At 73.8% G+C, this 42,645-nt stretch carries 38 protein-coding genes, 1 rRNA gene and 1 pseudogene (1 of these 40 running past the window's edge); 8 read left to right on the forward strand and 32 right to left on the reverse strand.

Features of this window, described 5'->3' with window-relative positions:
• The 5 genes from der to aroH form a co-directional block, all read right to left on the reverse strand.
• On the reverse strand, nt 1–158 hold the start of the coding sequence (gene der, locus ABTY40_RS25230; protein ID WP_352061618.1) for a ribosome biogenesis GTPase Der. 1,291 nt of this gene lie to the left of the window's left edge; the window shows 158 of its 1,449 coding nt (coding positions 1–158); it begins with the start codon at nt 156–158; its stop codon lies beyond the left edge, outside the window.
• A 70-nt stretch (nt 159–228) separates the two neighbouring features.
• Nucleotides 229–915 carry a lysophospholipid acyltransferase family protein gene (locus tag ABTY40_RS25235; protein WP_352061619.1) on the reverse strand — a complete coding sequence of 229 codons (687 nt, stop codon included), beginning with the start codon at nt 913–915 and terminating at the stop codon, nt 229–231.
• Entirely contained in the window at nt 870–1,544 is a 675-nt protein-coding gene (gene cmk / locus ABTY40_RS25240) for a (d)CMP kinase (RefSeq protein WP_352061620.1), read from the reverse strand. The genes ABTY40_RS25235 and cmk overlap by 46 nt, the downstream gene beginning before the upstream one ends.
• Before the next feature lie 196 nt (nt 1,545–1,740).
• Nucleotides 1,741–2,829, reverse strand: coding sequence for a prephenate dehydrogenase (locus tag ABTY40_RS25245; RefSeq protein WP_352061621.1), 1,089 nt, complete (start codon nt 2,827–2,829; stop codon nt 1,741–1,743).
• The gene (aroH, locus tag ABTY40_RS25250) at nt 2,826–3,188 is read right to left on the reverse strand and encodes a chorismate mutase (RefSeq protein ID WP_352061622.1); all 363 of its coding nucleotides are present in this window, start codon (nt 3,186–3,188) and stop codon (nt 2,826–2,828) included. Before aroH ends, ABTY40_RS25245 begins: the two co-directional genes overlap by 4 nt.
• 163 nt (nt 3,189–3,351) lie before the next feature.
• Between aroH and ABTY40_RS25255 the strand changes: the two genes are divergently transcribed.
• Genes ABTY40_RS25255 through ABTY40_RS25265 form a run of 3 tightly spaced genes read left to right on the forward strand, consistent with a single transcriptional unit; the run spans nt 3,352 to nt 4,891 of the window.
• The gene (locus tag ABTY40_RS25255; RefSeq protein ID WP_352061623.1) at nt 3,352–3,687 is read left to right on the forward strand and encodes a DUF952 domain-containing protein; all 336 of its coding nucleotides are present in this window, start codon (nt 3,352–3,354) and stop codon (nt 3,685–3,687) included.
• A gap of 45 nt (nt 3,688–3,732) precedes the next feature.
• On the forward strand, nt 3,733–4,185 hold the full coding sequence (locus tag ABTY40_RS25260; RefSeq protein ID WP_352061624.1) for a Rieske (2Fe-2S) protein: 453 nt from the start codon (nt 3,733–3,735) through the stop codon (nt 4,183–4,185).
• A gap of 16 nt (nt 4,186–4,201) precedes the next feature.
• The gene (locus tag ABTY40_RS25265) at nt 4,202–4,891 is read left to right on the forward strand and encodes a nucleotidyltransferase domain-containing protein (RefSeq protein WP_352061650.1); all 690 of its coding nucleotides are present in this window, start codon (nt 4,202–4,204) and stop codon (nt 4,889–4,891) included.
• 19 nt (nt 4,892–4,910) lie between these two features.
• On the opposite strand, the gene ABTY40_RS25270 is transcribed toward ABTY40_RS25265, so the two are convergent.
• The 12 genes from ABTY40_RS25270 to pyrG form a co-directional block, all read right to left on the reverse strand.
• Nucleotides 4,911–5,930: an ADP-ribosylglycohydrolase family protein gene (locus ABTY40_RS25270; RefSeq protein ID WP_352061625.1), complete on the reverse strand. Its 1,020-nt coding sequence runs from the start codon at nt 5,928–5,930 to the stop codon at nt 4,911–4,913.
• Nucleotides 5,927–6,676 carry an NUDIX hydrolase gene (locus ABTY40_RS25275; protein ID WP_352061626.1) on the reverse strand — a complete coding sequence of 250 codons (750 nt, stop codon included), beginning with the start codon at nt 6,674–6,676 and terminating at the stop codon, nt 5,927–5,929. The genes ABTY40_RS25270 and ABTY40_RS25275 overlap by 4 nt, the downstream gene beginning before the upstream one ends.
• The gene (locus ABTY40_RS25280; RefSeq protein ID WP_352061627.1) at nt 6,673–7,728 is read right to left on the reverse strand and encodes an AAA family ATPase; all 1,056 of its coding nucleotides are present in this window, start codon (nt 7,726–7,728) and stop codon (nt 6,673–6,675) included. The genes ABTY40_RS25275 and ABTY40_RS25280 overlap by 4 nt, the downstream gene beginning before the upstream one ends.
• Nucleotides 7,729–8,031: 303 nt before the next feature.
• Nucleotides 8,032–9,141 (reverse strand): pseudouridine synthase, encoded by a 1,110-nt coding sequence (locus tag ABTY40_RS25285; protein ID WP_352061628.1) that lies wholly within the window; start codon nt 9,139–9,141, stop codon nt 8,032–8,034.
• Nucleotides 9,141–9,743 (reverse strand): SMC-Scp complex subunit ScpB, encoded by a 603-nt coding sequence (gene scpB / locus ABTY40_RS25290; protein ID WP_352061629.1) that lies wholly within the window; start codon nt 9,741–9,743, stop codon nt 9,141–9,143. The genes ABTY40_RS25285 and scpB overlap by 1 nt, the downstream gene beginning before the upstream one ends.
• Nucleotides 9,740–10,768, reverse strand: coding sequence for a segregation and condensation protein A (locus ABTY40_RS25295; protein ID WP_352061630.1), 1,029 nt, complete (start codon nt 10,766–10,768; stop codon nt 9,740–9,742). The genes scpB and ABTY40_RS25295 overlap by 4 nt, the downstream gene beginning before the upstream one ends.
• Nucleotides 10,769–10,815: 47 nt before the next feature.
• Nucleotides 10,816–11,292: a hypothetical protein gene (locus ABTY40_RS25300; protein WP_352061651.1), complete on the reverse strand. Its 477-nt coding sequence runs from the start codon at nt 11,290–11,292 to the stop codon at nt 10,816–10,818.
• Nucleotides 11,289–12,314, reverse strand: coding sequence for a ParA family protein (locus ABTY40_RS25305; RefSeq protein WP_030212665.1), 1,026 nt, complete (start codon nt 12,312–12,314; stop codon nt 11,289–11,291). Before ABTY40_RS25305 ends, ABTY40_RS25300 begins: the two co-directional genes overlap by 4 nt.
• Nucleotides 12,315–12,761: 447 nt before the next feature.
• Nucleotides 12,762–13,877, reverse strand: coding sequence for an alanine dehydrogenase (ald, locus tag ABTY40_RS25310; RefSeq protein WP_352061631.1), 1,116 nt, complete (start codon nt 13,875–13,877; stop codon nt 12,762–12,764).
• 147 nt (nt 13,878–14,024) lie between these two features.
• Nucleotides 14,025–16,010 (reverse strand): AAA family ATPase, encoded by a 1,986-nt coding sequence (locus ABTY40_RS25315; RefSeq protein WP_352061632.1) that lies wholly within the window; start codon nt 16,008–16,010, stop codon nt 14,025–14,027.
• Between the two features lie 183 nt (nt 16,011–16,193).
• Nucleotides 16,194–16,826, reverse strand: coding sequence for an NUDIX domain-containing protein (locus ABTY40_RS25320; RefSeq protein WP_352061633.1), 633 nt, complete (start codon nt 16,824–16,826; stop codon nt 16,194–16,196).
• 79 nt (nt 16,827–16,905) lie between these two features.
• Nucleotides 16,906–18,564, reverse strand: a complete 1,659-nt coding sequence (gene pyrG / locus ABTY40_RS25325) for a CTP synthase (RefSeq protein ID WP_352061634.1) — start codon at nt 18,562–18,564, stop codon at nt 16,906–16,908.
• Nucleotides 18,565–19,076: 512 nt separating this feature from the next.
• On the opposite strand from pyrG, the gene ABTY40_RS25330 reads away from it, so the two are divergent.
• Nucleotides 19,077–20,879, forward strand: coding sequence for a glycoside hydrolase family 15 protein (locus ABTY40_RS25330; protein ID WP_352061635.1), 1,803 nt, complete (start codon nt 19,077–19,079; stop codon nt 20,877–20,879).
• Between the two features lie 62 nt (nt 20,880–20,941).
• Here the strand turns inward: ABTY40_RS25330 and ABTY40_RS25335 are convergent, their stop codons facing one another.
• Entirely contained in the window at nt 20,942–22,585 is a 1,644-nt protein-coding gene (locus ABTY40_RS25335) for a flavin monoamine oxidase family protein (protein ID WP_352061636.1), read from the reverse strand.
• Between the two features lie 121 nt (nt 22,586–22,706).
• A complete protein-coding gene (locus tag ABTY40_RS25340; protein WP_352061637.1) occupies nt 22,707–24,224 on the reverse strand; it encodes an APC family permease in 1,518 nt (505 codons plus the stop codon).
• A gap of 161 nt (nt 24,225–24,385) precedes the next feature.
• On the opposite strand from ABTY40_RS25340, the gene ABTY40_RS25345 reads away from it, so the two are divergent.
• Together ABTY40_RS25345 and helR are read left to right on the forward strand one after the other, a co-directional pair.
• Nucleotides 24,386–26,008 (forward strand): PucR family transcriptional regulator, encoded by a 1,623-nt coding sequence (locus ABTY40_RS25345; protein WP_352061638.1) that lies wholly within the window; start codon nt 24,386–24,388, stop codon nt 26,006–26,008.
• 187 nt (nt 26,009–26,195) lie between these two features.
• Complete coding sequence (gene helR, locus ABTY40_RS25350; protein ID WP_352061639.1) at nt 26,196–28,334, forward strand: RNA polymerase recycling motor ATPase HelR; 2,139 nt, start codon at nt 26,196–26,198, stop codon at nt 28,332–28,334.
• A 26-nt stretch (nt 28,335–28,360) separates the two neighbouring features.
• Here helR and ABTY40_RS25355 read toward each other — a convergent pair whose 3' ends face one another.
• The 6 genes from ABTY40_RS25355 to ABTY40_RS30940 all read right to left on the reverse strand — a co-directional run bounded on the left by ABTY40_RS25355 (nt 28,361) and on the right by ABTY40_RS30940 (nt 34,325).
• A complete protein-coding gene (locus ABTY40_RS25355; RefSeq protein WP_352061640.1) occupies nt 28,361–29,449 on the reverse strand; it encodes a glycosyltransferase family 4 protein in 1,089 nt (362 codons plus the stop codon).
• A gap of 174 nt (nt 29,450–29,623) precedes the next feature.
• Nucleotides 29,624–30,340, reverse strand: a complete 717-nt coding sequence (locus ABTY40_RS25360) for a hypothetical protein (protein WP_352061641.1) — start codon at nt 30,338–30,340, stop codon at nt 29,624–29,626.
• On the reverse strand, nt 30,337–32,079 hold the full coding sequence (gene recN / locus ABTY40_RS25365; RefSeq protein ID WP_352061642.1) for a DNA repair protein RecN: 1,743 nt from the start codon (nt 32,077–32,079) through the stop codon (nt 30,337–30,339). The genes ABTY40_RS25360 and recN overlap by 4 nt, the downstream gene beginning before the upstream one ends.
• Before the next feature lie 59 nt (nt 32,080–32,138).
• A complete protein-coding gene (locus ABTY40_RS25370; RefSeq protein ID WP_352061643.1) occupies nt 32,139–33,062 on the reverse strand; it encodes an NAD kinase in 924 nt (307 codons plus the stop codon).
• Nucleotides 33,059–33,874 carry a TlyA family RNA methyltransferase gene (locus ABTY40_RS25375; protein WP_352061644.1) on the reverse strand — a complete coding sequence of 272 codons (816 nt, stop codon included), beginning with the start codon at nt 33,872–33,874 and terminating at the stop codon, nt 33,059–33,061. The genes ABTY40_RS25370 and ABTY40_RS25375 overlap by 4 nt, the downstream gene beginning before the upstream one ends.
• A 7-nt stretch (nt 33,875–33,881) precedes the next feature.
• Nucleotides 33,882–34,325: a hypothetical protein gene (locus ABTY40_RS30940; RefSeq protein WP_502990672.1), complete on the reverse strand. Its 444-nt coding sequence runs from the start codon at nt 34,323–34,325 to the stop codon at nt 33,882–33,884.
• Nucleotides 34,326–34,367: 42 nt separating this feature from the next.
• Between ABTY40_RS30940 and ABTY40_RS25385 the strand changes: the two genes are divergently transcribed.
• Nucleotides 34,368–34,715 (forward strand): SCP2 sterol-binding domain-containing protein, encoded by a 348-nt coding sequence (locus ABTY40_RS25385; protein ID WP_345286736.1) that lies wholly within the window; start codon nt 34,368–34,370, stop codon nt 34,713–34,715.
• A 77-nt stretch (nt 34,716–34,792) separates the two neighbouring features.
• Here the strand turns inward: ABTY40_RS25385 and ABTY40_RS25390 are convergent, their stop codons facing one another.
• The 4 genes from ABTY40_RS25390 to ABTY40_RS25405 all read right to left on the reverse strand — a co-directional run bounded on the left by ABTY40_RS25390 (nt 34,793) and on the right by ABTY40_RS25405 (nt 38,980).
• Nucleotides 34,793–35,689: an ABC transporter ATP-binding protein gene (locus ABTY40_RS25390; protein ID WP_352061652.1), complete on the reverse strand. Its 897-nt coding sequence runs from the start codon at nt 35,687–35,689 to the stop codon at nt 34,793–34,795.
• A 29-nt stretch (nt 35,690–35,718) separates the two neighbouring features.
• Nucleotides 35,719–36,753: a FecCD family ABC transporter permease gene (locus ABTY40_RS25395; RefSeq protein WP_352061645.1), complete on the reverse strand. Its 1,035-nt coding sequence runs from the start codon at nt 36,751–36,753 to the stop codon at nt 35,719–35,721.
• Complete coding sequence (locus ABTY40_RS25400; RefSeq protein WP_352061646.1) at nt 36,750–37,805, reverse strand: iron chelate uptake ABC transporter family permease subunit; 1,056 nt, start codon at nt 37,803–37,805, stop codon at nt 36,750–36,752. The genes ABTY40_RS25395 and ABTY40_RS25400 overlap by 4 nt, the downstream gene beginning before the upstream one ends.
• 74 nt (nt 37,806–37,879) lie before the next feature.
• On the reverse strand, nt 37,880–38,980 hold the full coding sequence (locus tag ABTY40_RS25405; RefSeq protein ID WP_352061647.1) for an HAD hydrolase-like protein: 1,101 nt from the start codon (nt 38,978–38,980) through the stop codon (nt 37,880–37,882).
• Between the two features lie 86 nt (nt 38,981–39,066).
• Between ABTY40_RS25405 and ABTY40_RS25410 the strand changes: the two genes are divergently transcribed.
• A complete protein-coding gene (locus ABTY40_RS25410; protein WP_352061648.1) occupies nt 39,067–40,359 on the forward strand; it encodes a DUF1015 domain-containing protein in 1,293 nt (430 codons plus the stop codon).
• A 57-nt stretch (nt 40,360–40,416) separates the two neighbouring features.
• Here the strand turns inward: ABTY40_RS25410 and ABTY40_RS25415 are convergent, their stop codons facing one another.
• The 3 genes and pseudogenes from ABTY40_RS25415 to rrf form a co-directional block, all read right to left on the reverse strand.
• Entirely contained in the window at nt 40,417–41,163 is a 747-nt protein-coding gene (locus ABTY40_RS25415) for a tetratricopeptide repeat protein (RefSeq protein WP_352061653.1), read from the reverse strand.
• A gap of 15 nt (nt 41,164–41,178) precedes the next feature.
• Nucleotides 41,179–41,787, reverse strand: a pseudogene (locus tag ABTY40_RS30945) (hypothetical protein); the annotation flags it as partial.
• A 766-nt stretch (nt 41,788–42,553) separates the two neighbouring features.
• A 5S ribosomal RNA gene (rrf, locus tag ABTY40_RS25425) occupies nt 42,554–42,645 on the reverse strand; the annotation flags it as partial.

Below are 42,645 nucleotides of genomic sequence, written 5' to 3' on the forward strand. Positions count from 1 at the left end.
GGGCGGCCGACGACGGCGAGGACGGGGAGGGGGCCGTGACCGGCCTCCTCGATCGCGCCCTCGACGTCCTCGATGTCGAAGCCCTCTTCCGCGGCGAGCTCCATGAACTCCGCGTACTCGGCGTCGCCAAGTGCCCCGTGGTCGTGCTGGTCGTTCATGAAGTCCGTTCCTTGATCATTCGTGGTCGGTGGGTCCCCGGCTCGCGGAGCCCACTACTGAAAGTCTCGCTCAGCGCCCGGTGAGACGCCTGGCGTTTTCCAGGTGGGCGGTGAGCCGCTCCTGGATCCGTACGGTGGCCTCGTCGAGCGCCTTGCGGGTGCGGCGGCCCGTGCCGTCCCCCGCCTCGAAGGCGTCGCCGAAGACGACGTCGACGCGGCCACGCAGCGGGGGCAGTGCCTTGATCAACCGTCCGCGCCGCTCGGAACTTCCCAGGACGGCGACGGGGACGATCGGCGCGCCGCTGCGGACGGCGAAGTAGGCGAGGCCGGCGCGGAGCGAGGCGAAGTCGCCCTCGCCGCGGGTGCCCTCGGGGAAGATCCCGAGGACGCCGCCCTGGTCGAGCACGCCCAGTGCGTTCGCTATCGCGGCGCGGTCGGTGCTGTCGCGGTCGACCTTGACCTGCCCGATGCCTTCCAGGAAGCCGCCGAGCGGGCCGGCGAACGCCTCCTTCTTGATGAGGAAGTGCACGGGGCGCGGGGCGGTGCCCATGAGCATGGGGCCGTCGATGTTGTGCGCGTGGTTGACGGCGAGGATGACGGGGCCGGAGGCCGGCACCCGCCAGGCGCCGAGGACGCGCGGCTTCCAGAGGCCGTACATCAGGCCGATCCCGATGCGCCGGCCGACGGCGGCGCCCTTCTCGGAGGGCAGGGTCACCGGGCGGCCGTCCGCTTCTCCTCGACGAGGGTCACGACGCATTCGATCACCTGGTCGAGCGTGAGGTCGGTGGTGTCGACCTCGACGGCGTCGTCGGCCTTGGCCAGCGGGGAGGTGGTGCGGCTGGAGTCGGCCGCGTCCCGCTTGATGAGGGCCTGCTTGGTCGCGTGCACGTCGGCGCCCTTGAGCTCGCCGGAGCGGCGGGCGGCGCGGGCCTCGGGCGAGGCGGTGAGGAAGATCTTCAGGTCGGCGTCGGGCAGGACGGTGGTGCCGATGTCCCGGCCCTCGACGACGATGCCCTGCTCGGCGCCGCTGGCGATGGTCCGCTGCAGCTCGGTGATGATCCTGCGCACCTCGGGGACGGCGCTGACGGCGCTGACCTTGGAGGTGACCTCCTCCGTGCGGATGGGGCCGGAGGCGTCGGCGCCGTCGACGGTGATGGTGGGCCGGGCCGGGTCCGTACCGGAGACGATGACCGGCTTGGCGGCGGCGTCGGCGACGGCGACGGCGTCGCCGACGTCCACCCCGTTGCTGATCATCCACCAGGTGATCGCCCGGTACTGGGCGCCGGTGTCGAGGTAGCTCAGCCCCAGCTTGGCGGCGACCGCCTTCGAGGTGCTGGACTTGCCCGTGCCGGACGGCCCGTCGATGGCGACGATCACGGATTCCACGGTGGGAACACCTTCCTGGGTGAGCGGTAGGGCCCGGCGGAGATGCGGGGGACCTCCACAAGGTTACCGAGTCCCCGGCACCCGTTCGGCCCCGCCCGTTCGGGCCAGCGCCCGGAGAGCCGTGCACCCGCCCGGGTGGACCGCTCCCGCCGGGCGGACGCGGACCGCCCTCACGCGAGGAGGGCCGCACGGACCCTCAGCCCGTGCGCAGGGCCCAGCCGCGCTCCTCCAGGGCGGCGCCCAGGACCGGGGCCGCGGAGGGCTCCACCATGAGCTGCACCAGGCCCGCCTGCTGGCCGGTGGCGTGCTCGATGCGGACGTCCTCGATGTTGACGCCGGCGCGGCCGGCGTCGGCGAAGATGCGGGCCAGCTCCCCGGGCCGGTCGCTGATGAGGACCGCGACGGTCTCGTAGACGGTGGGCGCGGCACCGTGCTTGCCGGGGACGCGGGCCCGGCCGGCGTTGCCCCGGCGCAGGACGTCCTCGACGCCGCTGGTCCCCTCCCGCCGCTTGTCCTCGTCGGCGGACTGGAGGGAGCGCAGGGCGCGGACGGTCTCGTCCAGGTCGGCGGCGACGCCCGCGAGGACGTCGGCGACGGGGCCCGGGTTGGCGGAGAGGATGTCCACCCACATGCGGGGGTCGGAGGCGGCGATGCGCGTGACGTCCCTGATGCCCTGCCCGCAGAGGCGTACGGCCGACTCGTCGGCCTCCTCCAGGCGCGCGGCGACCATCGAGGAGACCAGCTGCGGGGTGTGGGAGACGAGCGCGACCGCCCGGTCGTGGGCGTCGGCGTCCATGACGACCGGCACGGCGCGGCAGAGCGCGACGAGCTCCAGGGCGAGGTTGAGGACCTCGGTGTCGGTGTCCCGGGTGGGGGTGAGCACCCACGGCCGTCCCTCGAAGAGGTCGGCGGTGGCCGCGAGGGGGCCGGAGCGTTCCTTGCCGGACATGGGGTGGGTGCCGATGTACGCGGTGAGGTCGAGGCCCAGGGCCTCCAGCTCCCGCTTGGGGCCTCCCTTGACGCTGGCGACGTCCAGGTAGCCGCGGGCGAGCCCGGCGCCCATGGCCTCGGCGAGGGTGGCGGCGACGTGCGCCGGCGGTACGGCGACGATCGCGAGGTCCACGGGGCCCCCGGGGGCCTCGTCGGTGCCGGCGCCGAGGGCGGCGGCGGTGCGGGCGCGCGCCGGGTCGTGGTCGCGCAGGTGGACCGTGACGCCCCGGCCCGCGAGGGCGAGCGCGGCGGAGGTGCCGATGAGTCCGGTTCCGATGACGAGCGCTGTTCTCACTGGGCGATGTCCTTGCGCAGGGCGGCCGCGGCGCCGAGGTAGACGTGCGCGACCCGGTTCTTGGGCAGATCGGTCTCGACGTGGGCGAGGAGGCGGACGACCCGGGGCATGGCCCCCGCCACGTCGAGTTCCTGGGCGCAGATCAGCGGGACGTCGGCGATGCCGATCCGGCGGGCCGCGGCGGCGGGGAAGTCGCTGTGGAGGTCGGGGGTGGCGGTGAACCAGATGCTGATGAGGTCGTCGGCGGTGAGCCCGTTGCGGGTGAGGACGGCGGTGAGCAGCTCCTCGACGCACTCGTGCATGTGCCCGGCCTCGTCCCGTTCGAGCTGGACGGCGCCCCGGACCGCTCGTACCGCCACGTCGTGCTCCTTCGCCTGCGTCTGTGCTCGTTCAGCCTAGTCAGGGTAGTGAGCCGGGCGCGCGGCGCGCGTGCGGTGCCCGCCCTCCGAGACGGTGGCGCCGGTGGCCGGAGGTTCCGCCACCCGGCGTACGGCGCCGGGCCGGGCGGGGTAGAAAGGCCGGATGCTGCTGCACGTCGTACCGCTGGACGCCTGGTCCGCCGCTCCCGAGGTCCCCTACGCCCCGCCGTCGCTCGCGGAGGAGGGCTTCGTCCACTGCTCGCCCGACGAGCAGGCGGCCCTGGCCGTCGCCGACGTCCACTACCGGGACGTGCCGGGCCCGCTGCTCGTGCTCGTCGTCGACGAGGCTCGGCTCGGCGCGGAGGTCCGGTGGGAGGGCTCGGAGGACCGGCTCTACCCGCATGTGTACGGCCCCGTCGAGCGGGCGGCGGTGACGGCGGTCCTGGAGGTCCGCAGGGACGCGGACGGCCGGGCGAGGGAGTTGGCGCCCTGGGCGTAGGCGTGTCGCGGCGGGCGGGGCGGGGGCGCGGCCAAGGTGGGCCGTATGACCGCGAACGCCACCCCGCGCCGTACCGTCCTCCTCGCCGCCGCCCTGGCCCCGGCGTCCGCCACGACCGCCTGCGGTGCCGGCGGCGGGGACGGGGGTGGTGACGGTGGTACGAGGACGAGCGCTCCGGCCACCGGGGGCGCGGCGACGACGGGACCGGCCGGGGCGGTCCTCGCGCGGACCGCGGAGATCCCGGTCGGCGGCGGCAAGGTCGTCGCCGGGCGGAAGGTAGTCGTGACGCAGCCCGCCGCCGGCGAGTTCAAGGCCTTCTCGGCCGTCTGCACGCACCAGGGCTGCCTGGTGGACAAGGTGGTGGACGGCACGGTGCGCTGTCCCTGCCACGGTTCGCGGTTCCGGATCGCGGACGGTTCGGTGGTGACGGGCCCGGCGACCCGGCCGCTGCCGGAGGAGCGGATCACCGTCTCCGGGGAGTCGATCATCCTCGCGTAGCCTGACCGCCATGGACATGACCCCGGAAGCGCTCGTCCGCGATCACACGATCTACGCCTGCGTGATGGGCTCGCGGGCGTTCGGCCTGGCGACGGAGGACAGCGACACCGACACGCGCGGTGTCTACCTCGCCCCCACCCCGCTGTTCTGGCACTTCGAGAAGCCCCCCGCCCATGTGGAGGGGCCGGCCGAGGAGCAGTTCAGCTGGGAGCTGGAACGCTTCTGCGAGCTGGCCCTGCGCAACAACCCGAACGTCCTGGAGTGCCTCCACTCCCCCCTCGTCACCCGGGTCGACGACCTCGGCCGCGAACTCCTCTCGCTGCGCGGCGCCTTCCTCTCCCGGCAGGCGCACCAGACCTTCGTCCGCTACGCGGCCGGCCAGCGCCGCAAGCTCGACGCGGACGTCCGCCAGTACGGCCGCCCGCGCTGGAAGCACGCCATGCACCTGGTGCGGCTGCTGACCAGCTGCCGGGACCTGCTGCGCACGGGTGAGCTGCGGATCGACGTCGGTGAGGAGCGCGAGCGTCTCCTCGCGGTCAAGCGGGGCGAGGTCGGGTGGGAGGAGATCGAGGCCTGGATGGACCGCCTCCAGGAGGAGGCGGACACCGCCCTCACCCGGAGCCCGCTGCCCGCCGCCCCGGACCACGCCCGCGTCCAGGACTTCCTCGTCCGCGCCCGCCGCGCCTCGGCCCTCCGGGAGCTGTAGGGCCCGGTGGCGGGCCGGGTCAGGCGTCCCAGAGCGCTCCGAAGGCGAGGAGTTCGTCCCGGTGCTCGACCCGCTCGGCCCACGCGGCAGGCCAGGCGTCCGCGCCCAAATGGGCTCCGGCGAAGGCGCCCGCGAGGGCGGCGACGGAGTCGGAGTCGCCGCGGGTGCAGGCGGCCCGGCGCAGGGCGGTGAGCGGGTCGCCGGGGAAGAGGAGGAAGCAGAGCAGCCCGGTGGCGAGGGCCTCCTCGGCGATCCAGCCGTCCCCGGTGTACGCGCAGGGGTCCAGCTCCGGGTCGGCGGTGCGCTGGACGGCGTCGAGGCGTTCGAGGACGGCCAGGCACTCGTCCCAGCCGCGCCGGACGAAGTGGAGGGCGGAGGGGTCCTGGGAGCGGGTCCACAGGTCGCCGAGCCAGCGCTCGTGGTAGCGGTCCCGGTTCTCGTACGCGTACGAGCGCAGCCGGCCGACGAGCCCGGCCGGGTCCACGCCCTCGGCCAGGAGGCGCACGGCGTGGGCCGTCAGGTCGGAGGCCGCGAGCGCGGTGGGGTGGCCGTGGGTGAGGGCCGCCTGGAGCTGCGCGGCGCCGGCGCGCTCCTCGTCGCCGAGGCCGGGGACGAGCCCGAGGGGCGCGACCCGCATGTTGGCGCCGCAGCCCTTGGAGTGGATCTGGCTGGCGTCCTGCCAGGGCAGGTCGGTGGTGAGCGCCTCGCAGGCGACGAGGCAGGTGCGGCCGGGGGCGCGGTTGTTCTCCGGCGAGCGGTACCAGGCGACGTACTCCTCCCGCAGCGGACGGACCAGCCACGAGGGGCTGAGGGGGCCCCTCTCCAGGGCGGTGCGCAGGGCGCGGGCGAGGGCGAGGGTCATCTGGGTGTCGTCGGTGACGTACGCGGTCCCCCGCGTCACCGGCAGCTCCATCGTCCGCCACGGCCCGCACTTGGCGAGGATCGCGGGCACGTCGCTGAACTCCGTGGGGTACCCCAGCGCGTCGCCGAGCGCCAGTCCCGTCAACGCCCCCGTGGCGGCCTGCTTACCCGTGGTCATGCCGATCGTCCTTCCGGTCGGAGCAACGGCGGGTGGAGGGCCGTGGCCTCGCCCGCCCGGTAGAGCGCGGCCGGTTTCCCCCGTCCGCCGGTGCGGCGCGGCGGTCCTTCCACGGGCCGGACGAAGCCGGGCGTGGTGAGGACCTTGCGCCGGAAGTTGGGGCGGTCGAGTTCGACGCCCCAGACCGTCTCGTAGACCTGCCGCAGCTCGCCGAGGGTGAACTCGGGCGGGCAGAAGGCGGTGGCGAGACACGTGTACTCGAGCTTGGCGCCGACGCGTTCGCGGGCGTCGGCGAGGATCCGGTCGTGGTCGAAGGCGAGCGGCCCGTGCTCCCCGTAGGGCAGCCAGCGCGCCTCGGCCGCGTCGCCGCCGCCCCGGGGTTCGGGCAGGCCGGGGACGAGGGCGGTGAAGGCGACGGAGACGACCCGCATCCGGGGGTCGCGGTCGGGGTCGCTGTAGGTGCGGAGCTGTTCGAGGTGGAGTCCGGCGACGGTGCCGTCGGGCAGCCCCGTCTCTTCGGCCAGTTCGCGGCGGGCGGCCGTCTCGGCGGACTCGCGGGGCCGTACGAAGCCGCCCGGCAGGGCCCACTCCCCCGCGTGGGGTTCCTGGGCGCGCTGGACGAGCAGGGCGTGCAGGCGTTCCTCGCGGACGGTGAGGACGGCGAGGTCCACGGTGACGGCGAACGGCTCGAAGGCGTGCGGGTCGTAGCCCTCGGGCGGACGCGGGGGCGGGGTGGGGCCGTTCACCGGCGTACCTCCCAGGGCTGGGCGAGCAGGGCGTCCACGGCCGCGACGGCGGTGGCGAGCCGTTCCTCGGGCGGGCCGCTGAGGAGGACCGTGGGGCGGCCGGTGCGCAGGAGACGGGTGAGGAGCCGGGCGGTGGTCCAGGCCCGGAGGTCCCCGGGGTCCGGGCCGGACGGAACGCCCCGGTGGTCGGTGAGCAGCCACAGGTGGTGCCGCCCCTGGGCGGCGACGGCGCACGTGCCGGGGCTGGGGGTGCCGAAGCGCCGTTCGTGCCGGATGGTGGCGGCGAAGGCGTCGCCGTCGCAGACGAGCAGCGGCGAACCCTCGCGCGCGGCCCGCTCCTCGTCCTCGGCCCGGCGCTGGGCGGCGACGGGGAAGTCGCGGGATTCCCGCTCCCGGTCGGCCCGCGGGTCGGCGGCGAGGCAGCGGGTACGGGCCCACACGCCGCCGCGCCGCCGGTAGTGGTCGGTGAGGGCGCGCGCCAGGGTGGTGGCGCCGGTGGACTCGGCCCCGAGGACGACGACCCGCCGGGCGAGGGCGGCGCGGACGGGTGCCTCCAGGAGGTCCCAGTGGCCGGGCGGGTCGGCGAGGACGGCGGCGTCGTCGGGAAGGGCGTGGCCGGGAGCGGCGGGGCGGAAATCGGGGCCTAGGGTGCCGGTGCCGGTGTTCCCCGTCGGACCGGCCCCAGGATCCGCGACCGTGCTCTGCGCGTGCCGGCCGCCGACGCGGACGATCTCGGCGCCCTCCAGGCCGGGGCCCGCGCCTCCGTCGGCGTCGCCGCCCCCGTCCCCGTACGGCCCGGCGGTGAAGACCGCGTCGACGGGCTCGGGCAGGTCGGCGGCGGTGTCGCCGGTGACGACGAGGGCGTCGGGGTGGATCTCCCGCATCCAGGCGACGCGCGCGTCGAGCGGCAGGGCGGCGTCCTCGGTGGTGCGGACGAGCACGGTGACGCGCTCGCAGCGGGCCAGGGCGGTGCGGACGAGGTGGTGGTGGCCCGCGTGCGGGGGGCAGAACGCGCCGGTGACGAGCCCGTGCCCGTACACGCGCGCCGTCATGGCCGGGCCCCCGCCGTGAGCGGCCGGACGCCCCCGGCACGGTACGGCCGGGGCGCGCCGGGGCCTGGTCCACCCCCGTGGGTCCAGGCCCGCCGGCCGCACGCGGCGAGGGCCGTGCGGTCGCTCCGCCGGAGCCGCCGGAGGGCTGTCCGGATGGACGTGTTCCTCACACCCGCCTCCTTAAGAGTCAACTTGACTATAAATGGCGGGAGGGGCCGGCCACAAGGGCCGGAGACGACGGGAGGCCCGTGACCGCCGGGCGGTCACGGGCCTCCTCGGGCGCTCACGGGGAGCGCCCCGGTCCTACAGGCCGACTTCCTTCATCAGCATGCCGACCTCGGTGTTGCTCAGGCGGCGCAGCCAGCCCGACTTCTGGTCCCCGAGGGTGATCGGGCCGAAGGCGGTCCGCACCAGCTTCTCCACCGGGAAGCCCGCCTCGGCGAGCATGCGGCGCACGATGTGCTTGCGGCCCTCGTGCAGCACGACCTCGACCAGGTAGTTCTTGCCGGTCTGCTCGACGACCCGGAAGTGGTCGGCGCGCGCGTAGCCGTCCTCCAGCTGGATGCCGTCCTTCAGCCGCTTGCCGACCTCGCGGGGCAGCGGGCCGGTGATGGCCGCCAGGTAGGTCTTCTTCACGCCGTACTTGGGGTGGGTGAGACGGTGGGCCAGCTCGCCGTGGTTGGTGAGCAGGATGATGCCCTCGGTCTCCGTGTCGAGCCGGCCCACGTGGAACAGGCGGGTCTCACGGTTGGTGACGTAGTCGCCCAGGCACTGGCGGCCGTCGGGGTCCTCCATGGTGGAGACGACACCGGCCGGCTTGTTGAGGGCGAAGAACTGGTACGACTGGGTGGCGACCGTGAGGCCGTCCACCTTGATCTCGTCCTTCTCCGGGTCCACGCGCAGGCCCTGCTCGACCACGATGCTGCCGTTGACCTCGACGCGGGCCTGCTCGATGAGCTCCTCGCAGGCGCGGCGGGAGCCGTAGCCGGCGCGGGCGAGGACCTTCTGCAGCCGCTCGCCCTCCTGCTCGGCACCGGGGAAGGTCTTCGGGGTCTTGATCTCGGGCTTGTTGGCGTACCGCTCGCGGTTGCGCTCCTCCGCCCGGGTCTCGTACTCGCGCGAGCGCGCCGGGGCCGTGCGGCCGCCGCCCCGCTTCGGGGACTGCTTGGGGCCGCCCTTGGCGCCGCCGCGGGCGGTGTCGCCGCGTCCGCGCTTCGGGCCGTCGGAGGGACGCCCGGCCAGGCCGTCGACGTCGTACCCGCGCTCCTCGGGGCGGGGCCGGCGCGGGCGGCCCGCGCTCTGGCCCCGGTCGTCGCGGTTGTTCCCCGCGCCCCGGTAGTTGCCGCGGCCGCCGCTCTTGGCACCACGGCTCCCGCCGTTGTTTCCGCTGTTCCTGCCGCTGCTGCTTCGCATCAAACTTCCGTCGTCTTCTCGGTCTCGTCCGCATCGGGCTCGAACGACGGAACGCCTTCCAGGGAGTCCGGCTCGACCGCCTCGGCCTCCGGGAGGAAGGGGGCGAGCTCGGGGAGTTCGTCCAGGCCGCGCAGGCCCATCCGCTCCAGGAAGTAGTTCGTCGTCCTGTACAGGATCGCACCTGTTTCGGGTTCCGCGCCCGCCTCCTCCACCAGACCCCTCTGGAGGAGGGTCCGCATGACCCCGTCGCAGTTGACCCCGCGGACGGCGGAGACCCGTGAACGGCTGACCGGCTGGCGGTACGCGACGACCGCGAGGGTCTCCAGGGCCGCGCGGGTGAGCCGGGCCTGCTGGCCGTCGAGCAGGAAGGCCTCGACGGCGGCGGCGTGCGCGGGGCGGGTGTAGAAGCGCCAGCCGCCCGCGACCTGCCGCAGCTCGAAGCCGCGGCCCTGGGCGGTGTACTCCGCGGCCAGCTCGCACAGGGCGTCCGCCACCTCCGGGGGGGTGCGGTCCAGGACCCGGGCGAGGTGCTGTTCGGTGGCGGGCTCGTCGACGACCATGAGGACGGCTTCGAGGGCGGGCTTGAGGTCGCTGTCGCTCATGCGGGGGCCTCCTGGTCGAACTCGTCGGTGACGGTGGGGGTGCCGCCCGGCCCGGCGTCCCCGCCCGTCCAGGAGACGGTGAGGTCCCCGAGGGGGCTCTCCTGGTCGAGGGCGACCGCCTTCTCCCGGTAGAGCTCCAGGAGGGCGAGGAAGCGGGCGACGACGGTGAGGGTGTCCCCGGCGTCCTCGGCCAGCTCCCGGAAGCTCGCCGTGCCGCGTTCCCGCAGCAGGGCCACGACCAGGGCGGCCTGCTCGCGGACGCTGACGAGCGGGGCGTGGATGTGGTCGACGTACACCTCGGGCGCGGGCCGGGGCCGCATGGCCTGCGCGGCCAGTTTCGCGAGGCCTTCGGGGCCGATGGTGAGGACGACCTCGGGGAGCAGGGCCGCGTGGTGCGGTTCGAGTCCGACGGTACGGGGGTGGCGCCGGCCCTCGGCCTCCCACCGCTCCTCCAGGATCTCGGAGATCCGCTTGTAGGCGCGGTACTGCAGGAGCCGGGCGAACAGCAGGTCGCGGGCCTCCAGGAGGGCGAGGTCGGCCTCGTCCTCCACCTCGGCGGCGGGCAGCAGCCGGGCGGCCTTGAGGTCGAGCAGGGTGGCGGCGACGACCAGGAACTCGGTGGTCTGGTCGAGGTCCCCGTCCGGTCCGAGGGCCCGGATGTGGGCCATGAACTCGTCGGTGACCTGGGAGAGGGCGACCTCGGTGACGTCCAGCTTGTGCTTGGTGATCAGCTGGAGGAGCAGGTCGAAGGGCCCCTCGAAGTTCGCCAGGCGGACGGTGAACCGGCCGTCCTCGCCGTCCGCCGCCCGCGCGGGCAGTGCCGCTTCCCCGCCGCCCGGGGGCTCGGCCGGCCCCGGCTCGCGGTCCGGCGTGACGCCCGGGGCGTGGTCCGGCCCAGGCGCGGCCTCCCGGTCCCGGCGCGGCGCGGCGGCCAAGCCGGACCCGGGGGCCGGTTCCCCGTCGGGTCCGCGCCCGGGGGCGCGGCGGCGCGGCGGGCGGGACGTTTCGTCGGGGGGGCGGTGCATGGGGCGGATCCAGGGCTAGCGGGGGAGCGGCAGCCCGCAGGCTACCCTCAGCGGCCGCGCAGACGGCGGACGAGGATGCTCGCGTCGCCGCGGGACTCCAGGTCCGCCAGGACCACGGCGACCGCCTCACGGACGATTCTGCCCCGGTCGACGGCAAGGCCGTGCTCGCCCCTGAGCACCAGCCGGGCGTGCTCGAGGTCCATCAGCTCCTCGGCGGAGACGTAGACCGTGATCTTCTCGTCGTGGCGCTCGCGTCCGCTCGGCCGGCGCGCCGCGGGACGTCCGCCGCGCCGCCGGGCCGCCGCGCCGGCGGCGGGTTTGGCGGCCGGGGGCGTCTCGGGCTCGGCCGCGCGGGCGCGCGGCTCGGCCGTCTCGGAGGCCGCCGCGGTGTACTCCGCGGGGCCTTCGGCCGCCGTCGTGTCGCTCTCCCCCGCCGGAGCGGGGACGGTGCGGCGGGGCGAGGACGCCTGGAGCGCCGTCCCCCCGGTCGTACGGAAGAGTTCGTCGGCCCCGGGCAGACTCACTCGGCGTGACACCGGGCGAGCACCTCCCTGGCGAGCTGACGGTAGGCGGCGGCGCCCACGGAGTTGGAGGCGTACGTGGTGATGGGCTCGCCGGCGACCGTGGTCTCCGGGAAGCGCACGGTCCGGCCGATCACCGTGTGGTACACGTGATCGTCGAAGGCCTCGACGACGCGCGCGAGGACCTCGCGGCTGTGCACGGTCCGGGAGTCGTACATCGTGGCGAGGATGCCGTCGAGCTCCAGCTCGGGGTTGAGCCGCTCCTGGACCTTCTCGATGGTCTCGGTCAGCAGGGCGACGCCGCGCAGGGCGAAGAATTCGCATTCCAGCGGCACGATGACCTTGTGAGCCGCCGTCAGGGCGTTCACGGTCAGCAGACCGAGCGAGGGCTGACAGTCGATCACGATGTAGTCGTAGTCGTTCATCAGCGGCTTCAGGGCGCGCTGGAGCGTGGACTCGCGCGCGACCTCGCTGACCAGCTGCACCTCGGCGGCCGAGAGGTCGATGTTGCTCGGCAGCAGGTCCATGTTGGGCACGGCGGTCTTCAGGAGCACCTCGTCCGCCGACATGCCCCGCTCCATGAGCAGGTTGTAGACGGTGAGGTCGAGCTCCATCGGGTTCACGCCGAGGCCCACCGAGAGGGCTCCCTGCGGGTCGAAGTCGACGAGCAGCACCCGCCGTCCGTACTCCGCGAGCGCGGCGCCCAGGTTGATGGTCGACGTGGTCTTGCCGACGCCGCCCTTCTGGTTGCACATCGCGATGATCTTCGCGGGCCCGTGGTCGGTCAGCGGGCCCGGGATCGGGAAGTACGGCAGGGGCCGTCCGGTGGGGCCGATCCGCTCGCGGCGCTGCCGGGCGGCGTCGGGCGCGAGGGTGGCCGCGTACTCCGGATCGGGCTCGTACTCGGCGTCGGGGTCGTAGAAGTGCCCCTCGGGCACCTCGTCGTAGGCGGCGAAGTGGGTGGACTCTCGGCCCATCTCGTTGCCGGCCGTGGCGTTCACGTGTAGGCCGTCCATCGTCTTCATCGTGTGGGCTGTCGTCATGGGCTGGTGCGTCGCGAAGGTCCGCACCGCGACGGAGCCGATCGGGGCACCTGGCGCACCGCTCCCGGGAGTAATTGTCGACTCATTCACAAGTCGTCTTACCTCCTTGGATGTGACCAGGAACATTTATCGATAGGTCAGCGTGGCACCATGCCGACGGTTGGCGACTCTATGGCGTGTCACCGGTCCGCAGCAACACAATCCGCCGGACCCGGCCGGATGTGTCGGCGACCGAACACCTCTCTGTCAAGGGTGCGCGGGCATGCATCCACACGTTTCCGGGGTGTGCGAATCGGTTAAAGGGTTACGTTCGAGGCGAGTTGACCGAACGTTTCGGCGTGGCCGGAGACACAGCCGGCCGGACCTTGTCGAACAAGGTCCGGCCGGGAGCGTGATATTGACGGCACGCGTTGACGGGCCGCGGGAGGGTCAGCCCAGGAGGCTGTTCAGCTCGACGTGGTCGTAGCCGTGGGCCTCGGCGACCTCCTTGTAAACGACCTTGCCGTCATGGGTGTTGAGACCCTTGGCGAGCGCGGCGTCGCGGCGCAGCGCCTCGGCCCAGCCGTTGTTCGCCAGCGACACGATGTAGGGCATCGTGGCGTTGGTGAGGGCGTAGGTGGAGGTGTTCGGGACCGCGCCGGGCATGTTGGCGACGCAGTAGAAGACCGAGTTGTGGACCTGGAAGGTCGGCTCGGCGTGGGTGGTCGGGTGGGAGTCCTCGAAGCAGCCGCCCTGGTCGATCGCGATGTCGACAAGGACACTTCCGGGCTTCATCTTGGCGACGAGCTCGTTGGTGACCAGCTTCGGGGCCTTGGCACCCGGGATGAGGACGGCGCCGATGACGAGGTCGGCCTCGACGACGGCCTTCTCCAGCTCGTAGGCGTTGGAGACGATCGTCTGCACCTGGGTGCCGAAGATCTTGTCGGCCTCGCGGAGCTTGTTGATGTCCTTGTCGAGCAGGGTGACGTGGAAGCCCATGCCGACGGCGATCTGGGTGGCGTTCCAGCCGGAGACGCCGCCACCGATGACGACGGCCTTGCCGGCCTGGGTGCCGGGGACGCCGCCGGGGAGGACGCCGCGGCCGCCGGCCGAGCGCATCAGGTGGTAGGCGCCGACCTGCGGGGCCAGGCGGCCCGCGACCTCGGACATCGGGGCGAGCAGCGGGAGCGCGCGGTTCGCGGTCTCGACGGTCTCGTACGCGATGGCGGTGGTGCCGGACTCCAGGAGGGCGTCCGTGCACTCCTTGGAGGCGGCGAGGTGCAGGTAGGTGAAGAGGGTCTGGTCCTTGCGGAGGCGGTGGTACTCCTCCGCGATCGGCTCCTTGACCTTGAGGAGCAGGTCGGCGGTGGCCCAGACCTCGTCGGCGGTGGGGAGGATCCCGGCGCCGGCGGCGACGTACTCCTCGTCCGTGATCGAGGAGCCGACACCGGCGTTCTGCTCGACGAAGACCTGGTGGCCGTTGCGGACGAGCTCGTGGACACCGGCGGGGGTGATGGCCACGCGGAACTCGTTGTTCTTGACCTCGCGGGGGATGCCGACCTTCATCGTCGATCACGGTCCTTGAATCAGGGGGATAACTGGGGGCACTGCGATACATACCCGGATGCACGACGGCACACCGGGGCAGACCACGTTCGAACGCGGCGCAACCAGTCTAATGAAGGAGTTCCCGCTGTCTAGCCTTTCAAAGTACTAATCTTCAGCGGACCCACTGCGGATTTCGTAGGCAGAGGATTCCGTTTCCAGCAGACGTTCCGCCGCGGCCCGGTGCAGCCGGGCGGCCGCCGGGTCGCCGAGCCGGTCGAGGGTGTCGGCCAGCCGCAGCTGGAGGGCGGCCTGCAGCCGGGCGTCCCGGGCCCGGCGGGCCCACTCGACCGCTTCCTCGCAGGTCCGCAGCGACTCCTCGGGCCGCCCCGCGTACTCCTGGACCCGGGCAGCCTCGCTCAACGCCCGTGCGTGGCCCGCGAGATCGTCGAGCCTGCGGTAGCCGGCCGCGGCGGCGCGCCAGTTCCGCAGCGCCTCGCCGTACCGTCCGGCATAGGTCTGTACGGTGCCGAGGCGGGCGTACAGCCGGGCCTGGTCGGCGCGCTCGTCGCGGGCGAGCCGCTGTGCGAGCGCCCGCCCGTACCAGTCGCCTGCCCGGTGCCAGTCCCCCAGTTCCTGGTAGCTGCCGCCTACGGATTCCATCGCGCGGCCGACGGCGTACGGGTCGTTCGCCGCCCTTCCTGCGTCCAGGGCCGCCCGGTAGCGCAGCAGCGCCTCCTTGGTGCGGCCGGTCCTGGCGTCGAGGTCGCCCAGGTTGAGCAGGGCGGCGGCCCGCTCGCGGTGGAGTCCGCGCCGCTCGGCCACGTCCAGGACCAGCCGGTGCAGGCCGTACAGCTCGGGGGCGGCGGCCTCGGCGCCCCGGTGGGCGGCGAGCGCCCGGACCAGGGAGGCGATCAGGCGGCGGGCGAGGGTGTCGAGCTCCCCGTCCGCGACGGCGAGGCGGGCCGAGGCGAGCAGGACCGGCTGCCGCGAGCGCAGCCACTCGGCCCCGTCCGCGGTGGTCGGGAAGCGCAGGGCGCGGGGCAGGCCGGAGAGCCTGCGGCGGGCGGACGACCCCTCCGGCTCGGTGACCGCCCGGCAGGACTGGAGGAGCCGTACGGTCCGCTCCAGCATCCGGGCCCGGGCGAGCTGCACCTCGGCGGGCCGGTCGTCCTCCTCCAGCCGGGCGCGGAGCAGGGGCACGAGGTGGCCCGGCAGCTCGTACTGTCCGTCCCCCGCCTCGCGGACCAGCCCCAGCCGGACGAAGTCGGCGAGGGTGGTCGCGGCGGCCGAGACCGAGCAGCCGGCCAGGGCGGAGGCGGTGTGGGCGTCGGCGCGGCCCAGGGGGGCGAGCGAGAGGAATCGCAGTATCCGGGCGGCCGGCTGGGGCAGGGCCTCGTGGGCGAGCAGGAACGTCCGGGTGAGCGGGTCACCGGCGCGGGCGCGCAGCCGCTTGGCCAGGTCGGCGATGGAGGCCTTGGGTCGGCCGGCCAGCCAGCCGCCGGCGAGGACGACGGCGGCGGGCAGTCCGCCGCACTCCTCCACCAGGGTCTCAGCGGCCTGCGGGTCGACGGTGACGCGCACGGCGCCGGTGAAGGTGGTGAGCAGTTCGATCGCGGACTTCGGGTCGAGACCGCCGACCGTGCAGGGGCGGACGTCCGGGATGCCGGTGAGCGGGCCTCGGGCCACCGCGACCACCAGGCAGTCCGGGTCGTCGGGGATCAGGGGGTCGGCCTGCTCGGCGTCCACGGCGTCGTCGAGCAGCAGGAGGGCGCGGCGCCCGGCGAGGGCGTGGCGCACCAGTTCGGTGAGTTCCTCCTCGCCGGCGCCGGGGGGTTCGGCGACGCCGAGGGCGGCGAGCAGCTCCTGGGCGGCGCGGGCGGTGGGGACGGGGTCGCCGCCCGGTTCGGTGAGGCGGGCGCGGAAGAGGCCGCCGGGGTAGCGGTCGGCGAGCGAGGCGGTCAGCTCCTCCGCCAGGGTGGTGCGGCCGGAGCCGGGTTTGCCGGCGATCAGCAGGACCCGGGCGCGGGGGGCCTTGCGGCCGGTGAGGGTGTCGAGTCCGGTCCGCTCGATGTCGGCGCGCAGTGCCTTGAGCTCCCGCTGCCGGCCGAAGAACCGCCGGCTGCCGGCCGCTGCCACCGCCTGATCCGTCACGGGCCACGCTCCCGTCCACCTGCGCACGAGCCGATCCCGCGGGGTCTCCGCACGGGTGTTTCCGAGCGTAGTTCAGCCCACGGTGCGCCCCTGGCGGAGCGCGGCGGACACATCCCCCGATCGGATCAGCCGATGGTCACACCACGCCTCGCCTACCCCGCTCGGGGGCCCGGGCCACCCGCCCTACGGCTGGAAGGGCCGTGCGGGCCAGGCGGCCTCCGCCGGACGGAGGGAGTCCAGGCCGTCGGCCGTGGCGCGCGCCGCCGCGAGGGACAGCACCCCCACCACGAGACAGTTGTTGTGCAGCTCCCCCGCCAGCACCCCCCGCACCAGCTCCTCCACCGGCACCCGCGCCAGCTCCATGTCCGCCTCCTCCTCGGCGACCGCGAACCGCTCGCCCTCCGCCTCGGAGAGGTCCCGCGCGAGGAAGATCCGTACGGCCTCGTCGCAGCCGCCCGGCGTCGTGTAGACGTCGGTCAGGACCCGCCAGTCCCCGGCCTTGACGTGCGCCTCCTCGTACAGCTCGCGCTGGGCCGCGTGCAGCGGGTTCTCGCCGGGCACGTCGAGCAGTCCGGCCGGGATCTCCCACAGCTTCTGCCGCACGGGGTGGCGGTACTGCCGGAGCACGACGACCCGGTCCCGCTCGTCCAGGGCGAGGACGGCGACCGAACCGGGGTGGACCTGGTAGTCACGGCGCACGACCGTGCCGTCCGGCATGACCACGTCGTCCGTGCGGACACTCGTCTTGTTGCCCGTGAAGGGGGTCGCGCTCGCGACGACCTGCCACTCCTCCGCGGTGTCCTGCACCTGCTGCATCGTTCTTCCTCCCACGTGCGAAAAAGCCGGGGTACGCGCCCCGCAGGACGCGTACCCCGGCAACGTTAACGCCAGGCGCCTACTCGGCCGACGCGCCCGTCTTGCGCTCGACGGCCGCCTTGACCAGACCCGCGAAGAGGGGGTGCGGGCGGGTGGGGCGGGACTTCAGCTCCGGGTGCGCCTGGGTGGCGACCAGGTAGGGGTGGATCTCGCGCGGGTACTCGACGAACTCGACGAGCTTGTTGTCCGGGGAGGTGCCGGAGAAGACCAGACCGGCCTTCTTCTCCAGCTCCGCGCGGTAGGCGTTGTTCACCTCGTAGCGGTGGCGGTGGCGCTCCTCCACGTACGGCTGGTCACCGTAGGCCTCGCGGACGACCGAGCCCTCGGCGAGCTTCGCCGGGTAGAGGCCCAGGCGCATGGTGCCGCCGAGGTCGCCGGCGCCCTCCACGTACGCGAGCTGCTCCTCCATCGTGGAGACGACGGGGTGCGCGGTGGCCGGGTCGAACTCGGTGGAGTTGGCCTCGGGGATGTCGGCCAGGTTCCGGGCCGCCTCGATCACGATGCACTGGAGGCCCAGGCAGATGCCGAGCAGCGGGACCTTGTTCTCGCGGGCGTAGCGGATGGCGCCGACCTTGCCGGACACGCCGCGGTCGCCGAAGCCGCCGGGGATGAGGACGGCGTCGCAGTCGCCGAGCTGCTTCTCGGCGCCGACCGGGGTCTTGCAGTCGTCGGAGGTGACCCACTTGACCTTGACCCGGGCCTTGTTGGCGAAGCCGCCGGCCCGCATGGCCTCGGTGACCGAGAGGTAGGCGTCGGGCAGGTCGATGTACTTGCCGACGAGCGCGACGGTCACCTCGTGCTCGGGGTTGTGGACGCGATCGAGCAGGTCCTCCCAGACGGTCCAGTCCACGTCGCGGAAGGGCAGGTCGAGCTTGCGGACGACGTAGGCGTCGAGGCCCTCGGTGTGCAGGACCTTCGGAATGTCGTAGATCGACTTGGCGTCGATCGCGGCGACGACGGCGGCCTCGTCCACGTCGCACATCAGCGAGATCTTGCGCTTGATGGCGGTGGGGACCTCGCGGTCGGCGCGCAGCACGATCGCGTCGGGCTGGATGCCGATGTTGCGCAGGGCGGCGACCGAGTGCTGGGTCGGCTTGGTCTTCAGCTCGCCGGAGGGGCCGATGTACGGCAGCAGCGAGATGTGCACGACGAAGACGTTGTCGCGGCCGACCTCGTGGCGGACCTGGCGGACGGTCTCCAGGAACGGCAGGGACTCGATGTCGCCGACCGTGCCGCCGACCTCGGTGATGACGACGTCGACGTCGTCGGTGGCCATGCGGCGGATCCGGGACTTGATCTCGTTGGTGATGTGCGGGATGACCTGCACGGTGTCACCGAGGTACTCGCCGCGCCGCTCCTTGGCGATGACCTGGGAGTAGACCTGGCCGGTGGTGACGTTGGCCGAGCCGTCGAGGTCGACGTCGAGGAAGCGCTCGTAGTGGCCGATGTCCAGGTCGGTCTCGGCGCCGTCGTTGGTGACGAACACCTCACCGTGCTGGAAGGGGTTCATCGTGCCGGGGTCGACGTTGAGGTACGGGTCGAGCTTCTGCATCGTGACCCGCAGGCCCCGCGCCTTGAGGAGCGCACCCAGGCTGGAGGCGGTCAGGCCCTTGCCGAGGGAGGAGGCGACACCCCCGGTGACGAAGATGTGCTTGGTCGTCGTGGTGTTGGGCGGCATCGCCAAGAGGGGGCTCCCGTGGTCGCGTTCTGGAGGTGCGTTCCGGCGGCCCCTCGGGAAGAATCGGGGGGTGCCGTCGCTGCGGTTGCGGGGTCCTCGGCTCTCGCCGTTTCCCACCGGTCCACGGGGTACCAGGGTATCAGCGACGAAGGGAGACCGCTTCCGGCCACGCGTGGCAGTCGGGTGCACACGGACCGCGACGCGGCCCTCCGGGGAAGGGCTCTCCGGCGGGAAAAGGCCTGCTCGCCCGGGCTGCTCGTCCGGGTGGCGCAGCGCGTTTCGCCCGCGTGATCGCGCCGGTCACCCGGACGCGACGTATCCTGCTCGGAACTGCCTGCCGAGCCGGCCGGTCCACCGCACCACCCCGCGGGCCGACCGGAATCACGGGCTCGTCGACGACCCTCTGACCGCTGACCCAGCCGGCCCCCGCCTCCCGTCGGGCCGGCACATCAGGCACATTCGTAGCAAGCGCCCCACGGGGCGGACGTGGCCGTTCGACTGGAGTGAAGCACGTGGCCGGGCGTATCGAGGATTACGCACTCATCGGAGACATGCAGACCGCGGCGCTGGTCTGCCGGGACGGCAGTGTCGACTGGCTCTGCCTGCCCCGCTTCGACTCTCACGCGATCTTCGCCGGATTGCTCGGCACGGAGGAGCACGGATTCTGGCGGGTGGCCCCCGCCGTACCCGACGGCGCCGAGCCGGCCCACGCCGACCGGCGGCGCTACCGCGGCGACTCGCTCGTCCTGGAGTCGGAGTGGGACACCCCGCGCGGCTCGGTCCGGGTGACGGATTTCATGCCCCCGCGTGACGGGGCCCCGCAGCTCATCCGGATCGTGGAGGGCATCAGCGGCCGGGTGCCGATGCGTTCCTCGCTGCGCATGCGGTTCAGCTACGGCCGGATCGTGCCCTGGGTGCACAAGGTCGGGGACCGTACGGTCGCCGTCGCCGGGCCCGACTCGGTGTGGCTGGACACGGACGCGGAGACCCACGGCGAGCGTCTCACCACGTACTCCGAGTTCACGGTCACCCCGGGGGACCGGATCACCTTCACGCTGTCCTGGCAGCCCTCGCACAAGGAGCCGCCGCCGCTGCCCGAGCCGGAGGCCGCCCTGGAGGCCACCACCGACTTCTGGCGCGAATGGGTCGACCACTGCACCTACCACGGCCCGTACCGGGAGGCGGTGGTCCGCTCGCTGATCACCCTGAAGGCGCTGACGTACGCGCCGACCGGCGGCATCGTGGCGGCGCCGACGACCTCGCTGCCGGAGGAGATCGGCGGCGTACGGAACTGGGACTACCGCTACACCTGGCTGCGGGACGCGGCGATCACCCTCTCCTCGATGCTCCGCACCGGCTACCGCGAGGAGGCCCGCGCCTGGCGGGACTGGCTGCTGCGCGCGGTCGCGGGCGACCCGGAGAACCTGCAGATCATGTACGGCATCGCGGGCGAGCGGGAACTCGGCGAGGCGGAGCTGGACTGGCTGCCGGGGTACGAGAACTCGAGCCCGGTCCGGGTCGGGAACGGCGCCGCCAACCAGCTCCAGCTGGACGTGTACGGCGAGGTCACCGAGGCCCTCCACCTGGCCCACATGACGGGGCTGTCCCGCAACGACTACGCCGCCCTGCTCCAGCTGAAGCTGATCGAGTACCTGGAGAAGAACTGGAACCAGCCCGACGAGGGCATCTGGGAGGTGCGCGGACCCCGCCGCCACTTCACCCACTCCAAGGTGATGGCCTGGGTGGCGGTCGACCGGACGATCAAGCTGATCGAGTCCGGGGACGCCGACGGCCCGCTGGAGCGCTGGCGGGAGCTGCGCGACGAGATCCACCGGGACGTGTGCGAGAAGGGCTACGACAAGGAACGGAACACGTTCACGCAGTCGTACGGCTCGAAGGAGCTGGACGCCTCGCTGCTGCTGATCCCGCAGATGGGCTTCCTGCCGCCGGACGACAAGCGGGTGATCGGGACGATCGAGGCGATCCAGCGGGAGCTGTCCACGGAGGACGGGTTCGTGCTGCGGTACCCGACGGCCGGCGAGGAGGCCGGGGTCGACGGTCTGGAGGGTGACGAGGGCGCGTTCCTGGCGTGCTCGTTCTGGCTGGCGGACGACCTGGCGATGATCGGCCGGGTGGACGAGGCCCGCGTCCTGTTCGAGAAGCTGCTCTCGCTCCGCAACGACCTCGGCCTGCTCGCCGAGGAGTGGGACCCGCGGCTCCAGCGCCAGGTGGGGAACTTCCCGCAGGCCTTCAGCCACGTTCCGCTGATCGACACGGCGCTGCGCCTGACCGCCTCGGGCGCGTACGGCGGCTGACGGGCGCGTCGCGACCGGCCCCGGGGGGTGCTCCCCCCGGGGCCGGTGTGCGTCCCGGCGCCTCAGCGCAGGGCGTCGATCACCTCCCGGGCGGCGCGCTCGCCCTCGGTGGCGCCGCCTTCCATGAAGCCCTGGAAGTCGTACGAGCAGTGCTCGCCGCCGATGTGGACGTTGCCCTGGGCGGTGCCCTCGTAGCCCGCGTAGCGGTGGAGGTAGCCGACGGGCCAGCAGGAGTACGCGCCGAGGGTGTAGGGGTTCTTGTGCCAGGCGGAGAGCTGGGCGCGGCCCGTGTACGCCTTGGAGGTGCCGGGGAAGAAGGCGTCGACGCCCTTGAGGTGCCGGGCGACGAGGTCCCGGACGTACGGGTCGGACTCGGTGGAGAAGGGTCCGGCCGGGTTCAGTGACCGGGCCAGGCCGCCGCCGTGGTACTGGATGAGGATGCCGCCGGTGCCGCCCTGGATCTTGGTGGTGTCCCAGGTCTGCTGGACCTCGGTGTCGGTGAAGCAGTCGCCGGCGGAGACCCCGGGCCAGGGGCCGGTGCCGCGCCATGGGCGGGTGGCGAACTGCATGTTGAGCTTGGTGCAGTGGCCCATGCGGGCGTCCCTGAGCAGGTCGCGCATGAGGGGGTCGAAGCCCGCCCGGGAGAGGTCGAGCCCCTGGAGGACGGGCAGCGGGAGACACAGGACGGTGTGGTCCGCGGTGACCGTGCGGGTGGTGCCCGCCTCGGTGAAGGTGAGCGTCTGGGTGCCGTCGGCGTTGGCGCGCAGGGCCGTCAGGGACCAGCCCCTGCGCAGGGTGCCGGGGGCGAGCGCCCCGGCGATGGCGTTCGGGAGCCGGTCGTTGCCTCCGACGACGTGGTAGCGCTCGTTGGACAGGCCCCAGACGTTGAAGTTGCCGGGATTGGTCTGATAGCCCATCAGCAGGACGAGGGCGAGCGAGGACTGCTCGGTGGTGTCGGCGCCGTACTCGACGTTGTAGGCGACGTCGATGAAGCGGCCGAGCGGGGAGGAGTGGCCGCCGGGGACGCGGGTCTCGATCCACTCGTATATCGACATGTTGTCCAGCGCGGTGCCGGCGGGCGTGCTCTGGTTCCACTTCACCTCCCCCGCCTCGATCAGGTCCCGGTGGAGGGCCTGGTAGACGGCCTTGAAGTCCTCGTCGGCCTGGTGGCGCGGGTAGTAGGCGCCGTGGAACCAGAGGACCTCCTCGGCCCCGTTGGGGCCGCCGCCGAGGAAGTCCTCGACGGCGAGGCCGAAGCGTCGGCAGAGTTCGAGCATCTTCTTGTGACTGGTGTCGATCAGCTCGCCGCCGATCTCGGACGTCTGCCCGTAGGCCCAGTGGTCGCGCTGCGTCCACATGCGTCCGCCGACCCGGGAGGGGTTGGCCTCGTAGAGCACCGGGGTGAGCCCGGCGTCCTGGAGAGTGAGGGCGGCGGTGAGACCGGAGATCCCGGCGCCGACGACGGCGATCCGGGCGGTGCTCCTGACCGGACGGTCGGGAACGGGGGCGGCGGCGGCGGGACCGGCGGCCACGGTGCCCGCGCCGGCCGCGAGCCCGGCCGCGGCGGCGTACTTGAGGAGGGTGCGGCGCCCGAGCGCGTCGGAGCGCAGGCCGCGGAGTTCGTCGACGGGGATGCCGAGCCGTCGGGCGCCGGCGTGCTCGGCGGCCAGCCGGTTCAGGAGGTGCATCGGGTGGGTGCGTGCCATGGGGCTCTCCTGTGCGATGGGGGTGGGGTGGGTCCGGCTCCGGTGGCGGTCCGGGGCCGGTGGTTCCGGTGGGTCCTGGGCGGGTGGTCCCAGGGCCCGGTGGCGGTCCGGGCCGGTGGGGTCAGCCCCGGGGCGCCGCGGCGGGTTCGGGCTCGGGGACCGCGTCCTCGCGTTCGACGGCGTCCTCCAGGACGATCCGGCCGATGACCTCGTAGCGCTCGGGCCGCCTGAACTTGAGGTGGAGGCCGAGGCCGAGGCCGCCGAGGAGGACGAGGCCGACGATCCAGGGGATGGCCTCGAAGAAGAGGGAGTCGGCGGCGAGTCCGGCCGCGGTCTCCATGTTGACGACGAGGAGCACGACCACGGCGGCCATGCCGATCCCGCCGAGGAGCGGCGCGGTGAGGGTCCTGAACCAGTGCCGGTCCTCGGGATGGTTCTTGCGGAAGTAGCCGATGACCGCGAAGGAGCACAGGGTCTGGACGATGAGGATCGCCATCGTCCCGAGGATGGCGAGCAGGGTGTAGAGGTGGATGTACGGGTCCTGGCCGGTGAGCCAGAAGGCGCCCACGAGGACGACGGCGACGGCGCTCTGGGTGAAGGAGGCGACGTAAGGCGACCCGTGCCGGGCGTGCGTACGGCCGAGGGCCGGGTGGAGGAAGCCCTCGCGCCCGATGGCGTACAGGTAGCGGGAGGCGCACTGGTGGAAGGCCATGCCGCAGGCGAAGGAGCCGGTGAGCAGCAGCCACTGGAAGGCGTCGACGGCCCAGGCGCCGATGTAGGACCGGGTGGGCGCGAAGAACAGGTCGAGGGGGGTGGCGGAGGAGGAGAGCGTCACGGAGCCGGCGAGGCCGTTCCCCGCGATCGTCATCCACGACACGTAGATGTAGAAGAGGCCGACGCCGATGACGGAGATCAGGGTGGCGCGCGGGATCACCCGCTTGGGGTCGCGCGACTCCTCGCCGTACATCGCGGTGGACTCGAAGCCGACCCACGACCAGAAGGCGAAGAAGAGGCCGAGGCCGGCGGAGGCGCCGGTGAAGGCGTTCTTGGGGTTGACGGGCTCCAGGGGTATCCCGTCGGGTCCGCCGCCGGAGATCAGGACGGCGGTGGCGACCGCGAAGAGGACGGCGATCTCCGCGATCAGCATGACGCCGAGGGCTTTGGCGGTGAGATTGATGTCGAAGTAGGAGAGGACGGCGGTGACGGCCAGCATGACGGCGGCGTAGAGGATCCACGGCAGGTCCACGCCGAGCTGGTCGGCGACGGTCGTCCGGGCGAAGTAGGCGAAGACGCCGACGATGGAGGCCTCGAAGACGATGTACGCGAGGACGGCGAGCATGCCGGAGGCCATGCCGGCGATCCGGCCGAGGCCGTGCGAGATGTAGCCGTAGAAGGCGCCGGCGGCGGTGATCCGCCGGGCCATGGCGACGTAGCCGACCGAGAAGACGGTCAGGACGAGGGTCGCGAAGAGATAGCCGGCGGGCGCGCCGGTGCCGTTGCCGAAGCCGACGGCGATGGGAAGGTTGCCGGTCATGGCGGTGATCGGGGCGGCGGTGGCGACGGCCATGAAGACGACGCCGACCAGACCGACGGAGTTCGCCTTGAGCCGGTGGACCTCTGGGGTGGATTTCTCTGCCATGGCGCGAGAGCATCCTCGCGAGTGACGTAGGCCACAATCGACATGCGGTCGCGCAATTCGCGCCACGGGGCGACGAGTTGTCGCCCTGGGGGGCGAGTGGTCCGGTCCCGTGACCGCGGGGTGATGTCGCGGAAACACGGACGCGGGTAGCGTCCGGGCCCATGGAGAGTCAGGGCGGGATCACCGTGCGGCGGGCCCTCGAGCTCCCGGGTCTGCGCGGCGGGCTCCCGGAGGTCGTGGCGTGCGCGGACCGGCTGCACCGCACGGTGCGCTGGGTGCACGCGGGCGAGGTGCCGAACATCGCCTCGCTGCTCAAGGGCGGTGAGCTGCTGCTCACGACGGGGCTGGGCCTCGGGACCCGCCCGGCCGAGCAGCGGGCTTTCGTGCGGCGGCTCGCGGACCGGGGCATCGCCGCGCTCGTGGTCGAGCTGGGCCCCCGCTTCGACCGGCTGCCGGCGACGATCGTGGAGACGGCGCGGGCGGCGGGCCTGCCGCTGGTGCAGCTGCACCGCGAGGTGCCGTTCGTGGCGGTGACGGAGGAGATCCACACCGAGATCGTCAACGGCCACTACGCGCTCCAGCGGCAGGCCGAGGAGGTGCACCGGCAGTGCACCGAGGCACTGCTCGGCGGTGGCGGGGTGCCGCAGGTGCTGCGCATCCTGTCGGACTTCGCCGCCAACCCGGTCTTCCTGGAGACGGCGGACGGGCAGCTGCTGTACGCGGCGGGCACCGCGCCCGGCCCGGCGGACCCGCTCCAGGTGTGGGACGGGCTGCGCGGCCGGCGGGCGGCCCGCGCGTCGGGGCCGCCGACCGGCACGGTCCTCGTCGACGTGCCGGGCGGCGGGCCGGGGGCGGGTTCGGTACGGGCCCGGCTGGTCGTCCTCGCGGTCTCCGGTACGCCGGCTCCCGTGCACCGGATGGCCGCCGAGCGGGCGGCGGGGCTGCTGGCCGTGGTGCTGATGCAGGCCCGGCAGGAGGAGGAGCTCGCGGCGCGCGGCCGGGGCGATTTCCTGACGGACCTGGCGGAGGGGCGGATCTCGGCGGAGGACGCACCGGCGCAGGCCCGGGTCCTCGGCTTCAAGCCGGGTGACGGGCCGCTGCTGCCGGTGGTGATGCGCCTGGCGGCGGAGCTGTCCCCGGCGGGGAACTGGGCGCTGCTGGCCCGGGCCGTCCTGGAGGAGCTGGCCTCCGTCGGGGTGCCCGTGCTGCTCGGTGTCCGGCCGGTGGAGGGCCGGGTGCCGCTGCTGCTGGGGCTGCGGACGGAGTCGGAGCGCACGGCGGTCGCGGACCGGGTGGCGGCGGCTCTGCGGGCGGGGGTGGAGCGGGCGGGCCTGGAGAGGACCGGGGCGCATCCGCCGGTGGTCGTGGTGGGCGTGGCGGGCGGCTGGGCGGCGGCCTCGGCGGGGCTGCGGCACGCGGCGGAGACGGCCACGGCGGCGCAGGGCCTGTCGGACCGGCCGTGGTACGACGCGCGGCGGCTCGACATCGACCTGCTGCTGTGGCGGCTGCGGGACCATCCGGACCTGGCGGCCTTCGTGGAGCGGGCGATCGGTCCGCTGCGCGACCACGACCGTGCCGCGCGGCCGCCGCTGCTGCCGACCCTGGAGACGTATCTGGCGCACGCGGGCCGCAAGGCGGAGACGGCCCGGGAGCTCCACCTCAACCGGCAGACGCTGTACAACCGGCTGGCCCGCATCTCCGAGCTGCTCGGTACGGACCTCGACGACCCGCAGACGGTGCTGGCCCTCTCGCTGGCCCTGCGCGCGCGGCGCCACACGACGTGACGGCGGCGGCGGGACCGGAGGCCGGTCCGGGGCGCTTCCGGCACCCGGAAAACAGCGAAGGCAAGGAACACCCGTCCCTCGCCACTCTTAACCTATAGCACACAGGGGGCCTTGCGGCAAGGCCCCCTTCGTACCGCAGAATCACAGGCCTCACCCCCCGAGCTGCGGAAATGGGAGATTCACCGAAGTGTGCTCCAGTGCGTTCGACCTGCCCGACCGACTCTCCCCCAAGGCCGACCCGGCACTGATCGCCGGTGACGAGAAGCATTTCGCCGCCGTCGCCGAGAGCCTGGAGCAGTCGATCACCGAACTGTCCGACCGCCTGGCCGAGGTGCGCAGGGCGCCGGGCGGCGCCGGCCGCGAGGCCATGGAACGGGACTCCGAGATCCACCGGCTCAGCGGCCGGCTGCGCACCCTGCGCCGCTTCGGCCTGGACCTGTGCCTGGGCCGGGTCGTCGGCGCGGGCGACGAGGAGCCGGTGTACATCGGGCGCCTCGGCCTCACCGACAGCACCGGCCGCCGCCTGCTCGTCGACTGGCGCACCCCCGCGGCGGAACCCTTCTTCGCCGCCACCCACGCCCATCCGATGGGGCTCGTCAGCCGCCGCAGGTACCGGTGGTCCGGCGGGCGCGTCACGGACTACTGGGACGAGGTGTTCACCGCCGAAGGCCTCGAAGGGCACGCGGCCCTGGACGACCAGTCGGCCTTCATCGCGAGCCTGGGCGGTAACCGGTCCGAGCGGATGCGCGACGTCCTCGCCACCATCCAGGCCGACCAGGACGCCATCATCCGCGCGGGCTCCAAGGGCGCCCTCGTGGTCGACGGCGGCCCCGGCACCGGCAAGACCGTCGTGGCCCTGCACCGGGCGGCGTACCTCCTGCACTCCGACCCGCGCCTGGGCCACCGCAGGGGCGGCGTGCTGTTCGTCGGCCCCCACCAGCCGTACCTGAACTACGTCGCCGACGTGCTGCCGAGCCTCGGCGAGGAGGGGGTGCGGACCTGCACCGTACGGGACCTCGTCCCCGAGGGCGCGCGGGCGGTCGCCGAGACCGATCCGGAGGTGGCCCGGCTGAAGTCCTCGGTGGCCATGGTCCGCACGATCGAGCTGGCGGCCCGGTTCTACGAGGAGCCGCCCACCGAGGGGCTGACGGTCTCCACCCCCTGGGCGCAGATCCCGCTGACCGCCGACGAGTGGACCGAGGCCTTCGAGGCCGCCGAGGGCGCCCCGCACAACGAGGGCCGCGAACTCATCTGGGACGAACTGGGCACGATCCTCCTCGAGAAGCTGCAGGACGACGTCCCCGAGGACCAGTTCCGCCGCGCCCTGCGGTACGACAAGGAGCTGTCGGGTGCCCTCGCCTCGGCCTGGCCGCTCCTGGAGGCGACGGACCTCGTCGGGGACCTGTGGTCGGTGCCCGCCTACCTGCGGCTGTGCGCGCCGTGGCTGGCCGCGGACGAGGTGCGCCGCCTGCAGCGGGCGGACGCCCAGGCCTGGACGGTCTGCGACCTGCCGCTCCTGGACGCGGCGCGGCAGCGGCTCGGCGACCCGAAGGCGTCCGTGCGCAAGCGGCGGCACGACGCCGCCGTCGCGGCCGAGCGCGAGCGGATGGCCGGGGTCATCGACAACATCGTGCGGTCCGACGCGGACGGCGAGGGCGCGGTCACCATGCTGCTGGGCAGGGACCTCCAGGACACCCTGATCGACGGGAGCGCGCTGCCCGGCGCCCTGACGGACCCGCTCGCCGGGCCCTTCGCGCACATCGTGGTGGACGAGGCGCAGGAACTCACCGACGCCGAGTGGCAGATGCTGCTGTCGCGCTGCCCTTCGCGGAGCTTCACCGTCGTCGGCGACCGCGCCCAGGCCCGGCACGGCTTCACGGAGTCGTGGACGGAGCGGCTGGAGCGGGTCGGCATGGACCGGATCGAGGTGACCTCGCTGGGCATCAACTACCGCACGCCGGAGGAGGTCATGACGGAGGCGGAGACGGTGATCCGGGCGGCTCTCCCCGACGCCAACGTACCGGTCTCGGTCCGCAGCACGGGTGTACCGGTCGTCCACGGCCCCGTGACGGAGCTGGACGCGGTCCTGGCCGGCTGGCTCGCCGAGCACACCGAGGGCGTCGCCTGCGTCATCGGTGCCCCCGCCTTCAGGGAGCGCCCGCGCGTCCGCTCCCTCACGCCCGGACTGTCGAAGGGCCTGGAGTTCGACCTGGTCGTCCTGGTCGACCCGGAGGCCTTCGGCACGGGCATCGAGGGAGCGGTGGACCGTTACGTCGCCATGACCCGCGCGACGCAGCGGCTGGTGGTCCTGCGCACGGCTGCCTGACCGCGCCACCGGCCGGCCTGGCCCCCTCAGCGCCCGGACAGTTCGTCGTACACGCTGAGCACGTGGGCGATCGTCTCGTCCTCCGTCGGCCAGGTCCTGGCCTGCGTCCGGCCGGCCGCCGCCAGGTCCATGCGGCGGTCCGTGTCCTCGAGCAGACCGCGGACCGCCTCCGCCAGGGCGGCCGCGTCGCCGTACGGGACGAGTTCGGCCGCGTCGCCGACGAGTTCGGGCACGCCGCCGACGGCCGTCGCGACGAGCGGCACGCCGAGGCGCAGGGCCTCCTGGGCCAGCAGCGAGCGGGCCTCCCAGCGGGACGGGAGGACGGCGATGTCCGCCGCGGCGAGCAGTTCCGCCACGTCGTCGCGGCGGCCGATGAGCCGGACGGCCAGGCCCTCGTCCTCGATCCGCCGCTGGAGCTGGGCGCGCCGCGGGCCCTCGCCGGCGACGACCAGAAGCGGCTGGGGGTCGAGTTCGCGCCACACGCGCGCCGCGTCGAGCAGCGTCCCGTACCCGCGGCCTCGTTCGAGCGCGCCGACGGCCATCAGCAAAGGCCGCTCGACGGCGCCGAGTTCGGCGCGGGCCTTGCCGTCCTGGAGGCAGACGGGCCCCCGCCCGGCCGGTACGGCGACGGGCGCGAGCCGGGCGTCCCGCGCGCCGCGTCTGCGGGCCCGGTCCACGAGTTCCGAGGAGGTGGCGAGGACGACCGCCGCGGCCCGCGCGGTCCTGCGCTCCAGGAGCCGCAGGACGCCGCCGCGCGGCCCGTCCGCGTGGGCCCGGGTGTGCCAGGTGGTGACGAGCGGGGTACGGGCCGGGGTGCCGCCGCCGGAGAGGGCGAGGGCGGCCCGCACGGAGGCGTGCAGGCCGTGGGCGTGCACGACGTCCGCGCCGATGGAGGCGTTGCGGACGGCGGCGACGGCCGCCAGGTCGCCGGGGCCCGGCAGCGGGACGAAGTGCGCGCCCGCGCCGGCGTAGTCGTAGACGCGGTCCAGGCCGGCCGGGGCGCACACGGTCACCCGCACGCCCCTGGCCACCAGCCCCGAGGCAAGTGATCGGACGTGCGCGCTGCTGCCCGCGCTGCCACCGCCCAGCACCTGGACCGTACGGAGCTGTGTCACGCGCCCAAGGATGCCAGCCCGGGCCCGGGACCGTACGCACGTTCCGGCGCCGAAATGGCGTCGTCCCCTTGCGCGGTCGGGGTCCCGGCGGCCGGATCCCGACCCTCGGATCACCCACACGGGTGAGCGCGCGGGAGGGGCCTTCCGGCGCCCGTCCTCCCCGCGCGCCGGCGGTCACGTCCGGGCGCCGTCCCACTCCCCCCAGGCCGCGGCGGCGATCAGCCCGGCCGCGTGGACGACGAGCCCCGTCCGCCCGTTCCCGGCGGCGACGGCCGCGCCGAGGGCGGCACCGAGCGCGTGCGCGCCGGTGTCGCCGAGCATGGTCTTCTCCCCCAGGTCGTCGGCGAGCACGGCCAGCGCCGCGCCGACCGGGGCGGCGGCGAGCGGGGCGGCGGCGGGTCCCCGGAGCAGTCCCGGCAGGCCGAGCCCGAGCACCAGGAGTCCGGCGCGGCCCGGCCGTACGTCCGTCAGGTTGACCAGGTGGGCGGTCCCGGCGATGACGACGCCCGCGAGGAGCTTGTCGGCCGGCCGCTCCTTCAGGAGGGCCCCGGCGACCAGCGACGCGGCGCCGATCCCGAAGAGCTTCACCGCCCCGCTGGTGACCTCGCCGTGCCGCAGCGCCGCCAGGTGGGCGCGGAAACCGCGCCGGTGGTCGCCGCGCACGTCGTCGTACGCCCCGCAGGCACCGGCCGCGAGGACGGCGAGCGCGACCGGGCCGCTGCCGGCGCCGGCCGCCGCGCCCAGGGCGGTCGCCGGCCCCGCGTACAGGTCGACGCTCCGCCCCGCGTGGTTGGTGCGCAGCCACCGGCCGCCGGGTCCCCGGCGGCGCACCCCTTCGTACACGGCGCGGGTCACGCCGGCGGCGAGCCCGAAGGCGGCGAGCCCGTTCACACGTCGGCCCGGGCGGTGGCGAGCAGTTCCTCGGCGTGCGCGCGCGCCGTCTCGGAGTCCTCCTGGCCGGCGAGCATCCGGGACAGCTCCCGCACCCGCTCCTCGCCCTCGAGGACGGTCACGCCGGAGCGGGTCACCGAGCCGTCGCTGGTCTTCTCGACCAGCAGCTGCCGGTCGGCGAAGGCGGCCACCTGCGGAAGGTGGGTGACGACCACGACCTGCGCGCTCCTGGCCAGCTTGGCGAGCCGGCGGCCGATCTCCACGGCCGCCTTGCCGCCGACGCCCGCGTCGACCTCGTCGAAGAGGTACGTCGGCACGGGGTCGACCCCGGCGAAGACGACCTCGACGGCGAGCATCACCCGGGACAGTTCACCGCCCGAGGCCCCCTTGGCGATCGGGCGCGGCGGGGCCCCGGGGTGCGGGGCGAGCAGCAGCTCCACCTCGTCGGCGCCGGACGGACCGTACGCGACGCGCCGGCCGCCGACCTCGACGCCCTCCGGGTCCTCGGTCTGCCGGATGTCGAAGGACACGCGCGCGTGCGGCATGGCGAGGGAGGCCAGTTCGGCGGTGACCGCGTCGGCGAAGCGGGCGGCGGCCTCGGTCCGGGCGTCGGTGAGCCGCTGCGCGAGCACGGACAGCTCGTCGCGCAGCCGGTCCCGCTCGGCGGTCAGCTCCTCCACGCGGTCGTCGTCGCCGTCGAGCTCGCCGAGGCGCGAGGCGCTCTCCTCCGCCCAGGCGAGGACGGCCGAGACGTCCTCCCCGTACTTCCGGGTCAGCTGGGTCAGGGCGGCCCGCCGCTCCTCGACGGCGGCCAGCCGCAGCGGATCGGCGTCCAGGTTGTCGGCGTAGCCGGCGAGCTCTCCCGCCACGTCCGCGAGGAGGATGGAGATCTCCTCGGTCCGGTCGGCGAGCGCGGCGAGCGCGGGATCGTGCGCCCGTACGGTCTCCAGGGCGCGGCCCGCGCCCGCGACGAGGGTCGTGGCGTCGACGGCCTCGGGGTCCTCGGGGTCGCCGGCGAGCGCGCGGTGGGCGAGCGCGGCGGCGGAGGCGAGGGCCTCGGCGTGTCCGAGGCGCTCGGCCTCCGCGGCCAGTTCGACGTCCTCCCCGGCGCGCGGGGCGACGGCCTCGATCTCCGTGAGCCCGAAGCGCAGCAGGTCGGCCTCCTGGGCTCGCTCACGTGCCCGGGTGGTGATCTCCTCCAGCTCGGCGGTGACGGCCCGCAGCCGCTTGTACGCCGTGCCGTACGCGGCGAGGGGGACGGAGACGCCCTCCCCGGCGTACCGGTCGAGCGCGCCGCGCTGCCGGGCGGGCTTGAGGAGGCCCTGCTGGTCGGTCTGGCCGTGGACGGCGACGAGCTCGTCGGCGAGCTCCGCGAGCAGCCCGACGGGCACGGAGCGCCCGCCCAGGTGGGCCCGGGACCGCCCTTCCGCCGAGATGGTGCGGCTCACCAGGAGCGCGCCGTCGTCGAGCTCCGCCCCGGCCTCCTCGGCGCGTACGGCGGCGGGCGCGCCCGCGGGCACGGTGATCCGCCCCTCGACGACGGCCGAGGCCGCGCCGATCCGTACCAGGGCCGGGTCGGCCCGTCCGCCCAGCAGCAACCCCAGGCTGGTCACGACCATGGTCTTGCCCGCACCGGTCTCACCGGTCACCGCGGTGAAGCCGGGCGACAGCTCGACCACCGCGTCGTCGATGACCCCGAGCGACCGTATCCGCATCTCCTCCAGCACGCCCCAGACCATACGAGGTTTCCCGGGTCGGATGCGACATCGGCCCCGTGCGTCACCCGTGAGGGCGTGGATCAGTGGGGGGCGCCGCGCCAGCCGGAGACGGGCAGGGCGAACTTGGCGACGAGCCGGTCCGTGAAGGAGGCGTGGTGGAGGCGGGCGAGCCGGACGGGGACGGCGCCGCGCCGGACCTCGACGCGCGCGCCCGCCGGGAGCTCCACGGTCCGCCGCCCGTCGCACCACAGGACGCCGTGCGGGGTGTGCGGCTCGACCTCCACGGCCAGGACCGAGTCGGGGGTGGTGACGAGCGGCTTGGCGAAGAGGGCGTGCGCCCCGATCGGGACCATGAGGAGGGCCTCCACCTCCGGCCAGACGACCGGTCCGCCCGCCGAGAAGGCGTAGGCGGTGGAGCCGGTGGGGGTCGCGCAGATCACCCCGTCGCAGCCGAAGCCGGTCACCGGGCGCCCGTCGATGGCGAGGACGACCTCCAGCATGCGCTCCGGGGAGACCTTCTGAACGGCGGCCTCGTTGAGCGCCCAGTCGCGGTGCAGCACGTCCCCGTTCTGGTGGACGGCGACGTCGAGCGTCATCCGCTCCTCGACCTCGTACGCCTTGGTGACGACCCGGTCGACGACCTTGTCCAGGTCGTCCCGCTCGGCCTCGGCGAGGAAGCCGACGCGGCCGAGGTTGACGCCGAGCATGGGGACGCCGGAGGCGCGGGAGAACTCGGCCCCGCGCAGCAGGGTGCCGTCGCCGCCGAGGACGACGAGCAGTTCACAGCCGTCGAGGGCGTCGGAGCAGGCCTCCGGCACCTTCTCGACGGAGGGGGGCAGCGGCAGGTCCGCGGCCTCGGCCTCGAGGACGCGGACGCCTATGCCGCTGCGCAGCAGCCCCAGGACGACCAGTTCGGCGCTGCGCACGGCGGCCGGCCGGCCGGTGTGCGCGAGCAGGAAGACGGTACGCGGTGCTGACTCTGGTGCTGCTGCCGATGAACTCAACGAGGTCCCTCCGCCACGGCCCGGTCGACGTCGGCCGGATCCAGCGCGGGCGCTCCTGCCCGCAGCCACAGAAAGTACTCGACGTTTCCGGAGGGGCCGGGCAGCGGGCTCGCCGTGACGCCCAGGACACCGAGTCCGAGCTCCCCGGCCTGCCGCGCGACGTTCTTCACGGCGTCGGCGCGGAGTTCGTCGCTCCGCACCACTCCGCCGGACCCGAGCCGCTCCTTACCCACTTCGAACTGCGGTTTCACCATCAGGACGAGGTCGGCGTCGGGGGCGGTGCAGGCGACGAGGGCGGGCAGCACGAGGCCGAGGGGGATGAAGGAGAGGTCGCCGACGACGAGATCGACGGGAATGCCGTCGATGGCGTCGAGTGTCAACTCGCGCACGTTGGTGCGGTCCTTCACGGTGACGCGGGCGTCGCTCTGCAGCGACCAGGCGAGCTGTCCGTAGCCGACGTCGACGGCGACGACATGGGCGGCGCCGGCGCGCAGCAGGACATCGGTGAAGCCTCCGGTGGAGGCGCCCGCGTCGAGGGCGCGCCGGCCCTCGACCCGAAGCCCCCGGGGGACGAAGGCGTCGAGGGCACCGGCGAGCTTGTGGCCGCCGCGCGACACGTAGTCGGGGTCGGAGTCGTCCTGGGCGACGACGATGGCCGCGGCCGTTTCGACCTGGGTGGCGGGCTTGGTGGCGACGGTCTTGCCGACGGTCACCCGGCCCGCGGCGATCAGCTGGCCGGCGTGCTCGCGCGACCGCGCGAGTTTGCGCCGGACCAGCTCGGCGTCGAGACGGCGGCGTGCCACTCCTGCCACGTTCGGTTCAGCTCCTGTTGTCGTGCGGTCGGGGGGCGGGGTGCGCGTCGAGCGAGGTCAGCTCGGCGCGCAGTCCACGGTGTACATCCTCGTACACGGCCGGGTGCCGGTCCGCCGGGAGGCGGTCGACCTCGGCCAGCCGCTCCAGATGCGCGTCGACGGCGGCGTACCCGGTGGGCTCCCGGGGCACGCCGAGGGGCTCACCGCCCGTCTCCGGCCCCGCGCCGCCGTCCGGTACGGAATCGGGTGCGCGCGCGGGGCCGGGCGCCGGGTCCGCGCGCGCGGCGGTCCCGGCGGCCGGGGCGGCGTCGTCGTGGCTCCTGTCCGCCCCGGGGGCCGGGTGCCCCTCCGGGGCCCGGCCGGGATCCACGCCCGGGGCCGGGTCCCGCCCCGTGTCCTCGCTCGTGCCCGCACCCCCGCCGGGCACCGCTTCCGGCTTCGCATCGCTCATGCCCCGACGCTACCGCGAAGCCCTGCGGTACCGTCGTCGGCGATGGCGACGATCACGGAGTGCCGCGCGGCACTGGACAGACTCTCCGACGACCTGGCCGGGTCGGACGGCGGTGTACGGGGCGCCGCCGGGCTCGACCGCACCCTGAGCTGCCACCTCACCGACCTGGACACCACCTTCACCGGCCGCCTCGCGGACGGCCGGATCCACGTCGAGGAGACGGTCCCCGGGCCGCCGCCCGCGAAGGCGCAGATCCGGCTCGCGATGACCGGCGACGACCTGGTGGCGATGGTCGACGGCACACTGAACTTCGCGAAGGCCTGGGCCTCCGGCCGGGTCCGTCTGGAGGCGGGCCTCCGCGATCTGCTGCGGCTGCGGTCCGCGCTGTAGGCGCCGTCGGCCCACCGGGCGCTCGCGCACCCGGCGCACGGACCGACGCCGCGTACGCCCCCGCCCGGGGCCAGGCCTCACTTCCCGAGCGCGGGCTCCGGCCGGGGGGCGGAGGTCTCGGCGGCGGCCGGCTCCGGGGCCGCGGCGGGCCGCCGGGACCGCGCCTGACGGCCGGCCGGGACGACCAGCGGGGTGCCCGTCTCCGGGTCCTCGATGACCTGGCAGCGCAGCCCGAAGACCTTCTCGACGAGCTCGGCGGTCACCACCTGGGACGGCGGGCCCTCCGCGACGACCTCGCCGCCGCGCACGGCGATGAGGTGGGTGGCGTACCGGGCCGCGTGGTTGAGGTCGTGCAGGACGGCGACGAGCGTCCGCCCCTGCGTCTCGTGCAGCTCGGCGCAGAGGTCGAGGATGTCGATCTGGTGCTGGATGTCGAGGTAGGTGGTCGGCTCGTCCAGCAGGAGGAGCGGGGTCTGCTGGGCGAGGGCCATGGCGATCCAGACGCGCTGGCGCTGGCCGCCGGACAGCTCGTCCACGAAGCGTTCGGCGAGTTCGGCGACCCCGGTGGCCTCCATGGACTCCTGGACGATCCGCTCGTCCTCGGGCGACCACTGGCGCAGCAGGCCCTGGTGCGGGTAGCGGCCGCGGGCGACGAGGTCGGCGACGGTGATGCCGTCGGGGGCGATGGACGACTGGGGCAGCAGGCCGAGGGTCCTGGCGACCTTCTTCGCCGGCAGGCTGTGGATCGACTCCCCGTCGAGCAGGACCCGGCCCCGGGCCGGCTTCAGCATCCGGGACAGGGCCCGCAGCAGCGTGGACTTGCCGCAGGCGTTGGGGCCGACGATGACCGTGAAGGAGTGGTCGGGGATCTCGACGGAGAGGTCGCGGGCGATGACCCGCTGCTCGTAGGCGAGGGTGACCGCCTCCGCGCCGAGCCGCTGCCGTCCGCGCCGCTCCTGCCGCTGACCGTCCATACCCGTACTCCCGTTGTTCTTGTCCGTGGTCATATGCGGCCCGCCTTGCGTTCGGTGACGAGCAGCCAGAGCAGATAGCAGCCGCCGAGGATGCCGGTGACGACCCCGACGGGCAGCTGGCGCTCCCCGAAGGCGTTGGTGGCCAGCCAGTCGGCGGCGAGCAGCAGCACCGCGCCCATGAGGGCGGAGGCGCCGAGGTTGGGGCCGGGCGTCCGGGTCAGCCGACGGGCCAGCTGCGGGGCGCTCAGCGACACGAAGACGATCGGCCCGGCGGCGGAGGTGGCGACGGCGACGAGCAGGACGGCCGAAGCCATGAGGAGGATCCGGGTCCGCTCGACCTTCACACCGAGGGCGTACGCGGCGTCGTCACCCATCTCCAGCATGCGCAGGGCCCGGCCGTGCCCGAGGACGAGCGGCAGCAGGACGCAGCAGACGGTGAGGAGCGGCCAGAACTGGGCCCAGTCGCGCCCGTCGAGGGAGCCCGTCATCCACACGGTGGCGCGGGTGGCGTCCACCAGGTTCGCCTTGGTGATCAGGTAGTGGATGACCGAGGTCAGCATGGCGGCGGCGCCGATGCCCACGAGCACGAGCCGGTAGCCGTGCACGCCCTTCTTCCACGCCAGCAGGTAGATCGCCGCGCCGGTGACGAGCCCGCCGACGACGGCCCCGCCGGCCGCGGCGGCGGCGCTGCCCTGGAAGAGGACGATGACGGTGAGCGCGCCGACGGTGGCGCCCTGCCCGAAGCCGATGACGTCGGGGCTGCCGAGCGGATTGCGCGAGATCGACTGGAAGACGGCCCCGCCGACAGCGAGCGCGGCGCCGACGAGGACGGCGACGAGGACGCGCGGCAGCCGGATCTCCATGACGGCGAATTCCTGGACGAGCGTGCCCTTGCCCAGGAGGGTGTCGACGACCTCGCCGGGCGTCATGGGGAAGTCTCCGGTGCCGACGAGCACGACGGCACCGGCCAGGGTCAGCACGAACAGCCCGAGCACGGACAGCGCGCCGCGGGGCGCGTACCGCACGGAGAGCCCTCCCGCGGTCCGCAGGGTCTTGGTGGTCACAGCTGGGCCATCCTCTTGCGGCGTACGAGTCGGATGAAGACGGGCCCGCCGACGAGGGCGGTCACGATGCCGACCTGGAGTTCGGCGGGGCGGGCGATCATGCGCCCGATCACGTCGGAGCCGAGCAGCAGCACGGGCGCCAGGACCGCCGCGTACGGCAGGATCCAGCGCATGTCCGGCCCGGTCAGGGCCCGCACCATGTACGGCACCATGAGGCCGAGGAAGACGATGGGCCCGCAGGCGGCGGTGGCGGCCCCGCACATGAGGGTGACGGCGGCCATGGCGATGACCCGCGTGCGGTTGATGTGGGCGCCGAGGGCGCGGGCGGTGTCGTCGCCCATCTCCATGGCGTTCAGGGGCCGGGAGATGAGGAGGGCGAGGACGGCGCCGGCGAGGATGAAGGGGGCGACCCGGCCGACGGTGTCCATGGTGGCGGAGGCGAGGGAGCCGACCGTCCAGAACCGCAGCCGGTCGAGGGCCGCGGAGTTGAGCAGCTGGACGGCGTTGACGTACCCGTAGAGCGCGGCGGTGGCGGCGGTTCCGGCGAGGGCGAGCCGGACGGGCGTGGCGGTGCGGCTGCCGCCGAGGACGTACACGACGACGGAGACGACGGCGGCGCCGGCGAAGGCGAACCAGACGTAGTCGCGGACGTCGTCCACGCCGAGGAACGCGATCGCGGACACGACGGCCGCCGCGGCACCGGCGTTGACGCCGAGGAGGCCGGGCTCGGCGAGCGGATTGCGGGTCAAGCCCTGCATCACGGCCCCGGACAGGCCGAGGGCGAGACCGACGAGCAGCCCGAGGAGGGTCCGGGGCACGCGGACGTCGCGCACGATGATGTCGTTGCCCGTGCCGGTGGGGTCGAACAACCCGTGCCACACATCGCCCAGCGGCATCGGCTTGGCACCGATCATGATGCTCAGGACACAGATCAGCAGCAGGACGCCGACGGCGCCGACCAGACCGACGGCGCGCACGGAATTCCGGCGCGTCGGCTTCTGGGCAGCGCCTGTCGACTCCGCGCTCGCACGGGAGGGACTCTCGACCAACACGGAGTTAGGTTAGCCTATCCAACTCTGCTGGCCGGAAGGGGAACCGGCGGCCCTCCGCAGGTGGCTCAAGGCCCCTACAGGCCCAGCCTCGCCAGCGCCTTCCCCGCGTCCAGGCCGCACGCCCCGTCGCCCGCGGAGGTCCACGCCGCCCCGCACAGGGCCCGCACGCCGTCCATCGCGTCCCCCGCCCCGTCACGGCCACCGTCGCCGTCCTCCGGTGCCCCCGGGCCAGCCGGCCGCAGCGTCAACTCCCCGCCCTCCACGGCCGCACGCCACCCGCCGCACACGAACGCCCCGCCGTCCGCGGGGACCACCTCGGGCTGCCCCTCCAGCAGGCCCCGCAGGTCCCGCGCCACGTACGTGGGCCGGTGCTGCGGGACCGCGGCGAGCAGCGTCGCCACATCGGTGACACCGGTCAGGACCAGCAGCGAGTCCACGTCCCCGTTGAACGCGCCCTCGATGTCGGTGTCCAGGCGGTCCCCGACGACCAGCGGGCGCTCGGCCCCGGTCCGCAGCACCGTCTCCCGGTGCATGGGCGGCTGCGGCTTCCCCGCCACCTTCGGCTCCACGGCGCCCCCGGTCGCGATCCGTACGACCTCCACCGCCGCCCCGTTCCCGGGCCCGATGCCCCGCGCCCCGGGAATCGTCAGGTCGGTGTTGGAGGCGTACCAGGGCACTCCGCGCGCCACCGCGTACGCGGCCTCCGCGAACCGCCCCCACGGCAGGTCGGGCCCGCCGTACCCCTGGACGACGGCGACCGGCTCGTCGTCCGCCGACTCCACGGGCACCAGGCCCCGTTCGCGCAGGGCGACCCGCAGCCCCTCCCCGCCGATCACCAGCACCCGCCCGCCGGCCGGCACGTCCTCGGCGATCATCCGGGCCACGGCCTGCGCCGAGGTGACCACGTCCGCGCCCCGCGCCGGCACCCCCAGCTCGGTCAGGTGCGCGGCCACGGCGTCCGGCGTGCGCAGCGCGTTGTTGGTGACGTAGGCCAGGTGCATGCCGCCGTCGCGGGCCGTACCGAGCGCCTCGACGGCGTACCGGATGGCCTCGCCGCCCGCGTACACCACCCCGTCCAGGTCGAGGAGCGCCGTGTCGTACGCCGCGCTCAGCGCGACCTCGCTGCCCCCGGGCCGCGTCCTCACGTGCCGCCGCTCCTGCCCGCTTCGCGCCATGACCCCGTACTCCTCACATCGCCCGGTGAAATTTCCCCCGCTCCCCCGATCATCGCTCATGCCCGCGCCCCACATACGATGACGAGATGAACACCTCAGGTCACGCGGCCGCCGACGCCCGCGCTGCCGCCGCAGGGTTGCGCCTGCGTCCGTTCCGCGGACTCCGTTACGTCCCCGAGCGGGTCGGCAGTCTGGCCGCCGTGACGTCGCCGCCCTACGACGTCGTCGTACGACCTGACGGGCTGCTCCACCTGGAGTCCGCCGACCCGCACAACATCGTCCGGCTGATCCTGCCGCAGGCCATCACCGCCGGCACCCGCCACCGCAAGGCGGCCGTCACCCTCGACCGCTGGATCGCGGAGGGCGTCCTCGCCCCGGACCCCGAACCGGCGCTCTACGTCTACGAGCAGTACGGCGACGGCATCCTGCAGCGGGGGATCATCGGAGCCCTGGAGCTCACCACCCCCGACGAGGGCGTGGTCCTGCCCCACGAGGACGTGATGCCGCACGTGGTGGAGGACCGCGCGGCCCTGATGCGGACGACGGCGGCCAACCTGGAGCCGCTGCTCCTCACCTACCCGGGCGACGGCGACGGCGCCGCCACGGTCGTCGAGCGCACCGTGGAGCGCGAGCCGCTGCTGTCCACCACCACCGAGGACGGGTTCCAGCACCGCCTGTGGTCGGTCACGGACCCGGCCGAGCTGGCGGCGGTGGCGGCCGACCTCGCCCGCCACCAGGCTCTCATCGCGGACGGCCACCACCGCTGGGCGACCTATCTGCGGCTGCGCGACGAGCACCGGGCGCCGGGACCGTGGAACTACGGCCTGGTCCTCCTCATCGACACCGTCCGCTACCCGCTGCGGGTCCGCGCGATCCACCGTCTTCTCAACCGGCTGCCGGTGGCGGACGCCCTCACGGCGGTGGGCGACGCCTTCCGCGTCCGCCGCCTGGACGGGCCCTTGCCGGCGGCCCTCGACGCCCTCGCCTCGGCTGCGGCCGAGGGCAACGCCTTCCTGCTCGCCGGCGACGGCGGTTTCCACCTCCTGGACCGCCCGGACCGGGACCTCCTGGCCCGGACGATCCGCACGGACCGCCCGGAGGCCTGGCGCACCCTGGACGCGACGGTCCTGCACTCCACGCTCCTGGACCACGTCTGGCACATCCCGGACGCCCCCGAGGAGATCGCCTACATCCACGACACGGAGGCGGCCGTCGAGCAGGCCGAGCGCCGCGGCGGTACGGCGGTCCTGATGCACCCGGTGCGCGAGGAGGTCGTCCGGGACCTGGCCCGGCAGGGCGTCACGATGCCCCGCAAGTCGACCTCCTTCGGCCCCAAGCCGGCCACGGGCCTGGTCCTGCGGAGCCTCGCGCTCGACTGAGGCGTCCGGGAACGACAGAAGGGCGGCACCCCGATGGGGTGCCGCCCTTCTTCCACGTCAGTCGCGGTCGTCATCCTCGTCGGCGTCGTCGGCGTCAGGGTGCTCGCCCTGCTCCTCCGCCGTCTCGTCGAACGCGTCGACGAACTCGACGCCGTCCAGCTCCGCGAGCCGGTCGGAGGCGTCGGTGGCACCGTCCTTGTCGGCTTCCAGGGCCTTGGCGAACCACTCGCGCGCCTCGCGCTCCCGCCCTGCGGCCAGCAGCGCGTCGGCGTAGGCGTACCGCAGGCGCGCGGTCCACGGGTGGACGGCGCTGGAGGCGAGCTCGGGGCTCTGCAGCGTCACGATGGCCGCGTCGAGCTGCCCCATGTCGCGGCGGGCGCCGGCGGCCACGAGCCGCATCTCGACCTGCCCGGCCTTGTCCAGCTTCTGCACCTCGGGCTCACCGGCCATGGCCAGCGCCCTCTCGGGCCGGCCCATGCCGCGCTCGCAGTCGGCCATGACGGGCCAGAGGTCGACCCCGCCGCTCATCCGCCGCGCGGCCCGGAACTCGGCCAGCGCCTCGGAGTACTTCTGCGTCGCGTACGCGGCGAAGCCGGCGGCCTCGCGAACGGCGGCGACGCGGGAGGCGAGCCGCAGGGCGATCCGGGAGTACTCGTACGCCTTCTCCGGGTCCTCGTCGATCAGCTGGGCGACCATGACCAGGTTGCGCGACACGTCCTCCGCGAGCCCCTTGGGCAGGCTCATGAGCTCCTGGCGCACGTCCGGGTCGATCTCCTCACCGGTGACCTCCGGCGGAATCGGCAGCCGCTTGATCGGCGCCCGGTCCCCACGGTCCCGGTCGTCCCGGCGCCCGAATCCGCCCCGGTCGTCACGACCCCGGTAACCCCCGCGGTTGTCGTCCCGCCGGTCGTCGCGACGGAAGCCACCGCCACCCCGGCTGTCGTCACGGCGCGGCCCACGGGGCCGGTCGTCACGGCGGTCGTCCCGCGAGAACGAGGACGAGGGCCGGTCATCCCGGCGGAACGACGGACGCTCGTCGCGACGGTCGTCACGGCGGAAGCCACCGCCACGGTTGTCATCACGACGGTCGTCACGGGGGAAAGAAGGCCGGTCGTCACGGCGGAACGACGGACGCTCATCGCGCCGCTCGTCGCGACGGAACGACGGACGCTCGTCACGACGCTCATCGCGGCGGAACGAGGGCCGGTCGTCACGACGGTCATCCCGGCGGTCGTCGCGTCGCTCGTCCCGGCGGAACGACGGACGCTCGTCGCGACGGTCGTCACGGCGGAAACCACCGCCACGGTTGTCATCACGACGGTCGTCACGGGGGAAAGAAGGCCGGTCGTCACGGCGGAACGACGGACGCTCATCGCGCCGCTCGTCGCGACGGAACGACGGACGCTCGTCACGGCGGTCGTCACGGCGGAAACCACCGCCACCACGGTTCTCACCGCCGCGGTTGTCACCACCGCGGTTGTCGTCCCGGCGGTCATCGCGACGGAAGCCACCGCCACGGTTGTCATCACGACGGTCGTCGCGACGGAACGACGGCCGGTCGTCACGTCGCTCGTCACGGCGGAACGACGGCCGGTCGTCACGACGGTCGTCGCGGCGGAAGGCGGGCCGGTCACCGCCGCGGTTGTCGTCACGGCGGAAGCCACCGCCACGGTTGTCATCACGACGGTCGTCACGGGGGAAAGAAGGCCGGTCATCGCGGCGGAAACCGCCGCCACCGCGGTTGTCGCCACCGCGAGTGTCGTCACGACGGAACCCACCACCACGGTTGTCGTCACGACGGAACCCGCCACCACGGTTGTCGTCGCGGCGGAAACCGCCGCCACCACGGTTGTCACCGCCACGGTTGTCACCACCGCGGTTGTCGTCGCGACGGAAGCCACCGCCACGGTTGTCATCACGGCGGAAACCGCCGCCACCACGGTTGTCACCACCACGGTTGTCGTCACGACGCGGCCCACGGAAGCCGCCCCGCTCGCCACCGTCCTTGCGGCGCGGCTCGCGCTCCGGTCGGTCGTCGGGAGAGTTGGTGGACATCGGCGTGACTCCTGTCTTCGGGTACTGCAGTCATTCTCGCGCAGCCGGCACTCCGCCGCGCATCGGCAAAAAGCCTGGGGAAAAACAAAAGGACCCCTGGTCCCAGCATGAACGCTGGGACCAGGGGTCCTGAAATATTGTTCGGCGGCGTCCTACTCTCCCACAGGGTCCCCCCTGCAGTACCATCGGCGCTGAAAGGCTTAGCTTCCGGGTTCGGAATGTAACCGGGCG

The sequence above is a fragment of the Streptomyces sp. NPDC126503 genome (assembly GCF_040302405.1).
GTDB lineage: Bacteria > Actinomycetota > Actinomycetes > Streptomycetales > Streptomycetaceae > Streptomyces > Streptomyces gulbargensis.

Excerpts from the sequence above, each read along its gene's own strand:
- scpB (WP_352061629.1), bottom strand. The coding sequence starts at position 9,743 with ATGAGCGACAGCGACCTCAAGCCCGCCCTCGAAGCCGTCCTCATGGTC.
- ABTY40_RS25390 (WP_352061652.1), bottom strand. The coding sequence starts at position 35,689 with ATGGACGGTCAGCGGCAGGAGCGGCGCGGACGGCAGCGGCTCGGCGCG.
- ABTY40_RS25285 (WP_352061628.1), bottom strand. The coding sequence starts at position 9,141 with ATGCGAAGCAGCAGCGGCAGGAACAGCGGAAACAACGGCGGGAGCCGT.
- ABTY40_RS25345 (WP_352061638.1), top strand. The coding sequence starts at position 24,386 with ATGGAGAGTCAGGGCGGGATCACCGTGCGGCGGGCCCTCGAGCTCCCG.
- ABTY40_RS30940 (WP_502990672.1), bottom strand. The coding sequence starts at position 34,325 with ATGAGCGATGCGAAGCCGGAAGCGGTGCCCGGCGGGGGTGCGGGCACG.
- ABTY40_RS25410 (WP_352061648.1), top strand. The coding sequence starts at position 39,067 with ATGAACACCTCAGGTCACGCGGCCGCCGACGCCCGCGCTGCCGCCGCA.
- ABTY40_RS25255 (WP_352061623.1), top strand. The coding sequence starts at position 3,352 with ATGCTGCTGCACGTCGTACCGCTGGACGCCTGGTCCGCCGCTCCCGAG.
- ABTY40_RS25295 (WP_352061630.1), bottom strand. The coding sequence starts at position 10,768 with ATGCACCGCCCCCCCGACGAAACGTCCCGCCCGCCGCGCCGCCGCGCC.
- ABTY40_RS25385 (WP_345286736.1), top strand. The coding sequence starts at position 34,368 with ATGGCGACGATCACGGAGTGCCGCGCGGCACTGGACAGACTCTCCGAC.
- ABTY40_RS25280 (WP_352061627.1), bottom strand. The coding sequence starts at position 7,728 with ATGACGGCGCGCGTGTACGGGCACGGGCTCGTCACCGGCGCGTTCTGC.
- ABTY40_RS25335 (WP_352061636.1), bottom strand. The coding sequence starts at position 22,585 with ATGGCACGCACCCACCCGATGCACCTCCTGAACCGGCTGGCCGCCGAG.
- ABTY40_RS25265 (WP_352061650.1), top strand. The coding sequence starts at position 4,202 with ATGACCCCGGAAGCGCTCGTCCGCGATCACACGATCTACGCCTGCGTG.
- ABTY40_RS25405 (WP_352061647.1), bottom strand. The coding sequence starts at position 38,980 with ATGGCGCGAAGCGGGCAGGAGCGGCGGCACGTGAGGACGCGGCCCGGG.
- recN (WP_352061642.1), bottom strand. The coding sequence starts at position 32,079 with ATGGTCTGGGGCGTGCTGGAGGAGATGCGGATACGGTCGCTCGGGGTC.
- ABTY40_RS25270 (WP_352061625.1), bottom strand. The coding sequence starts at position 5,930 with ATGACCACGGGTAAGCAGGCCGCCACGGGGGCGTTGACGGGACTGGCG.
- ABTY40_RS25340 (WP_352061637.1), bottom strand. The coding sequence starts at position 24,224 with ATGGCAGAGAAATCCACCCCAGAGGTCCACCGGCTCAAGGCGAACTCC.
- ABTY40_RS25320 (WP_352061633.1), bottom strand. The coding sequence starts at position 16,826 with ATGCAGCAGGTGCAGGACACCGCGGAGGAGTGGCAGGTCGTCGCGAGC.
- ABTY40_RS25305 (WP_030212665.1), bottom strand. The coding sequence starts at position 12,314 with ATGAAGACGATGGACGGCCTACACGTGAACGCCACGGCCGGCAACGAG.
- pyrG (WP_352061634.1), bottom strand. The coding sequence starts at position 18,564 with ATGCCGCCCAACACCACGACGACCAAGCACATCTTCGTCACCGGGGGT.
- ABTY40_RS25235 (WP_352061619.1), bottom strand. The coding sequence starts at position 915 with ATGCGTCGTGACCCTCGTCGAGGAGAAGCGGACGGCCGCCCGGTGACC.
- ald (WP_352061631.1), bottom strand. The coding sequence starts at position 13,877 with ATGAAGGTCGGCATCCCCCGCGAGGTCAAGAACAACGAGTTCCGCGTG.
- ABTY40_RS25260 (WP_352061624.1), top strand. The coding sequence starts at position 3,733 with ATGACCGCGAACGCCACCCCGCGCCGTACCGTCCTCCTCGCCGCCGCC.